We start from the raw sequence: 57,671 nt of genomic DNA, 5'->3' as shown, positions 1-57,671 counted from the left end.
AGCCGGTGACCCGCGCCCTGGCGGAGACCGGCGCGGTGATCGGCACGGACGACGGCGGCACCGGCGACGGGGGCGCCGAGGCGGACGCGGGCGCCGACAACGCCGGCGCCGGCGACGGGGGAGTCGAGGACGGCGGCGCCGAAGCGGGCGGCGCCGACGGGGGCGCCGTTGACGGCGGCGCCGAAGGGGGTGCCGCCGTCGGCGGCACCGGCGGCCAGGAAGGCACCGCGACGAACGGATCCGCGGTGAACGCCGGGACCGGAACCCCATAGGAACCGGCCACCCCATCGCCCCGGATCCAGGGCACCTCCCCAGGATCCGGGGCCCGCCGTTCTCAGGGACCCGACTCCCGGTGCTCGACCGGGCGTCGCCGGATGTGGACGTCACCGGTGTGCGGGGCGGTGACCACACCGTGGTCGGGGACCGAGCGTGCGGCGAGGGTGACACCGCTCGCGATCCGGCAGTCCCGTCCGATCAGGACTCCCGGGCCGAGACCGATGCCGTTGCCGGTCTGGCAGCGGTCACCGATGACGGCGCCGAACCTCGGTGTGCCGCAGCGGTACAGCCCGCCGGGCACACGCAGGACGACCTCTTTCTCGGGCCCCCGCATGTGCGGGCTCCACATGCTGATGGCCGCCACCGTCAGGTTCGCCGACAGGTGGGCGTCGGCACCGACGAGAGTGCGGTTGAGGCCGACGCGGTGGCCGAGGATCGTCCCCGCCGCGAGGAAGGACCTCGTCACCTCGCAATTGAAGCCGACGGAGACACCGGCGCACAGGACGGAGCCCGCGCGCACCGTGGAGAACTCCCAGACCCGCACGCCAGGGCCGATGATCACATCGTCGCCGATGATGGCCGTGGGATGGATCCGGGCGGTCGGATGGACGCGCTGGGGGACGGCGGCGAGGGCCGCATCGTGCCAGTCGTCCCAGCAGGCGAGGAATGCGGCCAGATCGGACTCCTCCAGTTGTTCGTACGGCGTGCCGCGCAGCGTGGCCGCGTCGGTGCGGGCGGTGAGGTGGTCGCCAAGGCGGATGGTGGGCATGAGGTCCTTTCGTGTCGGTTCGGCACCGTGCCTCGGCGCCGCTAGCATCGACGTCACCGTCTCCGAGCAACGGGGAGTTCACCTGTGTGTCATCTGCGCGTTGGCGTGGCCATCCTGACGATGGGCGACCGGCTCGCGGAGCTCGCCGATCTGCTCGACTCGGTCACCGGGCAGGACACGCCTGCGACGCGGATCGTCGTCGTCGGCAACGGCACGCCGCTACCGCCCTTCCCCGCAGCGGTGACCGGGGTGGAGCTGCCCGAGAACCTGGGCGTGGCGGGTGGACGCAACGCCGCCATCGCCCGGCTCAGGGAGTTCGGGGACGTCGACGTGGTGGTGGACCTGGACGACGACGGGCTGCTGATCGACAGTGATGTGTTCACCCGCCTGGTGAGGTTGTTCGAGGACGACGACCGCCTGGGCGTGGTCGGCTTCCGCATCGCCGACGAGCGGGGCCGTACCCAGCGTCGCCACGTGCCCCGGCTACGGGCCGGGGATCCCACAAGAGGTGGGATGGTGACGACGTTCCTCGGAGGCGGTCACGGTCTGTCCATGTCCATGCTGGACGAGATCGGCGACTGGCCGGATGCCTTCTTCTACGCCCACGAGGAGACCGATCTCGCCTGGCGGGCCCTGGACGCGGGATGGAAGGTGCGCTACGAACCCGATCTCGTGCTCCGGCATCCGTGGACATCGCCGACCCGGCACGCGGTCTTTCACCGCATGGTCGCCCGCAACCGGGTCTGGCTGGCCAAGCGTCACCTGCCCGCCGTCCTCGTCCCCGTCTACCTCGGTGTCTGGATCGCCCTGACGCTGGCTCGCGCCAGGTCGGCAGTAGGTCTGCGGGCCTGGTTCGGCGGCCTCGCCGAGGGGCTGCGCACCTCGTGCCCGCCGCGTCGGCCGATGCGGTGGACCACCGTCTGGCGGATGACCCGGCTGGGCCGTCCGCCGATCATCTGATCGCGGTGCCCCCGGCCTCCTCGGCCGTCAGCCACGCCGGAATCGCGCCGCACGTCCTGTTCAGCCACGCCGAGTACCGGGCGACGCCCTCGGCGACGCCGCAGGGACCGCACCGGGGCGGTGGCGACGTCGTCCACGTGCACCAGATCGCGGATCTGCCGTCCGCCGCCGTTGAGGTGCAGCGGCAGGCCGAGTGCGGCGCGGGCGGCGAACCAGGCGACCACCCAGGAGTGGCTGTTCTCCTTCACGACCTGGGGCTCCCCGTAGACGGAGAAGTACCGCACGACCGTGTAGGAAGTCGGCACGGCCCTCAGGACCAGCGCAGTCTGGGTTTCGCCCCATGCCTTCGTGTTGCCGTAGACGGACATCGGCCGGAGCGGGGCCCGCTCGTGGAACCGCGGGGGCGTCCTGCCGTACACGGACTCCAGCAGGCGCCGTGTGGCGGCGTGCTCCCCGCACGCGGGTGCCCAGTCGTCAGGGTCGCCGTTGCCGTAGACGCTCGCCGAGGAGACGAAGCAGAACCGCCTGACGCGCCTGGAGCGCGCGACCGCGTCCAGGAGCACCTGGGTACCGGCGATGTCGGTGCGTACCGCCGCCATGGGCAGGCGGGTGCAGGCGGCCACGTCGGCGAGCGCGGCGGCGTGGACCACGTAGTCGCACTCCGCGACGACCTTGCCCACCGCAACCGGGTCCTCGATGCTGCCGACGACGATGTCCGGGTGCTCGGGATCGACTCCGAACAGGTCCCGGTAGACCTCCTGCGGGTAGGCGTCCAGGGTGCACAGGCCGATGGCGCGGGCGCCGAGGCGGCGCAGACGGGCGGTGATGCGGCTGCCGACCAGTCCGGCCCCGCCGGTGACCAGTACGGTCCGGCCCTTCAGTCGTTTCAGGTGGGTGTCGTGCACGAAGCCTCCATGGGGCGAGTCGGATCGGTTCGGGTCAGCGGTCCTGCTCGCGAGCCCGCTCGCGCAACCTGATCAGCCGCTCGAACTGGGCGGCGTACAGCTCCACCTCGTCCGGGGTGAGGACCAGCACCGACTCCGTGCTCCGCCCGTCGGCGCGGTGCAGCGTGATGCCGAGAGCGGCCTGCCGGGCGCGGTGGTCGTACATCGCGTCCCGCTTCAGCGGTGTGGCGTGGGTGACGGAAGCCCATGAGCCCTGAGCGGACGGGTCGTCGTGGGTACGCATGGTCGCGTCTCACCTCCTGCGTTCTCCGGTGTTGCGCTTGAGTGAACAGCCGAACGCGTACCGTGAGGAGGTGCCGGGATGTAGGCCGGTCGTGGGCCCGTGTAGACCCGCGTCCCGGAGAGGAAACGGAAGGGGGCGGGGGTGGCTCCGAAGCCGGAGATCGGTGAGCTGATCCGAAAGGCGTGCCGGGCCCGTGGCTGGGGTCCGGCCAAGCTCGCCCGGGAACTGGGGATCGCCGAGGGCAGAGGGCCGACAGGGCTGGACCGGCAGTCCGTCAGGCGGTGGATGGTGGGGGAGCGGAAGCCGGAGTACTGGCTGCCGTACCTCGTGCGGGTCCTGGACCTGGACCTGGACGACGACCGGGCTCCGGAATGCGCCGAGCCGTCGCACGCGGTCGGCGATACGGTGGCAGCACTCCTGGAGTTGGGAAGGAGCGACGTGCAGCGACGAAGCTTCCTGGCCGCGACGAGCGCATATCCTCTCGGCGTCCTCAACCTGCCGGAGCCCGACGGCCTCCTGCGCAGGACCGACCGCGAGGGCACCGTCCGGGTCGGTATGGGGGAGGTCGCCGCCGTCCGGCAGATGACCCGGGTCCTCGGCGACGCGGCGGCGGAACTGGGCGGCGGCCACGCCCGCCACCTGGCCGTCCGCTATCTGACCGACGACGTCGCGCCCTGGCTGGACGGCCGGTACACCGAGAGGACCGGCCGCGAGCTGTTCGCCGCCGCCTCCCAGCTCGTGCACCTGGCCGGGTGGACGGCCCAGGACGAAGGCAACCAGGGCCTGGCCCAGCGGTACTACGCGCACGCCTACCGGCTGGGGGTGGAGTCCGGTGAGCCGGAGGTGACCGCGACGGCCCTGCGCGGCCTCGCGGTCCAGGCCATCGACCTGGGGCACGGGGCCGTGGCCCTGCGGCTGGCCGAGAAGTGCATCGAGGAGGCCGGATCCCTGGACGATCCCCGGGCCAGGGCGTACTACGGGGCGACGCTCGCGGAGGCGGCCGCCCTGGACGGCGACCGTGGGCTCGCCACGCGTTCGCTCACCGCCTCCCGAGCCGCGATCGAGAAGACGGCGGATGCCCCGCCCGGCGACTCGTGGGCGTCGCACTTCAGCGTCGGCCGGTGGGCCCACTACTCCGGGCTCGTCCTCGCCCGACTCGGTGACCTTCGCGGCGCCACCGAGCACCTGCGCCAAGCCCTGGACATCCACGGCATCGACCGCCGTCGCAGCCGTGCCATCGTCCTCGCCCATCTCGGGCAGGTCCACCTGCGGCAGGGCGATCTCGACGCGGCCCTGTCCGCCTGGACGGCCTTCGTCGACTCGGCCGACGGCCTGCGTTCGGTGAAGATCGACGACGCGGCGCAGGACATGTGCGCCCGACTCGACCGCTACCGGAAGGTCCCGGAGGCCGGCGAACTCCGGCAACGGGCGGAGACCCTGGCCGCGGAGAGGGCAGCCACCTGACCTCGGGGCCCGCCGCCTTCAGGGGCGGGGGCCGCGGCCGTGGGTTGCCGCGTAGTGGGCGGGGGTGGTGCCTACGTGGCGGGTGAAGTGGCGGTGCAGGTGGGCCTGGTCGTGGAAGCCCGCGGCGGTGGCCGCCTCGGCGGGGCGGTGACCGGTCAGGAGCAGGTCGCGGGCCAGCTCTATGCGCCTGCCGGTCAGGTAGGTGTGCGGCGGCAGGCCGTAGGAGCGGGTGAAGCAGCGGATCAGGTGGGTCGGGTGGGCGTGCAGGACGGCGGCGGCCTCGGCCAGCGACAGGCCGTCGCGGACCCGGGAGTCGAGCAGCTCCCGCAGGCGCGCGGCCAGGCGGGCCGCGTCCCGGCCCGGGGTGCGCGGGCGCGCCGCGGCCAGGTGGTGCCGCAGCCGCTCCCGGACGAAGGCGAGGCGGCACTCGGCCTCGAAGGCGTCCCCCTCCCGGCCGAGGGCCAGGTGCAGTCGGTGGATCCGCCTGCGCAGCGGCCCGTCCTCGAGCACCGGGCCGTCCACGGCCCGCCCGGCGAGCCGCTCCGGCAGCACGGTGGTGTCGAGGTACAGCACGCGTTTGCGGAAGCCCGACGCGGTGACGGTCCTGCCGTCGTGGCTGACCCCGGGAGGCAGCAGCAGGACGCTGCCCGTTCCCGAGGCCCCGTGGCGGCGGCGGTCGAGCGCGAAGTCCACCGCCCCGTCGTCCAGGATCATCAGGTCCCACGTCCGGTGGGTGTGGGCCGGGTAGGCGTGGTCGGTGAAGTGCGCGTGGAAGACCTCCGCGATGCCCGCGACCGGCGGCCGCCAAGCCGTGATCGCCGGGCGGGAACGGTCTCGTGCCATGCCAGGAACGTACAAGACCGGCGGGCGGCGGGCGCGGCAGGCTCGGTGGCACCGGCCGGGGCGCCCGCCCCGGCACGACGTTCCCGAGAAGGAGTCCGCATGCCCGGCACCCCCGCCCCCGTCAACCTCGCCGACCGGCTCTCGCGGTTCAGCGACCTGTGGGCGCAGAAGAAGATCGCCGATCTGAACGACTACGAGATCAAACTCGCCAAGCTGAAGGGCGAGTTCGTCTGGCACACCCACGAGGACACCGACGAGCTGTTCCTGGTCGTCAGCGGACGGCTGACCATCCAGCTCAGGGACGGCGACGTGGAACTGGGCCCGGGCGAGCTGTTCGTGGTGCCCCGAGGCGTCGAGCACTGCCCGGTGGCGGCGGAGGAGACCGCGATCCTGCTGGTGGAACCGGCGGGCACGCTCAACACCGGGGACGCCGGCGGGCCGATGACCAAGGCGGCGGAGGCGCTCGCCTAGGGCCTGTCGTCGGCCGTGGCGGGGGCGTCCGGCGCGGCCGCCTCCGCGGGGGGACGGGCGGCGCGGCCCACCGCCCGGGCCGCCACCGCCGCCAGGGCGGCCGCCACCGCCGCCGGGGCGTACGCCGCGCCCGAGCCCAGGTGCTCCGCGCACCAGCCGCCCGTGGCCGCGCCCGCCGAGATGCCGACGAGCAGGGCCGTGTAGAGGGTGGTCAGGCCCTCGTTGAGGCGGTCGCCGGGGATGACGTCCTGCGCCAGCGTCATGCCCGTGACCATCGTCGGCGCGGTGGCCACACCCACCAGCAGCAACAGGACGCACAGCACCGGAAGGCTCCCCGCCAGCAGCAGGCCCGCCACGGCGGCGGCCAGCGCGGCCACGGAAGCGGTGAACCGGAACGGGGCGGGGGCGCGCTGCGGCAGCGCCCCCAGCACCAGCCCCGCCGCGCACGACCCCGCCGCCTGGACGGCCAGCAGCACACCGCCCGCCGCGGGCGAGCCCAGCGCGTCGGTGCGGGCGAGGGTCGCCACCTCCAGCCCGCCGAACACGGCGCCGACCAGCCCGAACGCCGCGAGCAGCGGCGGCAGGCCCGGTCTGCGCACCAGCAGCGCGGGCCGCTCGTCGCGGACGCGCGGCGGGGGCTCGGTGCGCCGCTGGGCGGAGAACAGGGCGGTGCCGACGACGAGCAGGACGGCGGCGGTGAGCAGCCCCGCCTGCGGGAAGGCGGCCGTGCACAGCAGCATCGCCAGCGCCGGGCCCAGCACGAAGCACAGCTCGTCCATCACCTGCTCGAACGAGTTCGCCGTGGGCCGGGCCGCGGGCCGCTCCCGGTGCACCCACTCCCACCGGGCCCGGGTCATCGCCCCCACGCTCGGGGTGGCCGCGGACGCGGCGGCGCACACGAACAGCGCCCAGGTCGGCGCGTCCAGGGTGACGCACAGCAGCATCGCCGCGGCCCCCGCCGCGAACACCGCCGCCGCGGGGAGCGCCACCCGGGACTGCCCGTGCCGGTCCACCAGGCGGCCCAGGAACGGGGAGGCGAGCGCGGCGGCCACCACACCCGCGGCGCTGACCGCCCCCGCCAGGGCGTAGGAGTCGCGGACGGTGGCGATCATGACGACGTTGCCCACCCCGAGCATGGAGGTGGGCAGCCGCGCGACGGCCCCGGCGAGGGTGAAGGCGACGGCGCCGGGGGCGGAGAACAGGGTGCGGTACGGGGTGAGGGAGGGGGGCATGGGATCACCGTCGGGCCGGTGCCCGTTCCCGGTCCAACACCTGTTCCCCGAGGATTGTCGCGCTTGGGTTGTGAATGCCCTGTGACCTGCGGTGCGATGGGTCGTCAGGTGGCTGCCGCCCCCCGTGGCGGTGAGCGATCGGGGGCGCTCGTGGAGGGTCTCGCGGTGGGGTTGCGCAGGTGGGCCGGAGGAGGGGGCGTGAGCCCGTCGCCTCCGCCGGGCCGTGAGGACGAGCGGCCCTCCCCGCCGAACGCCGCACCCACCACCGTCCCGCCGTCCCGTCCCCGTCCCATCCCCCGTCCCCGTCCTCCGCGCCCCGTCCCGTCCCCGCCGTCCGGCGCCGTGCCGCCCCGCCCTCCGCGGCCGCCCCCCGCCCCCCGGTACGCTCCCCCGTCATGACCGCAGACCTCGACGTTCGCCTGCTCCGCGGGTTCGTCGCGGTGGCGGAGGAGTTGCACTTCGGGCGGGCCGCCGTCCGGCTGCGGGTGGCGCAGCAGGCGGTGAGCCGGGATGTGCGGCGGCTGGAGGCGCGGCTCGGGGTGACGCTGTTCCACCGCACCACCCGGAGGGTCGAGCTGACCGCGGACGGTGAGCGGTTGCTGGCCCGGGCCCGGGTGGTGCTGCGGGCGCACGACGACTTGGTGGCCGAGTTCGCGCCGCCGCGGGAGCGGCCCCTGCTCGTGGACATCGCGGCGCCGGTGTCCACGGGGCGGCGGGTGGTGGAGGCGGCGCGGGCGCGGGAGCCCGAGGTGGAGCTGCTGACCCGGCAACTGGGCGGGCTGACCGGGGCGGCCCGCCGGATCCTGGACGGGGAGCTGGACGTGTCGTTCGGGCGGGCCGGGGGGCTGGCGCCGGGGGTGCTGGCGCGGCTGGAGCACCGGCTGGTGCGGTACGAGCGCCTGGCGGTGCTGCTGCCCGAGGGCCACCGCCTGGCCCGCCTGCCCGAGGTGCCGCTGGCGGCGCTGGCGGGGGAGAGCGTGTACGCGGCCCGCGGCAACCCGGACACCGCGGAGTGGACGGAGCTGGCGGAGGCCCTGTTCGAGGGGCGGGGGATCGCGGTGGCGGCGCCGTTCCCGCCGATCGTGGGCGAGGAGGAGTTCGCCCGGGTGGTGCCGCGCCGCGGCGAGCCGGTGCTGGCGAGCGTGGTGTTCACGCGGGTGCCGGGCACGGTGCTGCGCCCGCTGGTGGACCCCGTCCCGCTGGCGCCGGTGTCCATGGTGTGGCGCAGGGGGCTGCGGCACCCGGGGCTGGACGCGCTGCACGCCGCGGTGCGCAGCCTCGCTGCGACGGACGGCTGGTGGCAGCGGACGCCCGGGGCTTGGCTTCACGAAGTGGACGCGGCGCTTACGGCGCGCTGAAGCGGCGCTGACCTGGGACTCGTCCCGCCCGTACCAGATCGACGCCCGACGGCACCGGATTTGACCACAGTTGGTACCTGTAGAGCGCAACTAGAAGCACTGCGTTCACACCATTGACACAGGTTGGCCCCTGCCTTAGCTTCCTCGCCATCGAAACGTTTCGACAGGCCCCTTCGACGCCAGCGTCGAAGCGCTTCGATTCAGTCAAGTTTTGATCTCCCCCACTGCCTGGAGGCAGTCGATGTTCAAGGCGCGAAGGCGGGTGGCCATAGCGGCCGTCGCCGCGGGAATGCTGGTGCTGGCCGGGTGCGGCGGCGACTCAGGGGACGGCGACGGCAAGACGCTGCGGCTGTGGCACTACGAGGGCCCCGAGAGCGCCATGGGCAAGGCGTGGGCGGAGGTCATCAAGGAGTTCGAGAAGACCCACCCCGGCGTCAAGGTGAAGTTCGAGGAGAAGAGCTTCGAGCAGATCCAGAAGACCGCCGGCCAGGTCCTGAAGACCTCCCAGGCGCCGGACCTGATGGAGTACAACAAGGGCAACGCGACCTCGGGCCTGCTGGCCAAGCAGGGCCTGCTCACCGACCTGTCGGCGGAGGCCAACAAGCGCGGCTGGAGCCAGATGCTCGACAAGAGCGTCGGCGCCACCGGCCAGTACGACGAGAACGGCGTCATGGGCTCCGGCAAGTGGTACGGCGTCCCCAACTACGCCGAGTACACGATGGTGTACTACAACAAGAAGCTCTTCGAAGAGCACGACGTCAAGGTGCCGACCACCATGGCGGAGTTCACCGCCGCCCTGGACAAGTTCGCCGACGCGGGCGTCACCCCCCTGTCCAACGCGGGCGCCGAGTACATGGCCCAGCAGTACGTCTACCAGTTGGCCCTGACCAAGGCCGACCGCGCCTGGGTGGACGCCTTCGAGCGCTACACCGCCAAGGCCGACTTCAACGACGCCGCCTGGACCTACGGCGCCGAGACCTTCGCCGACTGGGTGAAGAAGGGCTACATCAGCAAGAAGACCGTCGGCACCAAGGCCGAGGACGCGGGTGTGGCCTTCATCCAGGGCAAGTACCCGATGCTGTTCTCCGGGAGCTGGTGGTACGGCCGCTTCCAGGCGGAGATGAAGGACGACTGGGGCACCTTCCTGTGGCCCGAGACCAAGCTGACCCTGGGCTCCGGCGGCAACAACTGGGTCGTGCCGAAGAACGCCAAGAACAAGGAGCTGGCCTACGACTTCATCGACCTGACGATGAAGCAGGCCGCGCAGAACACCCTGGCCCAGAACGGCGGCGTCCCGGTGAAGGCCGACCCCAGCGCGGTCACCGACCCCAAGGCCAAGGAACTCATCAAGAACTACGAGGACCTGTCCGGGCGGGACGCGTTCGCCTACTACCCCGACTGGCCCGTGCCCGGCTTCTACGACGTGCTCGTCCAGGAGACGCAGAAGCTGATGAACGGCACCGACCCGGGCAAGGCGCTCGACAGCCTCCAGAAGGCGTACGACGACGGGGTTCCCGTCAAGTGAAGACCGGCACCAACGCGGTGACCCGAGGGCGCCGGGGCGAGGGGACCTACGCCTGGTTCCTCCTCCCCAGCGCGCTCGGGTTCCTCGCCATCGTCATCGTCCCGTTCGCGATGAACATCGGGACCAGCTTCACCGACTGGGACGGCGTCGGCGACGTCAACTGGGTCGGCGTGGACAACTACAAGGAGCTGCTCTCCGACTCGACGTTCTGGGACTCCTTCCAGCACAACCTGTGGCTGATCCTGGCCATGGCGATCGTCCCGACCTGCCTGGGCCTGGTCCTGGCCGCCGCCCTGTTCGACTTCGTCGGCAAGCGCTTCGGCCCGCGCACCGCCAGCCTGCTGCGGGCCTGCTTCTACCTCCCGCAGGTGCTGCCCATCGCCGTGGCGGGCATCGTGTGGAGCTGGATCCTGGCCCCGGAGGAGGGCGCGCTCAACGAGGCGCTCGGCGCGATCGGCCTCGGCTCGCTGGAGCAGGACTGGCTCGGCGACCCCGAGATCGCCATGTACAGCGTCATGGCGATCATGGTCTGGGTGCAGATCGGCTTCCCGCTGGTGGTGTTCATGGCGGGACTCCAGCGGGTGGACCCCGCGCTGTACGAGGCCGCGGAGCTGGACGGTGCCAACTGGTGGCGCCGCTTCTGGCACGTGACGCTGCCGCAGATCAAGCCCGAGATCTATGTGGTGCTGCTGTGGTGCACCATCGCCGCGCTGAAGGTGTTCGGGCCCATCTACGTGCTCACCAAGGGCGGGCCCGGCGGGGCGACGAACGTGCCGTCCTACTACTCGTACCAGAACTTCTTCGAGAAGTCGCAGGTCGGCTACGGCGCGGCCATCGCCACCGTGCTGACCCTGATCATCGCCGTCCTCACGGTGATCTTCCTGCGGGTGCAGACCGCCAGTGAGGACAAGGAGCGCTGACCATGGCCGCCACCCTGGAAAAGACCGACCAGAAACGGCGCGGGACCCCGCCGCGCCGCCGCGCGACCGGCTCGGTCGGGCGGTCCGGGGGCAACCCCGGCAAGTGGGCGGTGCTGGCGTCGCTGGCCGTGCTGGCCGTGATGATGCTGCTGCCGTTCCTCATCGTGGTCATGAACGCGCTGAAGACCCCGGAGGAGTACTCGCAGAACGGGCCGCTCGCCCTGCCGGAGGGGCTGTACCTGGAGGGCCTGAAGGACTTCTGGGAGCGCGTGGACTTCGGGCAGAAGCTGCTCAACAGCGCCCTGATCAGCGGCAGCGTCGCCGTGATCGCCACGGTGCTGTCCCTGTTCACCGCGTACGCGCTCGGCATCGGCCGGGTGCGCGGCCGGGTCTCGCTGCTGATCGTTTTCATCATGGCGCAGACCCTGCCGCAGGAGGCGCTGGTCTACCCGCTGTACTACCTGTCGAACAAGGTCGGGCTCTACGACACCCGGCTGAGTGTGATCATCGTGTTCTCGGTGATCCAGAGCGCGTTCGGCACCTATCTGCTCTCCTCCGTCCTCAGCACCTTCCCCCGTGAGGTGATCGAGGCGGCGCGGATCGACGGCGCCAACAAGTGGCAGGTGCTGTGGCGCATCGTCGTCCCCATCAGCCGCCCCACCCTCGGCGTGCTGATGGTGTTCTTCTTCATCTGGACCTGGAACGAGTTCTTCCTGCCGCTGGTCATGCTGATCTCCAATGACCAGCAGACGGTGTCCGTCGCGCTCGGCGTGCTCCAGGGCCAGCGGCTGATGGACGCCACCATGACCAACGCATCGGCGCTGCTGGGCACCCTCCCGGCCATCGCCTTCTTCCTGATCTTCCAGCGGACACTGACCCGCGGCATCGCGGTGGGAGCGGTCAAGTAAATGAAGTTCACCAACGGCTACTGGATGCTGCGCGACGGCGTGCGCGCCACCTACCCGGCCGAGGTCCTGGACGCCACCCCGGGCGAGGGCACCCTGGTGGTGCACGCGCCGGGGCACCGCATCCGCCACCGCGGCGACCTGCTCAAGGGCCCGGTCGTCACGGTGGACTGCACGGCGCCCATGCCCGACGTGGTCGGGGTGCGGATCACGCACTTCGCCGGCGAGGAGCACCGCGGCCCCGACTTCGGGCTGGAGGCCGACGCCTCCGCCCGGGCGGTCGCCGCAGCCGACGAGGAGGCGGCCACGCTCACCTCCGGCGAGCTCACCGTGCGCGTCTCGCGCAGCGACCCGTGGCAGGTCGACTTCCTCGCGGGCGGCCGGGTGCTCACCCGCAGCGGGGCCAAGGCCATGGCGTTCATGGAGACGCCCGAGGGCCACCATGTGCGCGAGCAGCTCGACCTCGGCGTCGGCACCCACGTGTACGGGCTCGGCGAGCGCTTCGGCCCGCTGGACAAGGTCGGCCAGAGCGTGGATGTCTGGAACGCCGACGGCGGCACCTCCAGCGAGCAGGCGTACAAGAACGTCCCGTTCTTCCTGACGAACGCCGGGTACGGGGTGTTCGTCAACCACCCGGGCCACGTCTCCTTCGAGGTGGGCTCCGAGGCGGTCTCCCGGGTGCAGTTCAGCGTCCGCGGCCAGTCGATGGAGTACTTCGTCATCTACGGGCCCACGCCCAAGGAGATCCTGCGCAAGTACACCGCGCTCACCGGCCGCCCGGCGCTGCCCCCGGCGTGGTCGTTCGGCCTGTGGCTGTCCACGTCGTTCACCACCTCCTACGACGAGGAGACCGTCACCTCCTTCATCGAGGGGATGGCCGAGCGGGACCTGCCGCTGTCGGTGTTCCACTTCGACTGCTTCTGGATGCGCGAGTACAACTGGTGCGACTTCACCTGGGACCCGCGCGTCTTCCCCGACCCCCAGGGCATGCTGCGCCGCCTCAAGGAGCGGGGCCTGCGCATCTGCTTGTGGATCAACCCGTATATCGCGCAGCGCTCCCCGCTGTTCGCCGAGGGCAAGGCCAACGGCTACCTGCTGCGCAAGCCGAACGGCGACGTGTGGCAGTGGGACCTGTGGCAGCCCGGCATGGGCCTGGTGGACTTCACCAACCCGGCCGCGCGCGAGTGGTTCACCGGGAAGCTGGACGCGCTGCTGGAGATGGGCGTGGACTGCTTCAAGACCGACTTCGGCGAGCGGGTGCCCACGGACGTGGCGTACTTCGACGGCTCCGACCCGGAGCGGATGCACAACTACTACACCCAGCTCTACAACGAGACGGTCTTCGAGCTGCTGCGCAAGCGGCGCGGCGAGGGCGAGGCCGTGGTGTTCGCGCGCTCGGCCACCGCGGGCGGCCAGAAGTTCCCGGTGCACTGGGGCGGTGACTGCGAGTCCACCTGGTCGGCCATGGCGGAGAGCCTGCGCGGCGGCCTGTCGCTCGGCATGTCCGGGTTCGGGTTCTGGAGCCACGACATCGGCGGGTTCGAGGGCACCCCGGACGCCGCGGTGTTCAAGCGCTGGATCGCGTTCGGGCTGCTGTCCTCGCACAGCAGGCTGCACGGCAGCCACTCCTACCGGGTGCCGTGGGCGTTCGACGAGGAGGCCGTGGACGTCCTGCGGACGTTCACCGAACTCAAGCACACCCTGATGCCGTATCTGTTCGGCGCGGCCAGGCAGGCCCACACCGAGGGCGTGCCGGTGATGCGCGCCATGGTCGTGGAGTTCCCGGACGACCCGGCCACCACCCATCTGGAGCGGCAGTACATGCTCGGCGGTGACCTGCTGGTCGCGCCGGTGTTCACCGCCGACGGCGACGTCTCCTACTACGTGCCCGAGGGCACCTGGACGCAGGTGCTGACCGGGGAGCGGGTCACCGGGCCGCGCTGGGTGCGCGAGACCCACGGGTTCTCCAGCCTGCCGCTGCTGGCCCGCCCCGGCGCGGTGGTGCCGTTCGGCGCCGAGAACGGCCGGCCGGACTACGACTGGGCGGACGGCGTCACCCTGCGGGTGTACCAGCCCGCGGACGGCGCCGCCGTCACCACCGAGGTGCCCGGGGCCGACGGCGGGGTGGCGGCCACGTTCCGCACCGCGCGCGACGGCGGCACCCTCACCGTGCAGCGGGACGGGGCGGACGGCCGGTGGCAGGTGCTGCTCGCCGGCGTGGCCTCCGCCTCCGGCGCGACCGTGACGGGCGGCACCGCGGAGGAGAGCGAGCACGGGCTGCTGGTGCGGGCCGAGCAGGGGGCGCGGCGGATCACCGTCACCGTGCCCGAAGGGGCGTGGTCCGCGTAGAGGCACAACCGCCCGGTGGTCCCGGGGCCCCGCATGCCCCGGGACCACAGGCGGGCTCGTCCGGCCGCGGCACGCGCCGGACGCCACGGCCGGGCCCCCACGGGCCGGGTCCCAGCACATCCGGCGGGACGGCGCGATCCGAGGCACGGCACCGGGAGAGGGCATTGGTCAAGATCACTGATGTGGCGCGCCGCGCCGGGGTGTCCCCCAGCACGGTGTCCTACGTGCTCAGCGGCAAGCGTTCGATATCGGAGGAGACCCGGCGCCGGGTCGAGGAGAGCATCCGGGAGCTCGGCTACCGCCCGCACGCCGGGGCGCGCGCCCTGGCCAGCAATCGCTCCAACGTGCTCGCCCTGGTGGTGCCGTTCCGCTCCGGCATCCATGTGCCCGTGGTGATGCAGTTCGCGGTGTCCGTGGTCACCGCGGCCCGCGCGCACGACCACGACGTGCTGCTGCTCACCCAGGAGGAGGGAGAGGAGGGGCTGCGCCGGGTGGCGGGCAGCTCCATGGTGGACGCGCTGATCGTCATGGACGTCGAGATGCACGACGCCCGCCTGCCGCTGCTGCGCTCCCTGGACCGCCCGTCGGTGCTCATCGGCTTCCCCGCCGAGAACGAGGGCCTGACCTGCATCGACCTGGACTTCACCGCCGCGGGCCGGGCCTGCGTGGACCATCTGGCGGGGTTCGGGCACCGCAGCCTCGCCCTGGTCGGCTCGCCGCCCGAGGTGTACGCCCGTGAGACCGGCTACGCCCAGCGCATGGCCGAGGGCTTCACCGCGGCGGCGCTGCGGCACGGCATCGCCGCCACGGTGCACCCGTGCGAGGCGACCATCAGGGCGGCCCGGGAGACGGTGCACACGCTGCTGGCCGAGCACAAGGACCTGACCGGTGTCGTGGTGCACAACGAGCCGGTGGTCGAGCCGCTGCTCATGGCCTTCCAGGAGGCCGGTAAGCGGGTGCCGGAGGACCTGTCGGTGGTGGCCATCTGCCCGGACGCGGTCGCCACGCGCGCCCCGATCCCGCTCACCTCGGTCGCCATCCCGGCGGAGGAGGTCGGCTCCCGCTCCGTGGAGCTGCTGATGGACAAGCTGCGCGGCCGGGCCGTCCCCGACGGCACATTACTGGCCCCCACGCTGACCCCGCGGGCGAGCACCGCGGCGGCCCCGGCGACCGAGGCCCCCGCGCCCTGACCGGCCGGGGCCCCGTCCGGCCCGCACGACCGGGCCCGGCGGGGTCCGGCCCCGCGAACCAGGACGGCGGCCCCGCCGCGGGCCGACCGACCACGACCCGTTCCCGGCCGGCCGGACGAGGGGCGAACCCCGGCCCCGGGACGTGAGAAGGGAGATGGTGAGCGCTTTACCGCCCCGTTTGGGATCGAAACGTTTCACATCGAGACCACTTGCAAAGCCGCAAGGAGAGAACGTGAGATCAAAGGTGGCACTCCGCAGGGTCGCCCCCGCCGTGGCCGTGGCGTTCGCGCTCGCGGTCGGGCTGGCCGGCCCAGCGCCCGCGCAACCCGAACAGACCTACGCCTTCCAGAACCCCGACCTCCCGCTGGACACCCGGATCGAGGACCTGCTCGGCAGGCTCACCCTCGAGGAGAAGGTGTCCATGCTCCACCAGTACCAGCCCGCGATACCCAGGCTGGGCATCAAGTCCTTCAAGACCGGCACCGAGGCGCTGCACGGCGTCGCCTGGCTCGGCGAGACCACCGTCTTCCCGCAGGCCGTCGGCCTGGCCAGCACCTGGGACCCGGAGCTGATCAAGCGCGTCGGCTCCGCCGTCGGCGACGAGGCGCGCGGCTTCCAGCAGGAGCGGCCCACCGGCTGGGGCCTGAACATGTGGGCGCCCGTGGTGAACCTGCTGCGCGACCCCCGCTGGGGCCGCAACGAGGAGGGCTACTCCGAGGACCCCCTGCTCACCAGCGCCATCGCCATCGCGTACGGCAAGGGGATGCAGGGCGACGATCCCCACTACCTCAAGACCGCCCCCACCCTCAAGCACTACCTGGCCAACAACAACGAGGTGGACCGGATCACCACCTCCTCCGATCTGCGCCCGCGCGTGTACAAGGAGTACGACGAGCAGGCGTTCAAGCCCGCGATCAGCGCCGACGCCGCCACCGGCGTCATGACGGCCTACAACCTGGTCAACGGGCGCCCCGCCACGGTCACCGACCTCAACAGCTCGGTGCGGACGTGGACGGACAAGACCCTGTTCAACGTCACCGACGCGGACGGCCCGAACAACGTCCCGGGCAGCCAGAACTACTACCCGGACAAGCCGTCCGCCAACGCCGCCATCCTCAAGGCCGGCGTCGACAGCTACACCAACGAGAGCGCGGACCCCTCCTCCACCCTCAAGGCGGTCCACCAAGCCCTCGACCGCGGCCTGATCACCGAGAAGGACGTGGACAACGCCGTCCGGCACGCGCTGTCCATCCGCTTCCGGCTCGGTGAGTTCGACCCGAACGGCGGCCCCTACGGCGCCATCGACAAGTCCGTCATCAACAGCGAGCAGCACCAGAAGCTGGCCCGCACCACGGCCGCCGAGTCGATGGTGCTGCTGAAGAACGGCAAGCTGAAGAACGGGCAGCAGGCGCTGCCGCTCGACCCGAAGAGCACCAAGAAGGTCGCGGTCGTCGGCCCGCTGGAGAACACCCTCTACACCGACTGGTACTCCGGCTCCCTGCCCTACGGCATCACCCCGCGCGAGGGCATCCAGCAGCGCCTCGGCGACGGCGGCACCGTCACCGCCAGCGAGGGCGTGGACCGGATCGCGCTGAAGAACACGGCCACCGGCAAGTACATCACCGGCGGGGCGGACGCCGACGGCGCGGCCCTCAAGGAGAGCGCCGCCACCGCGGGCGCCACCGAGCAGTTCGACGTGTTCGACTGGGGCCAGGGCGTGCTGACCCTGCGCAGCGCCGCCAACGGCAAGGTCGTCGGCTACGACACCGGCAAGGACGAGCTCGCCAACAACCAGGCCCAGCCCAACGGCTGGTTCGTCCAGCAGATGTTCAAGCTGGAGAAGCAGCCGGAAGGCGACTACCTGCTGCGCTACGCCGGCTACGAGACCACGGAGAGCTGGTTCCCGCGCGCGGGCACGTACGTGGCTGCCGACGCCGACGGAACCCTGCGCCTGGTCACCAAGGACAAGGCGTCCCGCTACGCCAAGGACGTCGTCCGCAGCGGCATCGACGAGGCGGTCAAGGCCGTCAAGGGCGCGGACAGCGCGGTCGTCGTCGTGGGCAGCATGCCGTTCATCAACGGCCGCGAGGCCCACGACCGCACCGACATGAACCTCGCCGAGAGCCAGGCCGAGCTGGTCAAGGCCGTGTACAAGGCCAACCCCAACACCGTCATGGTGCTGGAGACCAGCTACCCGGACACCATCACCTGGGAGCAGGAGAACCTGCCCGCGATCGTGTGGACCACCCACGCGGGCCAGGAGACCGGGCGCGCCCTCGCCGACGTGCTGTTCGGCGACGTCAACCCGGCCGGCCGGCTCACCCAGACCTGGTACAAGTCGGTCGGCGACCTGCCGGACATCCTCGACTACGACATCATCAAGTCCGACCGGACCTACCTGTACTACAAGGGCGACCCCCTCTACCCGTTCGGCCACGGCCTGTCGTACACGCAGTTCCGCTACGGCACGCCCAAGCTGTCCGCTCCCGCCATCGGGAAGAACGGCAAGGTCACCGTCACGGTTCCCGTCACCAACAGCGGGAAGCGGGACGGCGACGAGGTGGTGCAGCTCTACGTCCACCAGCGGGACTCCCGCGACAAGCAGCCCGTCAAGGAGCTCCGGGCCTTCGAGAAGGTCCACCTGAAGGCCGGGCAGACCAAGAACGTCAAGCTCACCCTCAAGGCCGCCGACCTCGGGCACTGGGACGTCACCCGGGACCGGATGGTCGTCGAGGACGGCCGGTACGACGTCATGGTCGGCGCCTCCGCCGAGGACATCCGCGGGCGCACCACGCTGCGGGTGCACGGCGAGAAGATCCCCGCCCGGGACCTGTCGAAGACCACGGGCGCGGTCAACTTCGACGACTACTCCGGGATCCGGATCGTGGACGAGACCAAGACCAGCGGTGACGCGGTCGGCGGGACCGCCGACGGCGAGTGGGTCTCCTACCGGGACGCGGACCTGAAGACCGGGCCGAAGACCTTCACGGCGCGGACGGCCAAGGAGAGCGCCGGGAGCGGCGCGGTGGAGATCCGCCTCGGCGGGCCGAACGGGAAGCTGCTCGGCACCGCGGAGGTGCCGTCCACCGGCGACCGGTACGCCTACCGGACGGTGACCGCCGACCTGACCGCCGCCCGCGGCCGGCACGACGTGTACCTGGTGTTCCGGGGCGATCTGCGGATCAGCTCCTTCTCCCTGCGGTAAGCGGGGCGGGGTCCGGGGGCGGCTCCTCCGGAGGCCGGGGGGCTTCGCCCCCTGAACCCCCACCGGGGCTGCGCCCCGGACCCCGCCGAGGGGGGTGAGGGGGTGGGTGCCGGGGGTTCCGTCCCCCGGCACCCCGCCGGGGGTCCTGCCCCCGGCACCGCTCGGGGGTTCACCCCCGAGGCCCCCTCCAGCGCTCGGGGGACCGGTCCTCCGCCGGCCGGAGGGCCGGTACTCCCTCCCGGCGCTCCGCACCCCCCGGGCGGGCGGAGCCCCGGGCGCGCCTCACGGCCCCACGCACCACCGACGTCCCACCCACGCACGCCTTCGTCAAGGAGAGCCGCTCCATGAAAGGCACGAAAGGCAGAACCGCACGACCACACCGTTATCCCCTTCTCGTCCTGGCCGCCGTCGCCGCGGTGCTGGCCTCGCTGCTCGCCGTTCCGGCGAGCTCCTCGGCCCAGCCGGCGACGCGGGCCGCGGAGGTCCGGCACACGGTCACCTACGACCGCCACTCGCTGAAGATCGACAACGAGCGGGTGCTGCTGCGCGGCGCCGAGTTCCACTACTTCCGGCTGCCCAGCCCGGACCTGTGGCGCGACATCCTGGAGAAGTACCGGGCCGCGGGCTTCAACACGGTCTCGCTGTACTTCAACTGGTCGTACCACTCGCCCGCCCCGGGCACCTACGACTTCTCCGGCGTCCGCGACATCGACCGGCTGCTGCGCACGGTCCGCGAGGTCGGCCTGCACGCCGTGGTCCGCCCCGGGCCGTACATCAACGCCGAGGTCAGCGGCGGCGGCTTCCCCGGCTGGCTGAAGACCGTGGACGGCCGCGCCCGCTCCAGCGACCCCGGCTACACCGCCGCGTACCGGGAGTGGATGACCACCGTCAACAAGATCCTCGCCAGGCACCAGGCCACCCGCGGCGGCCCGATCGTGCTGTACAACGTCGAGAACGAGTACGCCGCCAACACCGACGCGCAGTACATGCAGGACCTCCAGGACCTGGCGCGCGCCGACGGCATCGACGTGCCGATCACCCACAACCAGTGCTGCGACGCCTCCTGGACGCCCACCTGGGCCGAGGGCCTGGGCGCGGTGCAAATCCCGGGCGTGGACGACTACCCGCAGTCCTTCGACTGCGCGAACGCCGAGACCACCTGGGGCCCGTGGGGCGAGGGCCGCACCGAGCGGCTGAGCGAGAACGCCCCGGTGTACGCCGCCGAGTACCAGGGCGGCGCGATCGACGTGGGCGACGCCGGGTTCGACCGGTGCCGTGAGCTGACCGGCACCGCGTTCATGAAGTACTTCTACAAGTCGAACCTGATCACCTCCGGTGCCACCATGTTCAGCTACTACATGGGCTTCGGCGGCACCTCCTGGGGCTGGCTGCCGCAGCCCAACGACGGCTACACCTCCTACGACTACGGCGCCGCCATCACCGAGGCCCGGCAGCCGACCGTCAAGTACGACGAGTTCAAGCTCCAGAACTACTTCCTGGCGGCGGCCCGCCCGCTGACCAAGACCGACCCCGCCGACGCCCCGGCCACCGGCAGCGACGCCCTGGAGGCCGTCGCCCGCGCCAACCCGGACGACGGCACCCAGTTCGTGCTGGTCCGCCACAAGGACCGGGCGGCGACCTCCGACGACTCCGGCACCTTGGACTGGACCACCCCGGACGGCCGCTACTCGCTGCCGGTGCGGGTGAACGGGCGGGACGCCAAGGTCCTCGTCGGCGGCTACGACCTCGGCGACCAGCGCCTGGCCGCCACCACCTCCGAGGTGATGACCCACCTCACCACCGGCGGCCGGGACATCGCCGTGCTGTACGGGCGCGACGGCGAGCGCGCCGCCACCGTCCTGAAGTACGACCGCAAGCCGAAGGTGCGGGTGCTCGACGGCTCGGCCACCTCCGCCTGGGACGCCGCGACCGGCGACCTGCGCCTGGACTACGCCCACAAGGGCCTCACCCGCGTGCTGGTCACCGACGGCGGGCGCCGCCCGCTGCTCCTGCTGCTCGGCACCGACGCCACCGCCGCCCGGTTCTGGCAGGCGGACACCGCCCACGGCCCCGTCCTGGTGCGCGGCACCGACCTGCTCCGCGAGGCGCAGGTCCGCGGCGGCACCCTGCACCTGCGCGCCGACACCGCGAAGGCGGGCCAGGTCGAGGTGTTCGGCCCGGCGCGCCGCCTGACCGTGGGCGGGCAGCCGGTGGCGGTGCGGCCCACGGCCAGCGGCTCCCTGGTGGGCACGGTGCGGGGCGCGAAGCCCGTCACCCTGCCGGAGCTCACCGGCTGGCGGGTGCGCTCCGAGGCGCCCGAGGCCGCCCCGGCCTTCGACGACTCCCGCTGGACCAAGGCGGAGAAGACCACCACGGCCAGCCCGATCAAGCCGAAGACCCTGCCCGTGCTGTACGCCGACGAGTACGGCTACCACTACGGCAACGTCTGGTACCGGGGCCACTTCACCGCGAACGGCAGCGAGACCTCCGTGGACCTCAACGCCGTCACCGGCAAGCGCGGCGTCTACCAGGTGTGGCTCAACGGCCGCCACCTCGGCTCCGCGAAGGGCGGCACGCAGTCCGACTCCGAGCCGGTCAACCCCGACCCCGGGCCCGGCCACTTCGAGATCCCGAAGGGGCTGCTGAAGAAGGGCGAGCGGGCCACCGTCGCCGTGCTGGTGCCGAACATGGGCCACAACGACAACTGGACCGCCGACGACACCCGGTTCAAGCAGCCCCGCGGCCTGGTCGGCGCCTCCGTCGCCGGGGCCGACTCGCCGATCGAGTGGCGGATCCAGGGCGCGCTCGGCGGGGGAGAGCTCACCGACCCGGTCCGCGGCCCGATGAACACCGGCGGCCTGTACGGCGAGCGCTCCGGCTGGCACCTGCCCGGCTACGCGGACCGCTCCTGGCGGCCGGGCTCGCCCGCGACCACCGAGGTCGCGCCGGGCGTGACCTGGCAGCGCACCACCTTCCGGCTGGACCTGCCCAAGGGCCAGGACACCTCGGTGGCGCTGCGCTTCGGCGGCGGGTTCGACCAGCGCGCCCGGGTAATGATCTTCGTCAACGGCTGGAACCTCGGCCAGTTCGGCGGCGACATCGGCCCGCAGCGCGACTTCGTGCTGCCCGCCGGGATCCTGCGCGGGCACGGCACCAACACCCTGGCCCTCGCGGTGGTGGCGCAGGACGAGGCCACCGTCGGCCCCGTCTCGCTGGTCACCGTGGCCGCCCAGCGCGGCGGCGTCCCCGTGCGGGACGTCCCCTCGCCCGGCTACGCCGCCCTGCGGCCCGCCATGACCGGAGCCGCGTCATGAAGGAGCCCGTCGTGAACGAGTCCGCCAGGCGCGCCTCCCTGAACCGCCGCGCCCTCCTGGCCGCGGCGACCGCCGCGGCCGGGGCCGCCGCCCTGCCCGCCGTCCCGGCCCACGCCTCGCCCGCGAACGGGGCCGAGGCCGGCGGCTGGGGCGGGGCCGGGCGCGGCAACCGCTACGCCCTCCAGCGGGCCTTCACCGACCGCCGCTTCGGGATGTTCCTGCACTTCAACATGGGGACCTTCCACGACGCGGAGTGGGTGGACCCCGACCGGGACCCGATGACGTTCGCGCCCGCGGCGCTGGACTGCGGGCAGTGGGCGGACGCCGCCAAGGCCGCGGGCATGACCTTCGGGGTGCTCACCGCCAAGCACCACGACGGCTTCTGCCTGTGGCCGTCGAAGTACACCGACTACGACGTGATGAGCAGCGCCTGCCGACGCGATGTCGTACGCGAGTACGTCACCGCCTTCCGCTCCCGGGGCCTGGCCGCCTGCCTGTACTTCTCGCTGTGGGACCGCACCCAGCGGGTGGAGGCGCCGGTCGGCCGCGACGACATGGAGTTCGTCAAGGGCCAGCTCACCGAGCTGCTCACCGGGTACGGGCCCATCCCGCTGCTGATCTTCGACGGGTGGGCGTGGCAGATGGGCCACCGGGAGGCGCCGTGGGGCGAGATCCGCGCCCATGTGGCCTCCCTCCAGCCCGACTGCCTGGTGCTCGACCTCAACGGGCTCACCGTGCCGTGGGAGTCGGACCTGCTGTTCATGGAGGAGACCAAGGGCGGGGTGTTCTGCCCGCCCGGCAACACCTACGCGGCCACGCAGGGCCAGACGATCCTGCCCACCGGCTGGTTCTGGCACCCGAACTCGCCGCAGACCCCCACGCTCACCCCCGAGGAGATCGTCGACGGGCACCTGAAGGTGCTGGAGCCCCGCTACTGCACCTTCATCCTCAACTGCCCGCCCAACGACAAGGGCCTGCTGGACCCGCACGTCGTGGACACCCTGCGCGAGGTGGGACGGCGCTGGCGCCCCGACCCCGCCCGCCCGCCGCTGCCGCCGCAGCCCGACCAGTTGCGGTACCCCCTCACCCCGGTGTCGGCCACCGCGACCAGCGGGGACGCCGCCGCGGCGGTGGACGGGATCAGCGACTTCGGCTGGAACGGCCAGGCCACCCAGACGCTGTGGCGCTCGGACGCGGCGCTGCCGCAGGCGGTGACCCTGGACCTGGGCCGGGTGCGCCGGGGCGTGGACACCTTCACCTACCTGCCCCGGCAGGACACCGCGGAGCCGTACTCGTTCGAGACCTTCGTCACCGAGGGGAACGTCACCGGCTACCGGGTCTCGGTGAGCGTGGACGGCACCCGCTTCCGCACGGTGGCCAGGGGCCGCTGGGCGGGTGACCACACGCTCAAGCAGGTCTCGTTCCGGCCTCAGGCCGCGCGCTATGTGAGGTTCGAGGCGCTGGCCACGGTGGGCTCAGGGCCCGCCGTCGCCAGCGAGATCGGCTGCGGAGGGAGGGACGTCCGGCCGAGCTGAGCAGCCGGACGGGGCGCCGCCCGCCACCCGCGCGGCGGCGCCCCCCCGGCCCGTCCACCGGGCCCGCGCGCGCTCACACGGCCGCGCGGGCCGCGGTGAGTCGAGCGTTTCCTCCGCGAGACTTCCAGCCATCCTCCAGAAACGCGCTGATCGTAAGGTCATGACGATTACCTGACCTCGGGAGGCGTCATGGCCGGCACGAAGGCAGTCCGCAGGGGACGCCGATGGATAGAGCAGTGGAATCCGGAGGACGAGCAGTTCTGGGAGAACGGCGGCAAACGCGTCGCCGGCCGCAACCTGGCCTTCTCCGTGCTCTCCGAGCACATCGGCTTCTCGGTGTGGTCGATGTGGTCGGTGATGGTGCTGTTCATGGGCCCCGAGTACGGCATCGACGCGGCGGGCAAGTTCTTCCTGGTGTGCATGCCCACCCTGGTGGGCGCGTTCGTGCGCATCCCCTACACGTTCGCGGTCGCGATCTTCGGCGGCCGCAACTGGACGATCATCTCGGCCCTCTCGCTGCTGGTGCCGGTCACCGCGCTGCTGATCGTGATGGAGCCCGGCACCTCCTACACCACCTTCATGGTCGTCGGCGCGCTCACCGGCATCGGCGGCGGCAACTTCGCCTCCTCGATGACCAACATCAACGCCTTCTACCCGCTGCGGCACAAGGGCTGGGCGCTGGGCCTGAACGCGGGCGGCGGCAACATCGGCGTGCCGGTCGTGCAGCTCATCGGCCTGGCCGTGATCGGCGCCGAGGCGGGCCCGCGCACCGTCGTGGCCATCTACCTGCCGCTGATCCTGGTGGCCGCGGTCTGCGCGGCGCTGTTCATGGACAACCTGGCCCCGATCAGCAACGACACCGGGGCGGCCAAGGAGGCGGTGCGCGATCCGCAGACCTGGCTGATGTCCGTGCTGTACATCGGCACCTTCGGCTCCTACATCGGCTTCAGCTTCGCCTTCGGCCTGGTGCTCCAGAACCAGTTCGGCCGCACCCCGCTGGAGGCCGCGCAGGTCACCTTCATCGGCCCGCTGCTGGGGTCGCTGATCCGGCCGCTCGGCGGACGCCTGGCCGACCGGATCGGTGGGGCGAAGGTCACCTTCTGGAACTTCGTGGCCATGGCCACCGCGGCCACGGTGGTGCTGTACGCCTCCCACGAGAAGTCCCTCGGGATCTTCCTCGTCGGCTTCATCAGCCTGTTCGTCTTCGCCGGCATCGGCAACGGCTCGACGTTCAAGATGATCCCCGCCATCTTCAAGGCCAAGGCCGCCGCCCAGGGCCTGCGCGGCGAGGAGGCCGAGGCGTGGGCGCGGCGCCTGTCCGGGGCCTCCATGGGCATCATCGGGGCGGTCGGCGCGGTGGGCGGCCTGCTGATCAACCTGGCCTTCCGGCAGTCCTTCCTCACCCAGCACACCGGCACCCCGGCGTTCGCCTCCTTCCTGGCCGCCTACGCGGTGTGCTTCGCCCTGACCTGGGCGGTGTACCTGCGCCGCTCCTCGGCCACCGCGGCCGGGATCAGGGGCGACGGGGCCGCGCCCCGCGCGGAGCGCGCGCTCGGCTACGCGGAGGTCTGAGCCCCCGGGGCGCCGCGGGCCGGGCACACACCGCCGGCGGCGCCCGGACCGGGGCCGGGCGCCGCCGGCGGGGAGCACCCGGGAATCACGGGGGCGCCCCGGGCATCGCACCCCAGGATCCACCATGACCCACCATGACTCACCACGACAAACCCGTATGAACACCTCCGTGTGCTCCGTTCGGATGTGCTCTCGGTTACGGTCGGACGCGCCGCAGCGCTCGGTAACACAGGCGAAATGCCGTCGAACCGAGATCGTCACCCGGCGTTGCGAACATGCGGGAAAACCACGCCGCCGGTCCGGGACGTCCGGCTCCGCGCGGTATGCAATGCAGGGTCAGCGAAGCGGGGCCGTGAAACATGCGCCACCTAACCGGAACCGATGACAACGAGACGGCGAAGGTGCCGCCCCTCGCCGGGTTCACCGTCGGGGTCACGGCGGCCAGGCGGGCCGACGAGCTCGCGGCGCTGCTGACCCGCCGGGGCGCCACCGTGATGATGTCGCCCGCCCTGCGGCTCGTCCCGCTCTCCGACGACACCGAGCTGCTGGCCGCCACCCGCCAACTGCTGGCCGACCCGCCGGACAAGGTCGTCGCCACCACCGCCATCGGCTTCCGCGGCTGGATGGAGGCCGCCGACGGCTGGGGCCTCGGCGACGCCCTGCGCGCCCTGCTCGGCGAGGTGGAGCTGCTCGCCCGCGGCCCCAAGGTGCGCGGCGCCATCCGCGCGGCCGGGCTAACCGACGCCTGGTCGCCCGCCTCCGAGTCCCTGGCCGAGGTGCTGGAGCGGCTGCTGGAGGAGGGCATCAAGGGCTCCCGCGTCGCCGTCCAGTTGCACGGCGAGCCGCTGCCCGGCTTCGTGGACGCGCTGCGCTGCGCCGGCGGCGAGCCCGTGCCCGTGCCCGTCTACCGGTGGCTGCCGCCCACCGACATCGCGCCCGTGGACCGGCTGCTCGACGCGGTGGTGGCGCGCACCGTGGACGCGGTGACGTTCACCAGCGCACCCGCGGCCATCAGCCTGCTCGACCGGGCCGCCGAGCGCGGCATGCGCGAGGAGGTGCTGGACGCGCTGCGGCACGACGTCCTGCCCGCCTGCGTCGGCCCGGTCACCGCCAGCGCCCTGGAGGCGCACGACGTGCCCACCGCCCAGCCGGAGCGGTTCCGGCTCGGCCCGCTGGTGCAGGTGGTGGTGCGCGAGCTGCCCGGGCGGGTGCGCCCGCTGCCGCTGGCCGGGCACCGGGTGGAGATCCGCGGGCAGGCCGTGCTCGTGGACGGCGAGCTGCGGGCGGTGCCGCCCGCCGGGATGACGCTGCTGCGGGTCCTGGCCCGCCGCCCCGGCTGGGTCGTCTCCCGCGCCGACCTGCTGCGGGCGCTGCCCGGCGCGGGCCGCGACGAGCACGCCGTGGAGACGGCCATGGCCAGGCTGCGGGGCGCGCTGGGCACGCCCCGGCTCATCCAGACCGTCGTCAAGCGCGGCTACCGGCTGGCGCTGGACACCCCCGACCACGCCTCCGGCGACGACAACGGGGACGGGGACGGCGACGACGCGTTCGTCTTCTGACCCGGGACGGCCACCGCCCCGCCCCGCACCGCCGCCGCGCCCTCACCCCGCCGACGTCACGGTGCGGCGGCGGTGCCTGGCCACCCGCTCCCGGTTGCCGCACAGCTCCGAGGAGCACCAGCGGCGGCGGTGCCCGCGCGAGGTGTCCAGGTAGATCACGTCGCAGGACTCGCCCGCGCACTCGCGCAGGCACCCGCGGGCCCGCGGGTCGGTGAGCAGCGCCACGGCGTCCCTGGCCACCAGCGAAAGCAGCCCCGCGCAGTCCGGCTCGGCGGCGAACGCGCAGCGCAACTGCCCGTCCCTGCCGCGCCGCACCCGCGGGGCCGGGGGCGGCGGCAGGCACAGCCGCGCCAGCAGCTCCAGGTCCCGGGCGTCCGCGGCGCCGCGCATCTCGGCCCGCACGATCCTGCGGAGCAGCTCGCGCGCGCCGCGGAACCGGCGCAGCCACCGCTCGTCCACGGGCACGGGCGCGCCCGCGGGCACCAGGCCCGCCAGCACCAGCCACTCGCGCAGCCGCTGCGGGTCGCGCAGCCGGTCCACGGGGTCCCTGCCCAGGCTCCGGCCGGCCGTGGCCAGCAGGTCCAGGCAGGTACGGCCCGTGTCGAAACGCAGCTCCTGGGAGGTCCCCGGCATCTGCCCTCCTGGCTCGGGGTCGCTTCGCCGCTCAGGTGTCCCGCTACCGCCGCTGTGCTCTGGCTCCAGGGTGCCCGGCCGCAGGCGGCACCGCGAGAGGGCGGAAGGCCCCGGTCCCGCCCGGCCGCCGCCGAGCGCGCCCGGGGTGCGGCCCCGGCCGCGGATCGGTTACGGTGCCAGGTCGCCCCCGTGGCGGGAATCCGCCGGGTGCCGCGTTCGTTGCCATGCGAGCGCAACCCCATCGCATCGGAGGGCGGACGCGGGGTGGGGACGAGCAATGCGGAAGGGGGCCCGTGGTGGCCTTGTCGGACACGGCGCGGGACAGAGAGATCGCGCAGGAGCAGCGGCACCTGGACCGGGTGTACCGGCGCCTGGAGGAGAAGCTCCACGAGGCCGAGTTCATCCTGGACGACGCGGCCAGGCGGGTGCAGGTCGGCACGCCCGGCGCGCTCGCCGAGCGGGACGCCCAGGTCTTCCGCGCGGGCGTGCACCTGAACCGGCTCAACTCCGAGTTCGAGGACTTCCTCTTCGGCCGGGTCGACCTGCTGCGCGGCAAGGACGGCCGCCGCGGCCCGGACGGCGCGTTCACCTCCGTGGAGCCCGCCGACGACGCGGTCGGCGAGGACGGCGAGGCCGTGATCGCCGAGACCCTGCACATCGGGCGGCTCGGCGTGCTCGACGCCGACTACGCGCCGCTGGTCATCGACTGGCGGGCGCCCGCCGCCGCCCCGTTCTACCGGGCCACCCCCAAGGACCCGGGCCGCGTGGTGCGCCGCCGTGTCATCCGCTCCCGGGGCCGGAAGGTGCTGGGCGTCGAGGACGACCTGCTGCGCCCCGAGCTGAACCCCGTCCTGGACGGCACGGGGCTGCCCGTCGTCGGCGACGGCGCCCTGATGGCCGCGCTCGGCCGGGCCCGCGGCCACGCCATGCGGGACATCGTCGCCAGCATCCAGGCCGAGCAGGACCTGGTGATCCGCGCCCCCGCGGGCGGCGTCACCGAGGTCACCGGCGGCCCCGGCACCGGCAAGACCGCGGTCGCCCTGCACCGCGCCGCGTACCTGCTCTACCAGGACCGCCGCAGGTACGCGGGCGGCATCCTGGTGGTCAGCCCCACTCCGCTGCTGGTCGCCTACACCGAGGGCGTCCTGCCCTCGCTCGGCGAGGAGGGGCAGGTGGCGATCAGGGCCGTCGGCTCCCTGGTGGACGGCGCCGAGGCGGACACCTACGACGACCCCGCGGTGGCCCGGGTCAAGGGCTCGCTGCGGATGGTGAAGGTGCTGCGCAACGCGGCCAGGGGCGCGCTGGAGGGCGGGCGAGGGCAGGCGCAGCCCCGTGAGCTGCGGGTGGTCGCGTTCGGCCGCACCCTGCGGCTGGACGCCGAGCAACTGGCCGGGATCCGCCGCACCGCGCTGGGCGGCACCGCCCCGGTGAACCTGCTGCGCCCCCGGGCCCGCAGGCTGCTGCTGGACGCGCTGTGGGCGAAGGCGGACCGGGCCAGGTCGCTGCTCGACCCGGAGCTGGCCCGGGAGGAGCGGGAGGCGTTCGACGAGGACGTCTCCGGGGAGAGCGCCTTCACCGCGTTCCTGGCCGCGTGGTGGCCCGCGCTGACCCCGCGCGGGGTGCTGGCCGCGATGGCGGACGAGCGGCGGATGTCCCGCTGGTCGCGGCGGGTGCTCTCCGGCGAGGAGGCGCGCCTGGTGGCCCGCTCCCTGCGCCGCGTCGCCGCCGGGCGCCCCGGCGGCCTGTCCGTCCACGACGTGGCCCTGCTGGACGAGCTGCGGGTGCTGCTGGGCCCGCCGCCGCGCGAGCGCGTCCGCGAGGTGGACCCGCTGGAGCAGCTCACCGGCCTGGACGAGGTCACCACCTTCGCCGACCGGCACGCCGGGCGGGTGCGCCGCGACTACCGGGACGCCGAGCCGGAGCGCACCGAGTACGCGCACGTCATCGTGGACGAGGCGCAGGACCTCACGCCCATGCAGTGGCGCATGGTGGGCCGCCGCGGCAGCCACGCCACCTGGACGATCGTCGGCGACCCGGCGCAGAGCTCCTGGACCGACCCGCAGGAGGCGGCCCGGGCCAGGGACGAGGCGCTCGGCTCCCGCCCGCGGCGCCGGTTCGCCCTGACCACGAACTACCGCAACCCCGCCGAGATCGCCGACCTGGCCGGCAAGGTGCTGGCGCTCGCCGCCCCCGGCACGCCGTTCCCGGCGGCCGTCCGCTCCACCGGGGTGCGGCCCCGCTTCGCCGCCGCGGCCCAGGAGGCCGAGCTCGGCTCGGCGGTGCGCGCCGAGGCCGCGCGCCTGCTGGCCGAGGTGGACGGCACGGTGGGCGTGGTGGTGCCGATGGACCGCAGGGAGCGGGCCCGGCGCTGGCTGGACGGGCTCGGCGGCCGCGCGGTGGCGCTGGGCAGCCTGGAGGCCAAGGGCCTGGAGTACGACGCCACGGTGGTCGTCGCCCCGGCGGAGATCGCCGGGGAGTCCCCGGCCGGGCTGCGGGTGCTGTACGTGGCCCTGACGCGGGCGACGCAGCGCCTGACGGTCCTGTCCGGCCCCGCCGACGCCCCGGACCCGGACGGCGTCCCGGCGCTGCTGCGCTGACGGCCCGCCCCGGCGGCGCCCGCGCCGGAACCGCGCCGCCGGACCCGCTCGCCGGAAACGCTCGCCGGAAACGCAGAGGGCGCCCTCCCGGAGGAGGGCGCCCTCTGCGACGCTTGTGACACCGACCCGCCAATGCTCGCCTCTCGGCAAGTGGTCCCTCGAAGGGACTAATGGTTGGGCCCGGGGGCTTGGATCGGGCCGGTGCCACATCCAGCATAACCAATCCCTCGGGAAAGGCATTCCCGCGTGCCTCCGGGGACCCTGACGTGTCCTGTCTCACATGGGTGAACGTGCCGAATGTGGCGTCCGTCACATCTCTGGCCGCCCGGGAGGCCGGGGCGGGCCGACGGCCGTTGGGGCTGACGGGACGGGCGGTGTCCGCCGGCAGTCGCCGCGCGGAGCGCGCCCGGCGCCCGGGGCCCGGCCGGGGCGCGCCCGCGCGGAACACCCCGTTCCGCGTTTCGGGCCCCGGTTCGGCGTACTCGGCGGTAAGTGGGACCATCGGGTGGCATCACCGGTGCATAGTGAACACTTGTCTGAAACCCGGCAAGGTCACGACGTGCCGGAGCAGGACACACACGCCGATACCACCCTCAACCGGCAGCACGGAGGAAGTCGAACCATGGCAACGGCCCCAAGCGTCTCGTATTCGATCACGGTGCGCCTGGAGGTGCCGGCCAGCGGCACCGCCGTGAGCCAACTGACCACGGCGGTGGAGTCCTCCGGCGGCTCCGTCACCGGCCTCGACGTCACCGCGTCCGGCCACGAGCGGCTGCGCATAGACGTCACCGTCGCCGCCTCCTCCACGGCGCACGCCAACGAGATCGTCGAGAAGCTGCGCGGCATCGAGGGCGTCACCCTCGGCAAGGTCTCCGACCGCACCTTCCTGATGCACCTCGGCGGCAAGATCGAGATGGCGTCCAAGCATCCCATCCGCAACCGCGACGACCTGTCCATGGTCTACACGCCCGGCGTGGCGCGGGTGTGCATGGCGATCGCCGAGAACCCCGAGGACGCCCGCCGCCTGACCATCAAGCGCAACTCCGTCGCCGTGGTCACCGACGGCTCCGCCGTGCTGGGCCTGGGCAACATCGGCCCCAAGGCCGCGCTGCCGGTCATGGAGGGCAAGGCCGCCCTGTTCAAGACGTTCGCCGGGATCGACGCCTGGCCGATCTGCCTGGACACCCAGGACACCGACGCCATCGTGGAGATCGTCAAGGCGATCGCCCCCGGCTTCGCGGGCATCAACCTCGAGGACATCGCCGCGCCCCGCTGCTTCGAGATCGAGGCCCGGCTGCGCGAGGCCCTGGACATCCCGGTCTTCCACGACGACCAGCACGGTACCGCGATCGTGGTGCTGGCCGCCCTGACCAACGCGCTGCGCGTGGTCGGCAAGAAGATCGAGGACGTGCGGGTCGTGATGTCCGGCGCCGGAGCCGCCGGCACCGCGATCCTGAAGCTGCTGATGGCGGCGGGCGTGGACCACGTCGTCGTCACCGACATCAACGGCGTGGTGCACCGCGACCGCCCCGACCTGGTGGACGCCGACCCCGGCAGCGCGCTGTGCTGGATCGCGGACCACACCAACCCCGAGCGCCTCACCGGGACCCTCAAGGAGGCCGTGCGCGGCGCCGACGTGTTCATCGGCGTCTCCGCCCCCAACCTGCTGGACGGGGACGACGTGTCGGGCATGGCCGACGACGCCATCGTCTTCGCGCTGGCCAACCCCGACCCCGAGGTGGACCCGGCGGTCGCCCGCCGCACCGCCGCCGTGGTCGCCACGGGCCGCAGCGACTTCCCGAACCAGATCAACAACGTGCTGGTCTTCCCCGGCGTCTTCCGCGGCCTGCTCGACGCGCAGAGCCGCACCGTCAACACGCCGATGATGCTGGCGGCCGCGCGTGCCCTCGCAGGGGTGGTCAGCGACGACGAGCTGAACGCCAACTACATCGTCCCCAGCGTGTTCAACCCCGATGTGGCCAAGGCCGTCGCCGCGGCGGTCCGCGAGGCCGCCAAGGCAGCGATGGGGTGAACATCACGCGACTCGTGGGGGCCGGGAACACCACACGAGCCGTGACGGTGCATTACCGTAAAGCCGCTCCAGGAAGCCCGCGATGAAAAAGTCCGGCGGGCGTGCGCGCTGTAGCCCATGGCGGACACAGCGTTGCTTCGCCCGCCCGTTGGCGCTGTCCGTGTGACTTACGCGGGCGCCGGATTGGCTTTCCCGCCGTGGGTGAGGGCAGGATTCGTAGTCGGGTGAGAGTCCGTTGCGGCCGACCCGGGCCGGGAAGTTGTCCGGGGGGCCTGGCAGCATCAGCTTCAATCTCACGCCAATTGGCAAGAAGAACACGGGAGTACACATGAACCGCAGTGAGCTGGTGGCCGCTCTTTCCGAGCGCGCCTCGGTGACCCGCAAGGACGCCGACGCTGTCCTGGCCGCCTTCGCCGAGGTCGTCGGCGATGTCGTCGCCAAGGGCGACGAGAAGGTCACCATCCCCGGCTTCCTGACCTTCGAGCGGACCGAGCGTGCCGCCCGTAAGGCGCGCAACCCGCAGACCGGCGAGGAGATCCAGATCCCGGCCGGTTTCAGCGTGAAGGTCTCCGCGGGTTCGAAGCTGAAGGAAGCGGCCAAGGGCAAGTGACCCGGCCCGGGGCGTAAACGAATTACCGCGGCCACCCTCCGGGGTGGCCGCGGTAATTTTTCCGGGTCCGGCTCGGCGTTCTAGCCCGGCGAGCCCGCCTTCGCCTTGGCGGCCGCCTTGTTCGGCAGCTCCACCTGGGCGCCGAGCGCGGTGAGCTTGTCCGAGAAGTTCTCGTAGCCGCGGTTGATCAGGTCGATGCCGTGCACCCGCGAGGTGCCCTGCGCGGCGAGGGCCGCGATCAGGTACGAGAACCCGCCGCGCAGGTCGGGGATGACCAGGTCGGCGCCCTGGAGCTTGGTCGGCCCCGAGATGACCGCGGAGTGCAGGAAGTTGCGCTGCCCGAAGCGGCAGGGGGTGCCGCCCAGGCACTCCCGGTACAACTGGATGTGCGCGCCCATCTGGTTCAGCGCGCTGGTGAAGCCGAGCCGCGACTCGTACACCGTCTCGTGCACGATCGACAGGCCGCTGGCCTGGGTCAGCGCCACCACCAGCGGCTGCTGCCAGTCCGTCTGGAAGCCGGGGTGCACGTCCGTCTCCAGCGCGATGGCGTTCAGCGGGCCGCCCGGGTGCCAGAACCTGATGCCGTGGTCGTCCACCTCGAAGGCGCCGCCGACCTTGCGGAAGACGTTCAGGAACGTCATCATCTCGAGCTGCCTGGCACCGCGCACGTACACGTTGCCGTCCGTGGCCAGCGCCGCGCACGCCCAGGACGCGGTCTCCAGGCGGTCCGGCAGGGCGCGGTGGGTGTAGCCGCCCAGCTTGTCCACGCCCGTGATGCGGATCACCCGGTCGGTGTCCATGGCGATCATCGCGCCCATCTTCTGGAGCACGCAGATCAGGTCCACGATCTCCGGCTCCACCGCCGCGTTGCGCAGCTCGGTGACGCCTTCGGCGAGCACCGCCGTCAGCAGCACCTGCTCGGTGGCGCCCACCGACGGGTAGGGGAGCTGGATCTTGGTGCCGCGCAGCCGCTGCGGCGCCTCCAGGTACTGGCCCTCGGGGCGTTTCTCGATGACCGCGCCGAACTTGCGCAGCACGTCGAAGTGGAAGTCGATGGGCCGGCCGCCGATGTCGCAGCCGCCCAGGCCCGGGATGAACGCGTGCCCGAGGCGGTGCAGCAGCGGGCCGCAGAACAGGATCGGGATCCGCGAGGACCCGGCGTGCGCGTCGATGTCGGCGACGTTCGCGCTCTCCACCTTGGACGGGTCGAGCACCAGCTCACCGGGCTCCTCGCCGGCGCGCACCGTGACGCCGTGCAACTGGAGCAGGCCGCGCACCACACGGACGTCCCGGATGTCAGGCACTTTGCGGAGCCGGCTCGGCTCGCTGCCGAGCAGAGCGGCCACCATGGCCTTCGGCACGAGGTTCTTCGCGCCGCGGACACGGATCTCGCCCTCGAGCGGGGTACCGCCATGGACAATCAGGACGTCGTCGATCATGGGTCTCGCGTTCCTGGAGAAGGGCAGGGGACGGGCGTTGCTTCCACCGCCCGGGGCGGCGGAGCGCCCCGGCGGGTGCGTCGGTCCGCACCGGACGGCACCGGAGAAATGGTAATGGCCTTCTCGCCCCGGGCCCGGAGGGAGCCGGGCGTACCCCGAGACGGCCGAACAACACCCCCTGTTCGCGCCCCCACCACACCGCCGGATGCGGGATCATGTGGGTATGACGGAGGTGTCCTCGCTCACCGGTCGGCTGCTCGTGGCGACACCGGCCCTCGCGGACCCGAACTTCGACCGGACCGTAGTGCTGCTGCTCGACCACGACGACGAGGGGTCCCTCGGCGTGGTCCTGAACCGGCCCACGCCCGTGGACGTCGAGGACGTGCTCCAGCCGTGGGCCGAGCTCGCGGGCCGTCCGCAGGTCGTCTTCCAGGGCGGACCCGTCTCGCTGGACTCGGCGCTCGCGCTCGGCGTGGTGCCGGGGGAGGGCCGCCAGTCCGACCCCCTGGGGTGGCGCCGGGTGCACGGCGCGATCGGCCTGGTGGACCTGGAGGCGCCGCCGGAGCTGCTCGCCGCCGAGCTGGGAGCCCTGCGCATCTTCGCCGGCTACGCGGGCTGGGCGCCCGGGCAACTGGAGGAGGAGCTGGTGGACGGCGCCTGGTACGTGGTCGAGTCCGAGCCGGGGGACGTGTTCTCGCCGGATCCCGAGCGGCTGTGGCGGTCGGTGCTGCGGCGGCAGCGCAGCGAGCTCGCGATGGTCGCGACGTACCCGGACGACCCTTCGCTGAACTGAGGACCGGGGCGGACCGGGGCTGTTTTACGCTGTCGCGGCTGGGCTTTACCCTGTGTCGCATGAGCACTCTTGAACCCGAGCACGAGCGCGGGGCAGGCACCGGGACCCTCGTCGAGCCGACGCCGCAGGTGTCACGCGGTGACGGCGATCACGAGCGCTTCGCCCACTATGTCCAGAAGGACAAGATCATGGAGAGCGCGCTCTCGGGTTCGCCTGTGGTCGCGCTCTGCGGCAAGGTCTGGGTGCCGGGCAGGGACCCGAAGAAGTACCCGGTCTGCCCGATGTGCAAGGAGATCTACGAGTCGATGCCCGCGGGCGGCGGCGACAAGAGCGGCAAGGGCGGCAAGGGCGACAAGAAGAGCTGACGCCCCGAGCCGGTCCTGAACCGGCCCTGAACCTCCGACGCGCCCGGCGGCGGCCCCTCCACGGGGGCCGCGGCCGGGCGCGTCCGCCTTTCCGGGGGCGGACCACCGCCCCCGCGCCCCCGGCCGCCGCCGGCCCTCTCCGTTCCGGCCACGCACCCCGCCCCGGGCCAGGCGCCCCGGCCGCGCCCCCTCCCCGGCTCCCGCGCCGCCCCCTCCCCGCCCGGCGCGGCCCCGCGGGCGAACCCACCCCTCCCCCGTGCTCCGCCGCAATTGGTCGAGACCTCTTGTGGCGGCTCTCCCGGAGCCCTACGCTCCACCGGTTGTAAGGAATGAAACGCACGTTGCAAGCCGTGCAACGCGCATCCTCCTGGGGGAGCCCGTGAATCCTCGTCCGAAGATCTCCGCCCTTCTCGCCGCCGCCCTCGCCCTGGCCCTCGCCGCCTGCGCCCCCTCCTCGTCCGGCACCGAGCCCGACGAGGACCGCACCTCCGGCACGGTCAGGGTCTGGCTGTTCCAGGAGGTCAACAACGGCCCCAAGGAGCAGGTCGTCAAGGAGGCCGTCGACGCGTTCGCCGAGCGGCACGGCGACGCCGAGGTCGAGGTCACCTACATCCCCATCGAGACCCGCGCCGAGCGCATCAAGGCGGCCTTCAACGACCCGGGGAGCGCCCCGGACGTCGTCGAGTACGGCAACACCGACACCGCCGGCTACGTCGCCGACGGCGGGCTCGCCGACATCACCGAGGAGTTCCGGGCCTGGAAGGGGTCCGCGGGCATCGCCGACGGCGCCAAGGAGTCGGTGACGGTGGACGGGAAGGTCTACGGCGTGCCGTGGTTCGTCGGCGTGCGGGCCCTGTACTACCGCACGGACGTCTTCCGGGAGCTGAACCTCCGGCCCCCGGCCAGCCTGGAGGAGGTGGCGGACACCGCGCGGCGGATCCGCGCCGCGAAGCCCGACCTGTACGGCCTCGCGGTCGGCGGGGCGTACACCTACGGCGCCCTGCCGTTCCTCTGGGCGCACGGCGGCGAGCTCGCCGAACCGGAGGGCGGCAAGGGCTGGCGGTCCGCGCTCGCCGAGCCCGCAGCCCGCGAGGGCGTCGCCGCCTGGACCGGCCTGTTCGGCGACGACAACTGCCCGGCCGCCAAGTGCGCCGAGATGGGCGGCAACGACACCGTGCAGGCGTTCGCCTCGGGCAAGGCGGGCATGGCGATCGGCGGCGACTTCAGCCGCCGGGCCATGGAGGACGGCGCGGTGAAGGGCAAGTACGCGGTGGTGCCGCTGCCGGGCGTGGAGAAGGGCTCGATCGCCCCGGCGTTCGCGGGCGGCAACAACCTGGGGGTGCTGCGGAGCAGCGACCACCGGAGCCTGGCGGTGGACTTCGTGCGACTGCTGGGCGGCGCCGCGTACCAGGAGAAGATGTTCGAGGCGATGGGCAACCTGCCGACCGATTCCGGGGTGCGGCGCCGCGTCGCGGAGAAGGACCCGTTCACCGCGCCGTTCGTGCGGACCCTGGAGTCCGGCACCAGGTTCGTGCCCGCCTCCCCGGCGTGGGGGAGCATCGACGCCTCCCTGGTGCTGCCGACGATGTTCCAGCAGGTGATCACCGGCCGGAAGTCCGTGGACGCGGCGACCGCGGACGCGGCGCGGAAGATGGACTCCGCCTTCGCCGACGCGGCGAAGTGACGCGGCCGGGCGACGCGGCGGGGGTGACGGCGCCATGACCCACCTGTCCGAGGCACCCGCGGCGGCGGCCCCGCGGCCGGGCCCGAAGCGGCCCGCGCCCCGCCCCCGCGGCGCCCGCGCGGCGGCCCGGCACGGCGGCTGGACGCCGTGGCTGTATCTGGCCCCCGCCCTGGTCGTGCTGGCCGGGCTGCTGGTGTACCCGGTCTACCAGCTCGGCCTGATCTCCTTCCTGGAGTACACCCAGGCGCAGGTCAGCGGCGGTGAGCCCGCCGTGTTCGTCGGGTTCGACAACTACTCGCGGCTGTTCGCGGACGAGCAGTTCCGCGAGGTGCTGACCGCGACCGTGCTGTTCGCCGCCGTCTGCGTGGTGTGCACCCTCGCGGTGGGCTGCGCGCTCGCGGTGCTGCTGACGAAGGTGCGCGCGGTGCCCAGGATCGCGCTGATGCTGGCCGCGCTCGGCGCCTGGGCCACCCCGGCGGTGACCGGCTCCACGGTGTGGGTGTTCCTGTTCGACCCGGACTTCGGCCCGGTGAACAAGGTCCTCGCCGGGATCGGTCTCAGCGGGTTCGAGGACCACTCCTGGACGTACGGCCGCTACAGCGCGTTCGCCCTGGTGCTGTTCGAGGTCGTCTGGTGCTCGTTCCCGTTCGTGATGGTGACCGTGTACGCGGGCATCCGGGCCATCCCCGCCGAGGTGCTGGAGGCCGCCGCGCTGGACGGGGCGTCGCCGTGGCGCGCCTGGCGCAGCGTCATGGTGCCGATGCTGCGGCCGATCCTGCTCATCGTCACGGTGCAGTCGGTGATCTGGGACTTCAAGGTGTTCACACAGATCTATGTGATGACCAACGGCGGCGGCGTGGCCGGGCAGAACCTGGTGCTCAATGTCTACGCCTACCAGAAGGCGTTCGCGTCGTCCGACTACGGCCTGGGGTCGGCGATCGGCGTCGTGATGCTGCTGATCCTGCTGGCGGTGACGCTGCTGTGGCTGCGGATCCTGCGGCGGCAGGGGGAGGAGCTGTGAGGCAGATGGTCCGCCGACCGTGGCGGCTCGCCGCGGAGGCGACGGCGCTGGCCGTGGCCCTGCTCGTGGCGTTCCCGCTGTACTGGATGGTCCTGTCGGCGGTGAAGCCGCCGGGCGAGGTGCAGTCCACCGAGCCGAGGCCGTGGACGCTGGAGCCGTCCCTGGACGCCTTCCGCCGGGTGTTCCAGCAGCAGGACTTCGGCCGGTACTTCCTCAACAGCCTGTTCGTGGCCGCGGTGGTGGTCGTCGCCTCCTCGCTGATCGCCTTCCTGGCCGCGACGGCCGTCACCAGGTTCCGGTTCCGGCTGCGCACCACGCTGCTGGTGATGTTCCTGATCGCGCAGATGGTGCCGGTGGAGGCGCTGACCATCCCGATGTTCTTCCTCATGCGGGACGTGGGCGAGACCGTGCCGGGCGTCGGCCTCAACACGCTGGGCTCGCTGATCCTGCCGCACCTGGCGTTCTCCCTGCCGTTCGCGATCTGGATGCTGCGGGGCTTCGTGCGGGCCGTGCCGGAGGCGCTGGAGGAGGCGGCGATGATCGACGGGGCGAGCCGCGCCCGCTTCCTGTGGACGATCCTGTTCCCGCTGGTGTTCCCCGGCCTGGTGGCCACCAGCGTGTTCTCGTTCATCAGCACCTGGAACGACTTCCTGTTCGCCAAGTCCTTCATCGTCAGCGCGACCGAGAACTCCACCCTGCCGATGGCGCTGCTGGTGTTCTTCAAGCCGGACGAGAACGACTGGGGCGGCATCATGGCGGCCTCCACCGTGATGACCGTTCCGGTGCTGATCTTTTTCGTATGTGTCCAGCGGCGGCTCGTTTCCGGGCTCGCCGGAGCGGTGAAGGACTGAATCGTGGACGACATCACCGGCACATACGGTCTGATACCGGCGCCGCGCACCGTGCGGCCGGGCGCGGGGCGACTGGAGCTCGGCCCCGGCGCCCGCCTGGCCGCGGAGCCGGGCGCGGAGGGCGCCGCCCGGTGGCTGCGCTCCGTGCTCGGCGCCGCCACGGGGTGGCCGCTGCCGCCCGGCGACCCCGGGGCCGCCGCCCTGGTGCTGCGCCTGGACCCCCGACTGGCCGCCGAGGCGTACCGGCTCACCGTCACCGGGGAGCGCGCCGAGATCAGCGGCGGCGACGCGGCCGGGGTGTTCCACGGCTGCGTGACGCTGCGCCAACTGCTCGGCCCTGAGGCGTTCCGCGCCGCCCCGGTGCGGCCCGGACGGCGCTGGACCGTCCCGGCGGTGCGGATCGAGGACGCGCCCCGGTTCGCCTGGCGCGGCATGTTGCTGGACGTGGCCCGGCACTTCATGCCCAAGGCGGGCGTGCTGCGGTACGTGGACCTGCTGGCCGCGCACAAGCTGAACGTGCTGCACCTGCACCTGACCGACGACCAGGGCTGGCGGGTGGAGATCCGCCGTTACCCCAGGCTCACCGAGGTCGGCGGTTGGCGTGAGCGCTCCATGGTCGGCCACCGCTCCGGCGGCCGGTACGACGACCGCCCGCACGGCGGCCACTACTCCCAGGACGACCTGCGGGAGATCGTCGCGTACGCCGCGGAGCGGCACGTCACCGTCGTCCCCGAGATCGACGTGCCCGGCCACTCCCAGGCCGCCGTCGCCGCCTACCCCGAGCTCGGCAACACCGACGTGGTGGACACCTCCGCGCTGGGGGTGTGGACCCGGTGGGGCGTCAGCGAGAACGTGCTGGCGCCCACCGACGGGGTGCTGACGTTCTACGAGAGGGTGCTGGAGGAGGTGCTGGAGATCTTCCCGTCCCGCTTCGTGCACCTCGGCGGCGACGAGTGCCCCAAGGACCAGTGGCGGCGCTCGCCGGCGGCCCGGGCGCGACTGGCCGAGCTGGGCCTGGACGGCGAGGACGCGCTCCAGCGCTGGTTCATGCGCCACTTCGACCTGTGGCTCGCGGAGCGCGGACGGCGCCTGGCCGGATGGGACGAGATCCTGGAGGGCGCGCAGGCGTACCCGCTCACCCCCGGCGCCACCGTCTTCTCCTGGCGCGGGCAGGCGGGCGGCATCGCCGCGGCCCGGGCGGGGCACGAGGTGGTGATGTGCCCCGAGCAGCACGTCTACCTCGACCACCGGCAGGCGGACGGCGAGGACGAGCCCGTGCCCATCGGCTGGCTGCGCACCCTGGCGGACGTCTACCGCTTCGAGCCGGTGCCGCCCGGGCTCACCCCCGGGGAGGCGGCCCGGGTCATCGGGACGCAGGCGAACGTGTGGACGGAGATGATGGACTCCGCCCGCCACGTGGACTACATGGCGTTCCCCCGTCTGTGCGCCTTCAGCGAGGTCGCGTGGTCGCCGCTGCCCGCGCCGCCGGAGCGCGACGTCGCCTCCTTCGAGCGGCGCATGGCGGCCCACTACGCCCGCCTCGACGCCCTCGGCGTGGAGTACCGGCCGCCCACCGGCCCCCGCCCGTGGCAGCGCAGGCCGGGCGTCGCGGGGCATCCGCGGCCCGGCCCGCCCCCGATCGTGTGAGCCCCGCCGCACGCCCGGCGCGCGGCGGGGCGCCCCGGCCGCGCCGCGGCGAGCGCGGGAGCGAACCCGGCAAAGCGCCCCGGACCGGGTGTTCGGCACCAACCGGGCGGATCATCCCTTCGCGGGCCCCCGTGATGATCAACCCCGAACATGTGCCAGAGTTGCCCCGTCCGGGCTGTCAGCACGTACCGTACGGCGCGAGTGGGAACCGTACGGCGGAAGGCGGGAAGGGGCACCGGGGTGAGCACGTTGGGACAGCGGACGGAGCAGGCGGTCGTGGCGCCCGCCTCTCTCGACGAGGCGGTGTCAGCGCTGTCCAGCAGACCTGAGGCGGTTCCCGTCGCGGGCGGCACCGACCTGATGGCCGCCGTCAACGCGGGGCTGCTGCGGCCCGCCGCGCTGGTCGGCCTCGGCCGGATCAACGAGCTGCGCGGCTGGCAGTACCAGGACGGGCACGCCCTGCTCGGCGCCGGCCTCACCCACGCCCGCATGGGCCGCCCCGACTTCGCCGCCCTGATCCCCGCACTCGCCGTGGCCGCCCGCACCGCCGGCCCGCCCCAGATCCGCAACGCCGGCACCCTCGGTGGCAACATCGTCAGCGCCGCGCCCACCGGCGACAGCCTGCCGGTGCTCGCCGCCCTGGAGGCCACCGTCGTGCTCGCCGGGCCCGCGGGCACCCGCGAGGTCCCGGTCAGCCACCTGCTCACCGGCATGGACCCGCTGCGCGCGGGCGAGCTGGTCGCGTTCGTCCGCGTCCCGCTGCTGCACGCCCCGCAGACGTATCTGAAGGCCACCGGCAGGTCCGGGCCCGCGCGCGCCGTCGCCTCCGTGGCACTGGTGCTCGACCCGGCCCGGCGCGCGGTGCGCTGCGCGGTGGGCGCGGTCGCCCCGATGCCGCTGCGCCCGCTGGACGTGGAGCAGTGGGTCGCGGGCCTGGTCGACTGGGACGGCAAGCGCACCATCGACCCGGAGGCGGCCGCCTTGTTCGGGGACTACGTGGCCATGGCCTGCGTCCCCGGGCCCGACCAGCAGCCGGGGCAGCCCGGGCAGGAGCCGGTGGTGCCGCCCGCGGTGGTGCAGTTGCGGCGCACCGTGTCCGTGCTGGCCCGCAGGGCGCTGGGGAGGGTGCTGTCGTGACAGGCCCCCACAGCACAGGCCCCCACGGGCCGGGCCCGGACGGGACGGATCCGGACATGGCGGACCCCGGCAGGACCGGCCCCGAGGCGGCGCAGGCAGGCGGGACGGGTACGGACGCGGCGGGCCCCGCGGTGGCGGGCCCCGGCCACACGGGCGCCACGGGCGCCGACAGGAGGAGCGGGCACATGGAGGGCGGTTCCGGATTCGCCGCGGGCCCCGGCGTGTGGCAGCCGCTGCCGCAGGGCGCCGAGTTCGACGCGGAGGGCACCGCCCACGTGCAGCTCCCCGACCTGTCCGGCCTGCCCGGCCTCGGCGAGCTGCCGCACACCGGCGGCCAGGACCCGCTGGCCGCCCCCGCCCGCCGGGACCCCTCGGCCCGGGACCACTCCGCGCAGGAGCCCCCGCACCCCGGCGAGCCGGGCCCCGCCGCGGCCCCGCCCGAGGACGGCCCCGCCGCCCCGCCGGCCCCGGCCCCCGACCAGGGCGAGCCCGCCCCCGCCGAGCAGCCCCCCGCCGAGCAGCCGCCCGCCCCGCGGGCCCCCGACCCGGCGCCCGCCGCGGAGCCGCCCCCCGCGCCCGCCGCCGAGCCCCCGCACCTGGAACACCCCCTGGTCTCCTACGTGCTGCGGGTCAACGGCGCCGACCGCCCCGTCGCGGACGCCTGGCTCGGTGAGAGCCTGCTGTACGTGCTGCGCGAACGGCTGGGCCTGGCCGGCGCCAAGGACGGCTGCGAGCAGGGCGAGTGCGGCGCGTGCTCGGTGCAGGTGGACGGCAGGCTCGTGGCGTCCTGCCTGGTGCCCGCGGCGACCGCGGCGGGCTGCGACGTGCGCACCGTCGAGGGCCTGCCCGACGCGGGCGTCCCGTCGGACGTGCAGCGCGCCCTCGCCGAGTGCGGCGCCGTCCAGTGCGGCTACTGCGTGCCCGGCCTGGCCATGGCCGTCCACGACCTGCTCGCCGGCAACCACCACCCCACGGAGTTGCAGGCCCGGCAGGCCCTGAGCGGCAACCTGTGCCGCTGCACCGGCTACCGCGGCGTGCTCGCCGCCGTGCGGGAGGTGGCCGCCGCCCGGGAGGCCGCCGCGCAGGCGCAGGCCGCGCAGGCACACGCCGCCGCGGAGGCACACGCCGCCGCCGAGGCGCAGGCAGCAGCCGAGGCACACGCCGCCGGGGGCGGCGGGCACACCGTGCACATCCCGCACCAGGCCGGCCCGCCCCCGGCCGATCCCGGCCCCGGCGCGGGGCCCGGTGAGTACGGCGGACTCGGCGACGGCGGATACCCGGGAGGTGGTGCCTGATGACCGGACCGGACGCGGCCACCGCGACCCCCGCGGCGCCCTCGCGCCCCCACGTCGCGGACGCCCCGCCGCGGGGCCTGGGCACCTCGGTGCCGTCCGCCGACGCGCTCGCCAAGGCGCAGGGCGTCTTCCCCTACGCCGCCGACCTGTGGGCCGAGGGCCTGCTGTGGGCCGCGCTGCTGCGCTCGCCGCACCCGCACGCCCGGATCCTGCGGATCGACACCGCGCCCGCGCTCGCCCTGCCCGGCGTGCACTGCGTGATCACGGCCGCCGACGTGCCGGGCGAGGCCCTCCAGGGGCGGCGCGTCCACGACCGGCCGGTGTTCGCCTCCGAGCTGGTGCGCCACCACGGCGAGCCCATCGCCGCGGTCGCCGCCGACCACCCCGACACCGCGCGGCTCGCCGCCGCCGCGATCGTGGTCGAGTACGAGGTCCTGGAACCCGTCACCGACCCCGAGCAGGCGTTCAACGCGCCGCCGCTGCACCCCGACGGCAACCTGATCCGGCACATCCCGCTGTGCTTCGGCGACCCCGACATCGTCGGCGACGTGATCGTGGAGGGCCTGTACCGGGTGGGCCGCCAGGACCCGGCGCCCATCGGCGCCGAGGCGGGCCTGGCCGTGCCGCGGCCCGACGGCGGGGTGGAGCTGTACGTCGCCAGCACCGACCCGCACGCCGACCGCGACCTGGCCGCCGCCTGCTTCGGCCTGGAACGGGACCGGGTGCGGGTGGTGGTCACCGGCGTGCCCGGCGCCATGGGCGACCGCGAGGACCCCGGCACCCAGATCCCGCTCGGCCTGCTGGCGATGCGCACCGGCCACCCGGTCAAGCTCGTCGCCACCCGCGAGGAGTCCTTCCTCGGCCACGCCCACCGCCACCCCACCCTGCTGCGCTACCGGCACCACGCCGACACCGAGGGCCGGCTGGTCAAGGTGGAGGCGCAGATCCTGCTGGACGCGGGCGCCTACGCGGACACCTCGTCCGACGCGCTGGCCGCCGCCGTGGCGTTCGCCGCCGGCCCCTACGTGGTGCCGCACGCGTTCGTCGAGGGCTGGGCGGTGCGCACCAACAACCCGCCGTCCGGGCACGTGCGCGGCGAGGGCGCCCTCCAGGTGTGCGCCGCCTACGAGGGCCAGATGGACAAGCTCGCCGCCAAGCTCGGCATGGACCCGGTCGAGCTGCGGATGCGCAACGTGATGGCCACCGGCGACCTGATGCCGACCGGCCAGACCGTCACCTGCCCCGCGCCGGTCGGCGACCTGCTCAAGGCGGTGCGCGAGGCCCCGCTGCCGCCGCTGCCGCTGGACGACCCGGAGGCGGAGTGGCTGCTGCCCGGCGGCCCCGACGGCGCGGGCGAGCCGTCCGCGGTGCGGCGCGGCGTCGGGTACGCGCTCGGCATGGTGCACATGCTCGGCATCGAGGGCGCCGACGAGGTGTCCACCGCCACGGTGCGGGTCAGCGACGGCGTGGCCACCGTCATCTGCTCCGCCGTGGAGACCGGGCAGGGCTTCGCCACGCTGGCCCGGCAGATCGTGCAGGAGGTGCTGGGCATCGACGAGGTGCAGGTCGCGCCCGTGGACACCGACCAGCCCCCTGCCGGCCCCTCCGCGCGCGGCCGCCACACCTGGGTGTCGGGCGGGGCGGTGGAGCGGGCGGCGAAGATGGTGCGCACCCAGTTGCTCCAGCCGCTCGCGGCGAAGTTCGGCATGTCCGTGGAGCTGCTCGCCATCGCCGAAGGGAAGATCACCTCCTATGACGGGGTGCTCTCCACCACCGTCGCCGAGGCGCTGGAGGGCAAGGAGCTGTGGGCCACCGCCCAGTGCCGCCCCCACCCCACCGAGCCGCTGGACGAGTACGGGCAGGGCGACGCGTTCGTCGGGCTGGCGTTCGCGGCGATGCGGGCCGTGGTGGACGTGGACGTGGAGCTCGGCACCGTCCGGGTGGTGGAGGTCGCCGTCGCCCAGGACGTGGGCCGGGTCCTCAACCCGGCGCAGCTCGCCGCCAGGATCGAGGCCGGGGTCACCCAGGGCGTCGGCATGGCGCTCACCGAGGACCTGCGCACCAGCCGCGGCGTGGTCCAGCGCCCCGGCTTCGCGGGCTACCCCGTGCCCACCGCGCTGGACGCGCCGGAGGTGCGGATCGTCAAGCTCATCGAGGAGCGGGACGTGGTGGCGTCCTTCGGCGCCAAGGCGGCGAGCGCGGTCCCGGTGGTCGTCTCCCCGGCCGCGGTGGCCTCCGCCGTCCGCGCCGCCACCGGCCGCCCCATCAACCGCCTCCCGATCCGCCCGCAGAACGCGATCGTGGCCCAGCAGTGATGCCGTGATCCCCCGGGGCCCGGGGGCGCCGGCCCCCGGGCCCCCACCGGGCGGAGCCGAACACCCCCGGCCTCGGGAAACCGCCGTCTCCACCCCGGCGACCCCCGGGCGGGGCGTAAGCCCTCGGACCCAGGACCACCGCCGGATGTAAGCACCAAAACCGCGCCTTACCCTTTTCCGGTGAGCCGCCTCGACGAAGACCACGACGACATACCCCTGCCCGGCACCCCCGTGCCCCCCTCCGCGGAGGCCGCGGAGGAGGGCGTCCTCGGCCGCACCTACCGGGCGCTGACCCTCGGCATCGTCTCCGTGGTCAGCCTCATCGCCTTCGAGGCCACCGCGGTCAACACCGCGATGCCCTCGGCGGCCGACGACCTCGACGGCCTGTCGCTGTACGCCTACGCCTTCTCCGGCTTCTACACCACCAGCCTGTTCGCGATGGTGGTGTCCGGGCAGTGGTGCGACCGGCGCGGCCCGCTGGCGCCGCTGTTCGCCGGGATCGGCGCGTTCGTGGCCGGGCTGCTGGTCTCCGGCGCGGCCGGGAACATGTGGACGTTCGTCGGCGGGCGCAGCATCCAGGGTCTGGGCAGCGGCCTGGTCATCGTCGCCCTGTACGTCATCGTCGGCCGGGTCTACCCCGAGCGGCTGCGGCCCGCCGTGATGGCCTCGTTCTCCTCCGCCTGGGTGGTGCCCGCCATCGTCGGGCCCGCCGTGTCCGGCACCGTCACCGAACACCTCGGCTGGCGCTGGGTGTTCCTCGCCATCCCCGCGCTGGTGGCGGCGCCGCTGCTGGTCATGCTGCCCGCGCTGCGCCGCGCGGACGGCAGCGCCGCCGCGGACCGGCCCGTCAACGAGCGGCGCGTGTGGCTGGCGCTCGGCGTGGCCGCGGGCGCGGGGCTGCTCCAGTACGCCGGGCAGGACCTGCGCCCCGTCGCGCTGCTCCCCGCCGCGCTCGGGCTCGCGCTGCTGGTGCCGTCGGTGCTGCGGCTGCTGCCCCGGGGCACCTTCCGCGCGGCGCGCGGCCTGCCGTCGGTGGTGCTGCTGCGCGGGGTGGCCGCGGGGTCGTTCCTCGGGGCGGAGAGCTTCCTGCCGCTGATGCTGGTCAGCGAGCGCGACCTGTCGGTGACGCTGGCCGGCCTGTCCCTGGCCGGGGGCGGCCTCACCTGGGCGCTGGGCTCCTACCTCCAGAGCAGGCCGCGCCTGGAGCCGCACCGGGAGAGCCTGATCCTCGTCGGGATGCTGCTGATGACCTCCGCGGTCGGCGGGGCGGCGCTGGCCCTGCTGGACCCGGTGCCGCCGTGGATCGTCGCGGTGGCCTGGGCGGTGGGCGGGCTCGGCATGGGCCTGACGATCTCCAGCGTGAGCGTGCTGCTGCTGCGGCTGTCCCGGCCCGAGGACGCCGGCGAGAACTCGGCGTCCCTCCAGGTCTCCGACGCCCTGGGCAACATCGTCCTGGTCGGCGCGGGCGGCGTGGTCTTCGCCGCCCTCGGCGGCGGCTCGGTGGCCGTCCACGGCCACGAGGCCGCCACCTCCAGCCACCCGACGGCCTTCGCCGGCGTCCTGCTGTCCATGACGGCGGTGGCGCTGGCGGGGGTGTGGGTGGCGCGGCGGGTGCGGCCGCCGCGGGAAAAAAGCACCACGGCGGCTCCGTGAGGGCGATAGCGTGCCGAACGTGACCTACCACGTGAACGTGCGTCTTCGCGACGACCAGGAGCGGCCGCTCAGGGAGCGGGCCGAGCGGGAGGGCAGGAGCGTGGACGCCGTGCTCGTCGCGCTGGTGGACGAGTACTTGGCGCGCCCGGCCCGGGACGCGGTGATCGAGCGGACGGCGGCGGCGCAGGCCGACAAGTGGCGCGAGCTGCTGGAGCGGCTCAAGTGACCCGGCTTCTCCTGACCGCCGAGGACATCCTGCCCGTCGCCCGCCACGCCTGTGACGACATGCAGGTCGTGGTTCGCGACGCGGGCCTGCTGGAGTCCGCCGCCCACGGGCCCACCGCCACGGTGTTCGGCCGGGAGGCGTACCCCGGGCTGTTCGAGAAGGCGGCCGCCCTCCTCCGGTCGCTCGCGGTCAACCACCCGCTCTTCGACGGCAACAAGCGCACCGCCTGGCTGTCCGCCATGGTGTTCCTCGCCGTCAACGACGTCCAGCTCCGACCCGACATCGACGCGGCCGAGCGCCTCGTCGTGGACGTGGCCACCGGCCGTCTGCGCGACGTCGCGCTCATCGCCGACGGCCTGCGCGCCCTCCACGACGCCCCGTGACGTGACCCTCGTCGCACCTCGGGGCGAACCGGGTCGCCTTCCCGGGGGTGCGGGGGCTCGCCCCGGTAGGCTGCTCCGGCCGTTGTTGTCCCCTTGCGCGACCCGGAGACCGTGAGTACCAACGCCTCTCACTCGCATCATCTGTCCCCGGCCTTCCCCGGCCGGGCCCCCTGGGGCACCGCGAACAAGCTCCGCGCCTGGCAGCAGGGAGCGCTGGACGAGTACACCCGCCGCGAGCCGCGCGACTTCCTCGCCGTGGCCACCCCGGGTGCGGGCAAGACCACCTTCGCGCTCACCCTCGCCTCGAAGCTGCTGCACGAGCACGCCGTCCAGCAGCTCACCGTGGTGGCGCCCACCGAGCACCTGAAGAAGCAGTGGGCGGAGGCCGCCGCCCGGATAGGGATCCGCCTGGACCCGGACTACTCCGCAGGCCCGGTCGGGCGCGACTACCACGGGGTCGCGGTCACCTACGCCGGGGTGGGCGTGCGCCCGATGCTGCACCGCAACCGCTGCGAGCAGCGCAAGACGCTGGTGATCCTGGACGAGATCCACCACGCGGGCGACTCCAAGGCGTGGGGCGAGGCGTGCTTCGAGGCGTTCGAGCCCGCCACCAGGCGGCTGGCGCTGACCGGCACCCCGTTCCGCTCCGACACCAACCCCATCCCGTTCGTCACCTACGCCGAGGGCGCGGACGGGGTGCGGCGCAGCGTCGCCGACTACACCTACGGCTACGGCCACGCCCTGGCCGACCACGTCGTCCGTCCGGTGATCTTCCTGTCGTACAGCGGCAACATGCGCTGGCGCACCAAGGCGGGCGACGAGGTCTCCGCCAAGCTCGGCGAGCCGATGACCAAGGACGCCATCGCCCAGGCGTGGCGCACCGCGCTGGACCCGCACGGCGACTGGATGCCCAATGTGCTGCGCGCCGCCGACACCCGCCTGACCGAGGTCAGGAAGGCCATCCCGGACGCCGGCGGCCTGGTCATCGCCACCGACCACGAGGCGGCCCGCGCGTACGCGAAGATGCTCCGCGAGATCAGCGGCACCGGGCCGACCGTGGTGCTGTCCGACGACGCGGGGGCGTCGAAGAAGATCGAGGCGTTCTCCGCCTCCGACGACCGCTGGATGGTCGCGGTCCGCATGGTCTCCGAGGGTGTGGACGTGCCCAGGCTGGCCGTCGGCGTGTACGCCACCTCCATCTCCACGCCGCTGTTCTTCGCGCAGGCCGTCGGCCGCTTCGTGCGCTCCCGCCGCCGCGGCGAGACCGCGTCGGTGTTCCTGCCCTCGGTGCCCACGCTGCTGTCGTTCGCGGGCGAGATGGAGGCGGAGCGGGACCACGTGCTGGACCGCCCGAAGAAGGGCGACGGCGAGGAGGACCCGTACGCGGAGGAGGAGAAGCTCCTCAAGGAGGCGAACGAGGCCAAGGACGAGGCCGGCGAGCAGGACATGCTGCCGTTCGAGGCGCTGGAGTCCGACGCGGTGTTCGACCGGGTGCTGTACGAGGGTGCCGAGTTCGGCATGCAGGCGCACCCCGGCAGCGAGGAGGAGCAGGACTACCTGGGCATCCCCGGGCTGCTCGAACCCGACCAGGTGCAGTTGCTGCTCCAGCGGCGGCAGGCCCGGCAGATCGCGCACAGCCGCAGGAAGCCGGACAGCGAGGCGGACCTGCTGGAGCTGCCCGCCGAGCGCCGTCCCGTGGTCACCCACCGGCAGATGATGGAGCTGCGCAAGCAGCTCAACACCCTGGTGGCCGCCTGGCACCACCGCACCGGCAAGCCGCACGGCGTGATCCACAACGAGCTGCGCCGGGTGTGCGGGGGGCCGCCGTCGGCGGAGGCCACGGCGGGGCAGCTCCAGGACCGGATCAGCAAGATCCAGGAGTGGGCGACGCGGATGCACTGACGGCCCCGCCGCGGGGGTGCGGGTGGGTGCGGCGGGTGGGGTGGGAGCGTGTCCTGGCGGAGGCCGGGGGCCTCCGCCCCCTGGACCCCCGACGGGGGCTTTGCCCCCGCGCCCCCAGGGGCGGTGTTCGGGGGGAGTGTCCTCCGGAGGCCGAAGGGCTCCGCCCCCGTGCCTCCTGCGGTTGGGGGCCTGGGGGCGAAGCCCCCAGTGGGGGTCCAGGGGGCGAAGCCCTCTGGCCTCCGGAGGAACGCCCCCGCCCCGGGCCCAGGGCGAACGGGGAGCAACCGTAACGATCTCGTCCCTCCTCCATCCGGATTCTGGACGAGGTCTTCCGCTCACCGGTGCAGGTCATTACGGTGCGGTGAACTCCGGTGGCAGCGCGGCCACGGAGCCCATTGATGTCACCGGCAGCCGTTCCCGCGTCCGCAACCGCCCCCTTCCCCATCCGGGCGCGCCGCCGCCGGGGCGGCGCCGCCCAACACCACGAGGGGGCCGTCGTGACCGCGGAGACCTCCCAGACCCTGGACCGCGGACTGCGTGTCCTGAAGCTGCTGGCCGACACCGACCACGGCCTGACCGTCACCGAGCTCGCGAGCAGACTCGGGGTGAACCGCACCGTCGTCTACCGGCTGCTCGCCACCCTCGAGCAGCACTCCCTGGTCCGCCGCGACATGGGCGGCCGGGCCCGGGTCGGGCTCGGGGTGCTGCGGCTCGCCCACCGCGTCCACCCCCTGCTGAGAGAGGCCGCCATGCCCGCGCTGCGCAGCCTCGCGGAGGACATCGGCGCCACCGCCCACCTCACCCTGGTGGACGGCAACGAGGCGCTGGCGGTCGCCGTGGTCGAGCCGAGCTGGACGGACTACCACGTGGCGTACCGCACCGGCCTGCGCCACCCCCTGGACCGGGGCGCCGCCGGGCGGGCCATCCTGGCCGGGCGGGCCCAGTACTCGGGCGACGGCTACCCGGGGGTCAACGGCTCCGGGCCGTTCGCCGCGGGGCCGGGGTTCGTGCTCACCCACGGCGAGTTGGAGACGGGGGCCAGCGGCGCCGCGGCCCCGTTGCTCGGCGTCGGGGGAGTGGAGGGCAGCGTCGGCGTGGTGATGCTCGCCGAGACCATCCCGGAGCGGGTCGGGCCGCGGGTGGTGGAGGCGGCGCTGGAGGTCGCCGACGCCCTGCGGTGAGGCCGCGGGGCCGTCCGGCGGGTCCCGGGACGCGCACCCTCGCTTGGTGGGCGGGTCCCGGGACCGTTTTAATGCCTACCGTGTCCTCTCGTGCCCGGACCCTCGGGGTCTGCTCAGCCCTGGTCGCCGCGCTGCTCGCCGTAGCCGTGTTCGCGCCGCTGCCGTTCTCGATCGTCGTGCCCGGCCAGACGGCGGACACCCTCGGCCGGGACAAGGGCACGCCGGTGATCACCATCGAGGGCACCGAGACCAGGACGACCAGCGGCAAGCTGCTCCTCACCACCATCGCCGCCACCCAGCCCGACGCCACCGTCCACCTCGACGACGTGCTGTCGGCCTGGCTGGACGAGGACAGGGCCGCGATGCCGCGCTCGGCCGTCTACCCGGAGGGCGACTCCACGGAGGAGATCGAGGAGTACAACGAGCGCCAGATGCGCACCGCGCAGCACGACGCCACCACCGCCGCCCTGGACCACCTGGGCCTGTCCCCGAGCCAGGTGAAGGTGGACCTGAACCTCGCCGACGTGGGCGGCCCCAGCGCGGGCCTGATGTTCAGCCTCGGCATCATCGACAAGCTGCACGGCGACGGCCGCGGCGGCGACCTCACCGGCGGCCGGGTGATCGCGGGCACCGGCACCATCACCGAGGACGGCGAGGTCGGCCCGGTCGGCGGAGCCCCGCTCAAGCAGCTCGGCGCCCGCAGGGACGGGGCCACGGTGTTCCTCGTCCCCGAGGACCAGTGCACCGAGGTCGCCGCCCGCACCCCCGAGGGGCTGCGGCTGATCCCGGTCGGCGACCTCAAGGGCGCGGTGGACGCGCTGAAGGCCCTGAAGGACGGCGGCAAGGTGCCCTCCTGCTAGGCGGTGCCGGAGCGGGGCAGGCGGGGATCCGACGACAGGCCCTAGGGCTCGGGCACGAGTTCCTCGCGGGACGCCGTGGCCGGTGACGGGGTCGCCGAGCGGTCGAGCTGGCGCCAGGCGGCGGGGGCGGCCAGCGGGCTCAGGGTCGCCGCCAGGTACACCCCGCCGAGCACCAGCAGCGTCGTGCGCAGCCCCGCCATGTCCACCAGCGCCCCGGCGACCAGCGCGCCCAGCGGCATCGCCGCCAGCGAGCCGGAGGTGACCGCGCCCACCACCCGGCTGCGCAGCCGCGGCGGGATCCGCTCGAACAGCACCGCGCTGAAGATCGGGTTGAGCGTCCCCGCGGCGAGCCCGCCCACCGCCATCGTCACCAGCAGCGGCGGCAGGTCGGGCCAGAGCGCGGCGACGAAGAACCGCGGCGAGCCGCACACCAGCAGGGCCCAGAACAGCAGCCACCGCCGGGAGAACCGCCGCCCGAACGCGGCGAACAGCACCGTGCCGGCCAGCGCGCACCCGCCGAACGTCCCGCTGACCAGGCCGAGCTCCACCGAGCCGCCGAGGTTGTCCCTGGCGTGCAGCGGCAGCAGCACCGCGCTCCACGCCTGGTCGAGCCCGTTGGTGACCATCACCATCAGCACCGCCGCCAGCAGCAGCGAGGAGTGCCGCACGAAGGAGAAGCCCTCCCGCAGGTCGGCCGCGTACCGGGCGAGCGTGCCCTGGTCCGCGGTCGGCTCGGCCGGCTCCCGCCGCACCGCGCCGCCCGCGCCGACCCGCACCCCGGCGCCGATCAGCACCGCCGACGCCAGGAACGTCGCCCCGTCCAGCAGCAGCACCCGCTCCGCCCCCAGCACGGCGATCAGGCCGCCGGCCAGCGGCGCGCCCAGCATCCGCGCCCCGCGGGTGGCGCCGTCGTAGGCGCTGGTGGCCCGCTCGATCGCGATGCCCGCCCGCTCCGCGAGGTCGGGCAGCAGCACGGCGCGCGCCGTCTCGCCCGGCGCGTGGAACAGGCCGGTCACCGCCACCAGCGCCAGCAACTGCCAGAACGCGAGCCCCACCGACAGGTGCAGCACCGGCACCGCGGCCACCGCCGCCGCGCACACGGTGTCCGAGACCACGCTGCTGCGCCGCAGCCCGAGCCGGTCCACGACGGGCCCGCCGAGCAGCGCGGCGACCACCACCGGCAGCGTCGAGCAGAACGCGACCACCCCGGCCCGGCCCGCGCTGCCCGTCGTCTCCAGCACGAACCACGGCATGGCGACGATGGTCAGGGAGTTCCCGGTGACCGAGACGACGTTGGCGCCGAGCAGCACGACGAGCGGCGCACGCCCCCCTTGCGACAGAGCTCCCACCTCCCGTGGCGTTCTTCGGCGGCCCTCCCGGGGGACGGGCCGCGGCGCGTCGTCGCCGTGCCGGCCCCGCCCCGCCCTGTGCCACCATCTCCCTGTATGACGGACCCGGCAACGACTTCGCTCAACGCGCCGCGGGACGGCTTCCCCCGGCGGTCGCGGCGCCCGGCGGCCGAGCGGTGCCGGGCGGAGGTCTCCCACGCGCGGTCTTGCCGCGGGCGGGCGGGCCGGATTGGATCGGACGCATGAGCGGAGCAAGCCCCGAGCAGCCCTTCGGCCCGCGGGAGCCGCGGGACGCCGCGCCAGGACAGCCCTCTCACGCACCGGACTCCCCCTACGGAGCCGTCCCGTCCTTCGGCCCCCAGCCGCCGCACGCCCAGCCACCGTACCCCGGGGCGCCCTCCCCGCAGAGCCCGGACCCACGGGCCCCGTACGCCCAACCCCCGTACGGGCAGCCTTCGTTCGGCCAACCGCCGTACCAACCGCCCCACGGCCACCCCTCGTACGGCCACCCCTCGTACGGCCACCCCTCGTACGGCCAACCGCCCTACGGCCGGCCCCCGTACGCCGCCCAGCCCCACCCGTTCCCGCCCGGGTACCCGGCGTACCCCGGCCACCCCTACCCGCCGCAGCCCGGGGCGATAGACCCCGCGCTGCTGGCCGATCAGGGCATGCGCCTGCTCGCCCGCGTCGTGGACACCTTCCTCATGATGCTGGTCATGGCCATCGGGGTGGTCCCCGCCGCCATCTGGGCGAGCCGGAACGACGGCTCCGCCGCCACGCTCGCCGGGTGGACCGCCGCCTGCTGGGCCGTCCTGGTGTTCCTCACCTACGAGCCGGTGACCACGGGGCTGCTGGGCTGGACCCCGGGCAAGCGGCTGTGCAACCTGCGGGTGGCCCGCCTGGAGGACGGCGGGCGGCTCGGCCTCGCCCGCTCCTACGGCAGGTACGGCATCCACGTGCTGATGAGCCTGGCCGGTTCGCTGTGCCTGGCCGGGATGCTGGACGCCCTGTGGTGCTGCTGGGACCGCCCCAACCGGCAGTGCCTGCACGACAAGCCGGTGCGCAGCGTCGTGGTGAAGATCAACCCCTGACCGGCCCCGGCGGCCCCCCGCTCCCGGCGGCCTCGCCGTCGCCCGCCGCCTGCTGCACCAGCGGCAGCACCCGGTGCTCCACCGGGTTCTCCATGGCGATCGCGGTGGAGGCGCGCACGATGCCGGAGAAGCCGACCACCCGGTCGATCACCCGTTGCAGGTCCGCGTTGGAGCGGGCGACGATCCGGCACAGCATGTCGCCGTGGCCCGTGGTGGTGTGCACCTCCAGCACCTCGGGCACGGCGGCCAGGTGCCGCCGCACGTCGGGCCCCTGCCCCTGCCTGATCTCCAGGGTGGCGAACGCGGTCACCGGGTAGCCGAGCGCCGCCGGGTCCACCTGCGGCCCGAACCCGCGGATCACCCCGCGCTCGCGCAGCCGGTCGAGCCGGGCCTGGACGGTGCCGCGCGCCACCCCCAGCCGCCGGGAGCACTCCAGCACCCCGATCCGCGGCTCCCGGGCGAGCAGCGTGATCAGCCTGGCGTCGAGGCCGTCGATCCCCACGTTCCGGCTCCCTCCCACTCCGACTGGACATCATGTCCGGCGAGACCGCTCCTGTGCCGGTCCGATTGTGCATACTGCGCAGCCGATCCGCGTCCGGTTGCACACCCCGCCGCGCCCGCGTGACGCTTTCGTTACGACAGGTTCTGGTTCTCGACGACCACAGCCGCCCCAGGGGAGCCCACGATGACCGACACCGTCACCACCACCCCGTCCCACGCAGGCCACGCCGACCCCTTCCCGGTCCAGGGCATGGACGCGGTCGTGTTCGCGGTGGGCAACGCCAAGCAGGCCGCCCACTACTACGCGTCCGCGTTCGGGATGGAGCTGGTCGCCTACACCGGTCCGGAGACCGGCAGCCGGGAGATCGCCTCCTATGTGCTGGTCTCCGGCGAGGCCCGGTTCGTGTTCACCTCCGTGATCAAGCCCGCGACCGATCACGGCCGCTTCCTGGCCGACCATGTGGCCGCGCACGGCGACGGCGTGGTGGACCTGGCGATCGCCGTGCCCGACGTGCACCGGGCGTACGCGTACGCCGTCGAGCACGGCGCCACCGGCCTCGCCGAGCCGTACGAGCTCAAGGACGAGCACGGCACCGTGGTCCTGGCGTCCATCGCCACCTACGGCCGGACCCGGCACACCCTGGTGGACCGCTCCGGCTACCGCGGCCCCTACCTGCCGGGCTATGTCGCGCGCTCCCCGCTGGTGGCGCCGCGCCGGCTGTTCGCCGCCGTCGACCACTGCGTGGGCAATGTGGAGCTCGGCAGGATGGACGAGTGGGTGGAGTTCTACCACCGGGTGATGGGCTTCACGAACATGAAGGAGTTCGTGGGCGACGACATCGCCACCGAGTACTCGGCGCTGATGTCCAAGGTGGTGGCCGACGGCTCCCGCAAGGTGAAGTTCCCGCTGAACGAGCCGGCGGTCGCCAAGAAGAAGTCGCAGATCGACGAGTACCTGGAGTTCTACGGCGGCCCGGGGGTGCAGCACATCGCGCTGGCCACCGACGACATCGTGGCGACCGTCCGCGCCATGCGGGAGGCGGGGGTGGAGTTCCTGGACACGCCCGACTCCTACTACGACACCCTCGGCGAGTGGGTGGGCGAGACCCGGGTGCCGGTGGACGAGCTGCGCGAGCTGAAGATCCTCGCCGACCGGGACGAGGACGGGTACCTGCTCCAGATCTTCACCAAGCCGGTGCAGGACCGGCCGACGGTGTTCTTCGAGATGATCGAGCGCCACGGCTCGCAGGGCTTCGGCAAGGGCAACTTCAAGGCGCTGTTCGAGGCCATCGAGCGCGAGCAGGCCCGCCGCGGCAACCTCTGAGCGGGCGCCGGGGCGGCGCCGCCGGGGTGGCGGGGGTGCGCGGCGCCCCCGCGCCGCCGCGCCGTGCCCGCCCACCGGGCTCGGCCGACACGTGATCCCTCGCGGGCAGGGGATCTTCACTCGCGGGCCCGTCGGTGCGACGCTGCCTGCATGGGCGACAACGGCGTACCCGACACCTCGACCCTGACGGCGCATCTGCTGGAAGGACTGCCCGCGGAGGCGGTCGTCACCGATCCCGATGTGATGGCCTCGTACCGCAACGACATGGCGAGCTTCTGCGAGGCGGGCCACCCCGCCGTCGTGGTGCTGCCGCGCACCGTGGAGCAGGTGCGGCACGTGATGCGCACCGCGACCGCGCTGCGCGTGCCGGTGGTGCCGCAGGGCGCCCGCACCGGCCTGTCCGGCGCGGCCAACGCCCACGACGGCTGCGTGGTGCTCTCCCTGGTGAAGATGGACCGCATCCTGGAGATCGACCCGGTCAACATGATCGCGGTGGTCGAGCCCGGCGTGGTCAACGCGGCGCTGGCCCGCGCCCTGGGCGACAAGGGCCTGTACTACCCGCCGGACCCCTCGAGCTGGGAGCAGTGCACCATCGGCGGCAACATCGGCACCGGCTCCGGCGGCCTGTGCTGCGTGAAGTACGGCGTGACCGCCGAGTACGTGCGGGGCCTGGAGGTGGTGCTGGCCGACGGCCGCCTGATCCGCACCGGGCGCCGCACCGCCAAGGGCGTGGCCGGCTACGACCTGACCCGGCTGTTCGTCGGCTCCGAGGGCAGCCTCGGCGTCGTGGTCAAGGCCGTGCTCGCCCTGCGGCCCAGGCCCCGCCCGCAACTGGTGCTGGCCGCCGAGTTCGCCTCCACCGCCGCCGCCTGCGACGCGGTGTGCCGGATCATGGCGAGCGGCATCGTCCCCTCGCTGCTGGAGCTGATGGACCGCACCACGGTGCGGGCGGTCAACGAGATGACCCGCATGGGCCTGCCCGGGACCACCGAGGCGCTGCTGCTCGCCGCGTCCGACAGCGACGACCCGCGCGGGGACCTGGCGCTGATCGCGCGGGCCTGCGAGGCGGCCGGGGCCGCGCAGGTCGTCCCGGCCGACGACGCCACCGAGTCCGAGGCGCTGCTCCAGGCCAGGCGGCTGTCGCTGGTGGCGCTGGAGCGGCTGGGCAGCACCATGATCGACGACGTGTGCGTGCCCAGGGACCGGCTCGCCGAGATGCTCGACGGCGTGGCCCGCATCGCGGAGCGGACCGCCCTGACCATCGGGGTGTGCGCGCACGCGGGCGACGGCAACACCCACCCCGTGGTGGTGTTCGACCCGGACGACGCCGACCAGGTCCGCAGGGCACGCGAGTCCTTCGACGACATCATGGCGCTCGGCCTCGAACTCGGCGGCACCATCACCGGCGAGCACGGCGTGGGCGTGCTGAAGAAGGAGTGGCTGGCGAGGGAGCTGGGCGAGGAGACGCTGGAGCTGCAACGGGCCATCAAGCGCGTCTTCGACCCGCTGAACCTGCTCAACCCGGGCAAACTCTTCTGACCGCCGCCCCGTGTCCACCGGGCCTCGGTGGAGGGCGGCCGTGCGGCGACATCTGGTAGATGTGTCCCTGCGACTTTCGACGGCCAAGCAGATACGGGATGCAGCGGTATGAGCGGCCAATCCTCCGGCGGAACACCGGGCCCGGGCTACTACGCGGATCCGTCCATCCCGGGATACGTCCGGTTCTGGGACGGCACCGCCTGGGTGTCCGGGACGAGCCGTCCCCAGCCCGGGCCGGGCGAGGTGCTCGCCCCGCCGCCCGGCTTCGCCCCGGCCGCGCCCGCCGCGCCCGCGGCCCCCGCCGCCTCCGAGCCGCGGCGGCGGCGCGGGGTGGAGGAGTCGGGCCCGGTCTTCCTCGACGAGGAGGACGAGTCGGAGGCGACCTGGTCGGCCGAGGTGCCGGACGCCGGCCGGGCGCCGCGCGCCCCGTCCTGGGACGGCCGCCCGGCCGCGGCGGGCGCGGCCGTCGCGGGCCAGGGCGCCGGGGGCGGTGCCGCGCTGCCCGAGCAGCGCCGGCCGGAGCCGTCCGCCGACCCGCGGCTGCCGTCGGGCGACGGCGGCGGCCGGGGCGGGGGCGGCGGCGGCCCCCCCCCCGCTGCCGCCGCCGC

At 73.6% G+C, this 57,671-nt stretch carries 45 protein-coding genes and 1 pseudogene (1 of these 46 running past the window's edge); 37 read left to right on the top strand and 9 right to left on the bottom strand.

What is annotated here, in order from left to right:
- A protein-coding gene (locus tag ACYVO2_RS28155; protein WP_461010836.1) for a S1 family peptidase crosses the window boundary here: on the top strand, nt 1-272 show its 3' end. 1,117 nt of this gene lie to the left of the window's left edge; the window shows 272 of its 1,389 coding nt (coding positions 1,118-1,389); its start codon lies beyond the left edge, outside the window; its stop codon occupies nt 270-272.
- A 62-nt stretch (nt 273-334) separates the two neighbouring features.
- Here the strand turns inward: ACYVO2_RS28155 and ACYVO2_RS28150 are convergent, their stop codons facing one another.
- The gene (locus ACYVO2_RS28150) at nt 335-1,045 is read right to left on the bottom strand and encodes an LbetaH domain-containing protein (RefSeq protein WP_461010835.1); all 711 of its coding nucleotides are present in this window, start codon (nt 1,043-1,045) and stop codon (nt 335-337) included.
- Between the two features lie 84 nt (nt 1,046-1,129).
- Between ACYVO2_RS28150 and ACYVO2_RS28145 the strand changes: the two genes are divergently transcribed.
- Entirely contained in the window at nt 1,130-2,005 is an 876-nt protein-coding gene (locus ACYVO2_RS28145; RefSeq protein ID WP_461010834.1) for a glycosyltransferase family 2 protein, read from the top strand.
- 131 nt (nt 2,006-2,136) lie between these two features.
- On the opposite strand, the pseudogene ACYVO2_RS28140 reads toward ACYVO2_RS28145, so the two are convergent.
- Nucleotides 2,137-2,910: pseudogene (locus ACYVO2_RS28140) on the bottom strand (NAD-dependent epimerase/dehydratase family protein); the annotation flags it as partial.
- Nucleotides 2,911-2,944: 34 nt separating this feature from the next.
- Nucleotides 2,945-3,193 carry a hypothetical protein gene (locus ACYVO2_RS28135; RefSeq protein ID WP_461010833.1) on the bottom strand — a complete coding sequence of 83 codons (249 nt, stop codon included), beginning with the start codon at nt 3,191-3,193 and terminating at the stop codon, nt 2,945-2,947.
- A 141-nt stretch (nt 3,194-3,334) separates the two neighbouring features.
- Between ACYVO2_RS28135 and ACYVO2_RS28130 the strand changes: the two genes are divergently transcribed.
- Nucleotides 3,335-4,657 (top strand): tetratricopeptide repeat protein, encoded by a 1,323-nt coding sequence (locus ACYVO2_RS28130; protein ID WP_461010832.1) that lies wholly within the window; start codon nt 3,335-3,337, stop codon nt 4,655-4,657.
- An 18-nt stretch (nt 4,658-4,675) separates the two neighbouring features.
- Here ACYVO2_RS28130 and ACYVO2_RS28125 read toward each other — a convergent pair whose 3' ends face one another.
- A complete protein-coding gene (locus ACYVO2_RS28125) occupies nt 4,676-5,500 on the bottom strand; it encodes a helix-turn-helix transcriptional regulator (protein WP_461010831.1) in 825 nt (274 codons plus the stop codon).
- Between the two features lie 99 nt (nt 5,501-5,599).
- Between ACYVO2_RS28125 and ACYVO2_RS28120 the strand changes: the two genes are divergently transcribed.
- Nucleotides 5,600-5,971, top strand: a complete 372-nt coding sequence (locus ACYVO2_RS28120) for a cupin domain-containing protein (protein WP_461010830.1) — start codon at nt 5,600-5,602, stop codon at nt 5,969-5,971.
- On the opposite strand, the gene ACYVO2_RS28115 is transcribed toward ACYVO2_RS28120, so the two are convergent.
- Nucleotides 5,968-7,203 (bottom strand): MFS transporter, encoded by a 1,236-nt coding sequence (locus ACYVO2_RS28115; RefSeq protein WP_461010829.1) that lies wholly within the window; start codon nt 7,201-7,203, stop codon nt 5,968-5,970. The genes ACYVO2_RS28120 and ACYVO2_RS28115 overlap by 4 nt on opposite strands.
- A 395-nt stretch (nt 7,204-7,598) precedes the next feature.
- Between ACYVO2_RS28115 and ACYVO2_RS28110 the strand changes: the two genes are divergently transcribed.
- The 11 genes from ACYVO2_RS28110 to ACYVO2_RS28060 all read left to right on the top strand — a co-directional run bounded on the left by ACYVO2_RS28110 (nt 7,599) and on the right by ACYVO2_RS28060 (nt 26,635).
- Complete coding sequence (locus ACYVO2_RS28110) at nt 7,599-8,561, top strand: LysR family transcriptional regulator (protein WP_461010828.1); 963 nt, start codon at nt 7,599-7,601, stop codon at nt 8,559-8,561.
- 241 nt (nt 8,562-8,802) lie between these two features.
- Nucleotides 8,803-10,086: an ABC transporter substrate-binding protein gene (locus tag ACYVO2_RS28105; RefSeq protein ID WP_461010827.1), complete on the top strand. Its 1,284-nt coding sequence runs from the start codon at nt 8,803-8,805 to the stop codon at nt 10,084-10,086.
- On the top strand, nt 10,083-11,006 hold the full coding sequence (locus ACYVO2_RS28100) for a carbohydrate ABC transporter permease (protein ID WP_461010826.1): 924 nt from the start codon (nt 10,083-10,085) through the stop codon (nt 11,004-11,006). The genes ACYVO2_RS28105 and ACYVO2_RS28100 overlap by 4 nt, the downstream gene beginning before the upstream one ends.
- Nucleotides 11,007-11,146: 140 nt before the next feature.
- Nucleotides 11,147-11,914, top strand: coding sequence for a carbohydrate ABC transporter permease (locus ACYVO2_RS28095; protein ID WP_461010848.1), 768 nt, complete (start codon nt 11,147-11,149; stop codon nt 11,912-11,914).
- Nucleotides 11,915-14,260, top strand: coding sequence for an alpha-xylosidase (gene yicI / locus ACYVO2_RS28090; RefSeq protein WP_461010825.1), 2,346 nt, complete (start codon nt 11,915-11,917; stop codon nt 14,258-14,260).
- Between the two features lie 164 nt (nt 14,261-14,424).
- Nucleotides 14,425-15,450, top strand: coding sequence for a LacI family DNA-binding transcriptional regulator (locus ACYVO2_RS28085; RefSeq protein WP_461010824.1), 1,026 nt, complete (start codon nt 14,425-14,427; stop codon nt 15,448-15,450).
- A 232-nt stretch (nt 15,451-15,682) separates the two neighbouring features.
- Nucleotides 15,683-18,655, top strand: a complete 2,973-nt coding sequence (locus ACYVO2_RS28080; RefSeq protein WP_461010823.1) for a glycoside hydrolase family 3 protein — start codon at nt 15,683-15,685, stop codon at nt 18,653-18,655.
- A gap of 344 nt (nt 18,656-18,999) precedes the next feature.
- On the top strand, nt 19,000-21,969 hold the full coding sequence (locus tag ACYVO2_RS28075) for a beta-galactosidase (RefSeq protein ID WP_461010822.1): 2,970 nt from the start codon (nt 19,000-19,002) through the stop codon (nt 21,967-21,969).
- A gap of 11 nt (nt 21,970-21,980) precedes the next feature.
- Complete coding sequence (locus ACYVO2_RS28070; protein WP_461010821.1) at nt 21,981-23,504, top strand: alpha-L-fucosidase; 1,524 nt, start codon at nt 21,981-21,983, stop codon at nt 23,502-23,504.
- A 189-nt stretch (nt 23,505-23,693) separates the two neighbouring features.
- Nucleotides 23,694-25,076: a nitrate/nitrite transporter gene (locus ACYVO2_RS28065; protein WP_461010820.1), complete on the top strand. Its 1,383-nt coding sequence runs from the start codon at nt 23,694-23,696 to the stop codon at nt 25,074-25,076.
- 359 nt (nt 25,077-25,435) lie between these two features.
- On the top strand, nt 25,436-26,635 hold the full coding sequence (locus ACYVO2_RS28060) for a uroporphyrinogen-III synthase (protein ID WP_461010819.1): 1,200 nt from the start codon (nt 25,436-25,438) through the stop codon (nt 26,633-26,635).
- A 42-nt stretch (nt 26,636-26,677) separates the two neighbouring features.
- Here ACYVO2_RS28060 and ACYVO2_RS28055 read toward each other — a convergent pair whose 3' ends face one another.
- Nucleotides 26,678-27,268 (bottom strand): CGNR zinc finger domain-containing protein, encoded by a 591-nt coding sequence (locus tag ACYVO2_RS28055; protein ID WP_461010818.1) that lies wholly within the window; start codon nt 27,266-27,268, stop codon nt 26,678-26,680.
- A 296-nt stretch (nt 27,269-27,564) separates the two neighbouring features.
- Here ACYVO2_RS28055 and ACYVO2_RS28050 point away from each other — a divergent pair, with 296 nt between their 5' ends.
- The 3 genes from ACYVO2_RS28050 to ACYVO2_RS28040 all read left to right on the top strand — a co-directional run bounded on the left by ACYVO2_RS28050 (nt 27,565) and on the right by ACYVO2_RS28040 (nt 32,507).
- A complete protein-coding gene (locus ACYVO2_RS28050) occupies nt 27,565-29,865 on the top strand; it encodes a HelD family protein (protein WP_461010817.1) in 2,301 nt (766 codons plus the stop codon).
- 622 nt (nt 29,866-30,487) lie between these two features.
- The gene (locus ACYVO2_RS28045) at nt 30,488-31,897 is read left to right on the top strand and encodes a malic enzyme-like NAD(P)-binding protein (protein WP_461010816.1); all 1,410 of its coding nucleotides are present in this window, start codon (nt 30,488-30,490) and stop codon (nt 31,895-31,897) included.
- A gap of 328 nt (nt 31,898-32,225) precedes the next feature.
- Nucleotides 32,226-32,507: an HU family DNA-binding protein gene (locus tag ACYVO2_RS28040; protein WP_461010815.1), complete on the top strand. Its 282-nt coding sequence runs from the start codon at nt 32,226-32,228 to the stop codon at nt 32,505-32,507.
- Nucleotides 32,508-32,587: 80 nt separating this feature from the next.
- Here ACYVO2_RS28040 and murA read toward each other — a convergent pair whose 3' ends face one another.
- Entirely contained in the window at nt 32,588-33,946 is a 1,359-nt protein-coding gene (murA, locus tag ACYVO2_RS28035; protein WP_461010814.1) for a UDP-N-acetylglucosamine 1-carboxyvinyltransferase, read from the bottom strand.
- Nucleotides 33,947-34,169: 223 nt separating this feature from the next.
- On the opposite strand from murA, the gene ACYVO2_RS28030 reads away from it, so the two are divergent.
- The 15 genes from ACYVO2_RS28030 (at nt 34,170) to ACYVO2_RS27960 (ending at nt 51,259) form a co-directional block, all read left to right on the top strand.
- Nucleotides 34,170-34,739, top strand: a complete 570-nt coding sequence (locus tag ACYVO2_RS28030) for a YqgE/AlgH family protein (protein ID WP_461010813.1) — start codon at nt 34,170-34,172, stop codon at nt 34,737-34,739.
- Between the two features lie 59 nt (nt 34,740-34,798).
- On the top strand, nt 34,799-35,104 hold the full coding sequence (locus tag ACYVO2_RS28025) for a DUF3039 domain-containing protein (protein ID WP_461010812.1): 306 nt from the start codon (nt 34,799-34,801) through the stop codon (nt 35,102-35,104).
- 379 nt (nt 35,105-35,483) lie between these two features.
- Nucleotides 35,484-36,788: an extracellular solute-binding protein gene (locus tag ACYVO2_RS28020; RefSeq protein WP_461010811.1), complete on the top strand. Its 1,305-nt coding sequence runs from the start codon at nt 35,484-35,486 to the stop codon at nt 36,786-36,788.
- Between the two features lie 34 nt (nt 36,789-36,822).
- Nucleotides 36,823-37,809, top strand: a complete 987-nt coding sequence (locus tag ACYVO2_RS28015) for a carbohydrate ABC transporter permease (RefSeq protein ID WP_461010810.1) — start codon at nt 36,823-36,825, stop codon at nt 37,807-37,809.
- Between the two features lie 5 nt (nt 37,810-37,814).
- On the top strand, nt 37,815-38,660 hold the full coding sequence (locus ACYVO2_RS28010) for a carbohydrate ABC transporter permease (protein ID WP_461010809.1): 846 nt from the start codon (nt 37,815-37,817) through the stop codon (nt 38,658-38,660).
- Nucleotides 38,661-40,307, top strand: coding sequence for a beta-N-acetylhexosaminidase (locus ACYVO2_RS28005; RefSeq protein ID WP_461010847.1), 1,647 nt, complete (start codon nt 38,661-38,663; stop codon nt 40,305-40,307).
- A 150-nt stretch (nt 40,308-40,457) separates the two neighbouring features.
- Entirely contained in the window at nt 40,458-41,444 is a 987-nt protein-coding gene (locus tag ACYVO2_RS28000) for an FAD binding domain-containing protein (RefSeq protein ID WP_461010808.1), read from the top strand.
- A gap of 56 nt (nt 41,445-41,500) precedes the next feature.
- Entirely contained in the window at nt 41,501-42,739 is a 1,239-nt protein-coding gene (locus tag ACYVO2_RS27995) for a (2Fe-2S)-binding protein (protein WP_461010807.1), read from the top strand.
- Nucleotides 42,739-45,054, top strand: a complete 2,316-nt coding sequence (locus ACYVO2_RS27990) for a xanthine dehydrogenase family protein molybdopterin-binding subunit (protein WP_461010806.1) — start codon at nt 42,739-42,741, stop codon at nt 45,052-45,054. The genes ACYVO2_RS27995 and ACYVO2_RS27990 overlap by 1 nt, the downstream gene beginning before the upstream one ends.
- Nucleotides 45,055-45,234: 180 nt before the next feature.
- A complete protein-coding gene (locus tag ACYVO2_RS27985; RefSeq protein WP_461010805.1) occupies nt 45,235-46,707 on the top strand; it encodes an MFS transporter in 1,473 nt (490 codons plus the stop codon).
- Nucleotides 46,708-46,726: 19 nt separating this feature from the next.
- Entirely contained in the window at nt 46,727-46,933 is a 207-nt protein-coding gene (locus ACYVO2_RS27980) for a CopG family transcriptional regulator (RefSeq protein WP_461010804.1), read from the top strand.
- Nucleotides 46,930-47,316, top strand: a complete 387-nt coding sequence (locus ACYVO2_RS27975; protein WP_461010803.1) for a type II toxin-antitoxin system death-on-curing family toxin — start codon at nt 46,930-46,932, stop codon at nt 47,314-47,316. Before ACYVO2_RS27980 ends, ACYVO2_RS27975 begins: the two co-directional genes overlap by 4 nt.
- Nucleotides 47,317-47,427: 111 nt before the next feature.
- Nucleotides 47,428-49,218 carry a DEAD/DEAH box helicase gene (locus tag ACYVO2_RS27970; protein WP_461010802.1) on the top strand — a complete coding sequence of 597 codons (1,791 nt, stop codon included), beginning with the start codon at nt 47,428-47,430 and terminating at the stop codon, nt 49,216-49,218.
- 497 nt (nt 49,219-49,715) lie between these two features.
- Nucleotides 49,716-50,399, top strand: coding sequence for an IclR family transcriptional regulator (locus ACYVO2_RS27965; RefSeq protein ID WP_461010801.1), 684 nt, complete (start codon nt 49,716-49,718; stop codon nt 50,397-50,399).
- A gap of 71 nt (nt 50,400-50,470) precedes the next feature.
- Nucleotides 50,471-51,259 carry a S16 family serine protease gene (locus ACYVO2_RS27960; RefSeq protein WP_461010800.1) on the top strand — a complete coding sequence of 263 codons (789 nt, stop codon included), beginning with the start codon at nt 50,471-50,473 and terminating at the stop codon, nt 51,257-51,259.
- A 41-nt stretch (nt 51,260-51,300) separates the two neighbouring features.
- Here ACYVO2_RS27960 and ACYVO2_RS27955 read toward each other — a convergent pair whose 3' ends face one another.
- Complete coding sequence (locus ACYVO2_RS27955; RefSeq protein ID WP_461010799.1) at nt 51,301-52,608, bottom strand: MFS transporter; 1,308 nt, start codon at nt 52,606-52,608, stop codon at nt 51,301-51,303.
- A 242-nt stretch (nt 52,609-52,850) separates the two neighbouring features.
- Here ACYVO2_RS27955 and ACYVO2_RS27950 point away from each other — a divergent pair, with 242 nt between their 5' ends.
- Nucleotides 52,851-53,699, top strand: coding sequence for an RDD family protein (locus ACYVO2_RS27950; RefSeq protein WP_461010798.1), 849 nt, complete (start codon nt 52,851-52,853; stop codon nt 53,697-53,699).
- Here the strand turns inward: ACYVO2_RS27950 and ACYVO2_RS27945 are convergent.
- The gene (locus tag ACYVO2_RS27945; protein ID WP_461010797.1) at nt 53,689-54,201 is read right to left on the bottom strand and encodes an Lrp/AsnC family transcriptional regulator; all 513 of its coding nucleotides are present in this window, start codon (nt 54,199-54,201) and stop codon (nt 53,689-53,691) included. The genes ACYVO2_RS27950 and ACYVO2_RS27945 overlap by 11 nt on opposite strands.
- A 183-nt stretch (nt 54,202-54,384) precedes the next feature.
- Here ACYVO2_RS27945 and hppD point away from each other — a divergent pair, with 183 nt between their 5' ends.
- The 3 genes from hppD to ACYVO2_RS27930 form a co-directional block, all read left to right on the top strand.
- A complete protein-coding gene (gene hppD, locus ACYVO2_RS27940) occupies nt 54,385-55,524 on the top strand; it encodes a 4-hydroxyphenylpyruvate dioxygenase (RefSeq protein WP_461010796.1) in 1,140 nt (379 codons plus the stop codon).
- A 150-nt stretch (nt 55,525-55,674) separates the two neighbouring features.
- A complete protein-coding gene (locus ACYVO2_RS27935) occupies nt 55,675-57,063 on the top strand; it encodes an FAD-binding oxidoreductase (RefSeq protein WP_461010795.1) in 1,389 nt (462 codons plus the stop codon).
- Between the two features lie 108 nt (nt 57,064-57,171).
- A partial coding sequence (locus ACYVO2_RS27930; RefSeq protein WP_461010794.1) for a DUF2510 domain-containing protein occupies nt 57,172-57,671 on the top strand: 500 nt, incomplete at its 3' end.

The organism is Streptomyces capparidis (genome assembly GCF_054782095.1).
Note: the sequence above shows the minus strand (reverse complement) of the source record. Positions and strands in the feature narration are given on the sequence as shown.

Coding starts and splice junctions, on each gene's coding strand:
- ACYVO2_RS28150 (WP_461010835.1), bottom strand. CDS start 1,045: ATGCCCACCATCCGCCTTGGCGACCACCTCACCGCCCGCACCGACGCG.
- ACYVO2_RS28135 (WP_461010833.1), bottom strand. CDS start 3,193: ATGCGTACCCACGACGACCCGTCCGCTCAGGGCTCATGGGCTTCCGTC.
- ACYVO2_RS28125 (WP_461010831.1), bottom strand. CDS start 5,500: ATGGCACGAGACCGTTCCCGCCCGGCGATCACGGCTTGGCGGCCGCCG.
- ACYVO2_RS28120 (WP_461010830.1), top strand. CDS start 5,600: ATGCCCGGCACCCCCGCCCCCGTCAACCTCGCCGACCGGCTCTCGCGG.
- ACYVO2_RS28115 (WP_461010829.1), bottom strand. CDS start 7,203: ATGCCCCCCTCCCTCACCCCGTACCGCACCCTGTTCTCCGCCCCCGGC.
- ACYVO2_RS28110 (WP_461010828.1), top strand. CDS start 7,599: ATGACCGCAGACCTCGACGTTCGCCTGCTCCGCGGGTTCGTCGCGGTG.
- ACYVO2_RS28105 (WP_461010827.1), top strand. CDS start 8,803: ATGTTCAAGGCGCGAAGGCGGGTGGCCATAGCGGCCGTCGCCGCGGGA.
- ACYVO2_RS28095 (WP_461010848.1), top strand. CDS start 11,147: ATGATGCTGCTGCCGTTCCTCATCGTGGTCATGAACGCGCTGAAGACC.
- yicI (WP_461010825.1), top strand. CDS start 11,915: ATGAAGTTCACCAACGGCTACTGGATGCTGCGCGACGGCGTGCGCGCC.
- ACYVO2_RS28075 (WP_461010822.1), top strand. CDS start 19,000: ATGAAAGGCACGAAAGGCAGAACCGCACGACCACACCGTTATCCCCTT.
- ACYVO2_RS28065 (WP_461010820.1), top strand. CDS start 23,694: ATGGCCGGCACGAAGGCAGTCCGCAGGGGACGCCGATGGATAGAGCAG.
- ACYVO2_RS28060 (WP_461010819.1), top strand. CDS start 25,436: ATGCGCCACCTAACCGGAACCGATGACAACGAGACGGCGAAGGTGCCG.
- ACYVO2_RS28055 (WP_461010818.1), bottom strand. CDS start 27,268: ATGCCGGGGACCTCCCAGGAGCTGCGTTTCGACACGGGCCGTACCTGC.
- ACYVO2_RS28045 (WP_461010816.1), top strand. CDS start 30,488: ATGGCAACGGCCCCAAGCGTCTCGTATTCGATCACGGTGCGCCTGGAG.
- ACYVO2_RS28040 (WP_461010815.1), top strand. CDS start 32,226: ATGAACCGCAGTGAGCTGGTGGCCGCTCTTTCCGAGCGCGCCTCGGTG.
- murA (WP_461010814.1), bottom strand. CDS start 33,946: ATGATCGACGACGTCCTGATTGTCCATGGCGGTACCCCGCTCGAGGGC.
- ACYVO2_RS28030 (WP_461010813.1), top strand. CDS start 34,170: ATGACGGAGGTGTCCTCGCTCACCGGTCGGCTGCTCGTGGCGACACCG.
- ACYVO2_RS28025 (WP_461010812.1), top strand. CDS start 34,799: ATGAGCACTCTTGAACCCGAGCACGAGCGCGGGGCAGGCACCGGGACC.
- ACYVO2_RS28015 (WP_461010810.1), top strand. CDS start 36,823: ATGACCCACCTGTCCGAGGCACCCGCGGCGGCGGCCCCGCGGCCGGGC.
- ACYVO2_RS28010 (WP_461010809.1), top strand. CDS start 37,815: ATGGTCCGCCGACCGTGGCGGCTCGCCGCGGAGGCGACGGCGCTGGCC.
- ACYVO2_RS28000 (WP_461010808.1), top strand. CDS start 40,458: ATGTGCCAGAGTTGCCCCGTCCGGGCTGTCAGCACGTACCGTACGGCG.
- ACYVO2_RS27995 (WP_461010807.1), top strand. CDS start 41,501: ATGGCGGACCCCGGCAGGACCGGCCCCGAGGCGGCGCAGGCAGGCGGG.
- ACYVO2_RS27990 (WP_461010806.1), top strand. CDS start 42,739: ATGACCGGACCGGACGCGGCCACCGCGACCCCCGCGGCGCCCTCGCGC.
- ACYVO2_RS27960 (WP_461010800.1), top strand. CDS start 50,471: ATGCCTACCGTGTCCTCTCGTGCCCGGACCCTCGGGGTCTGCTCAGCC.
- ACYVO2_RS27950 (WP_461010798.1), top strand. CDS start 52,851: ATGAGCGGAGCAAGCCCCGAGCAGCCCTTCGGCCCGCGGGAGCCGCGG.
- hppD (WP_461010796.1), top strand. CDS start 54,385: ATGACCGACACCGTCACCACCACCCCGTCCCACGCAGGCCACGCCGAC.
- ACYVO2_RS27935 (WP_461010795.1), top strand. CDS start 55,675: ATGGGCGACAACGGCGTACCCGACACCTCGACCCTGACGGCGCATCTG.